This window comes from Pontivivens nitratireducens, assembly GCF_014235845.1.
Taxonomy (GTDB): domain Bacteria; phylum Pseudomonadota; class Alphaproteobacteria; order Rhodobacterales; family Rhodobacteraceae; genus Pontivivens; species Pontivivens nitratireducens.
Genome location: NZ_JACJUQ010000008.1, coordinates 111655 through 167471 on the forward strand (window position 1 = coordinate 111655; position 55817 = coordinate 167471).

Here is a 55817-nt window from a genome sequence, read left to right on the forward strand (position 1 = left end):
ATCTGACCAACTCCGAGGGTGAGCGGTTCATGGAACGCTATGCCCCGACCTACAAGGATCTCGCCTCGCGTGACGTGGTATCGCGCTGCATGACGATGGAAATCCGTGAGGGTCGCGGCGTCGGCAAGGACAGCGACCACATTCACCTGCACCTGGATCACCTGCCGGCTGAGGCGCTGGCCGAGCGGTTGCCCGGCATCTCAGAATCCGCGCGCATCTTCGCTGGTGTGGACGTGACGAAGGAGCCGATCCCGGTTCTGCCGACCGTGCATTACAACATGGGCGGCATTCCCACGAACTATTGGGGTGAGGTGCTGAACCCCACCGCCGACAATCCGGATGCCACCGTGCCCGGCCTGATGGCCGTGGGTGAGGCCGGTTGCGCCAGCGTACACGGGGCGAACCGCCTCGGCTCCAACTCGCTGATCGACCTCGTGGTGTTCGGCCGCGCCGCCGCGATCAAGGCGGGCACGGTCGTGGACCCCAACGCCGCGAACCCGGACATGAACCCCGCCAGTGTCGAAAAGGCGATGGAACGTTTCGACACCCTTCGCAACGCCAGCGGCGCGACGCCGACAGCCGAATTGCGCCTCGATATGCAAAAGGCGATGCAGGCCGACGCCGCCGTGTTCCGCACGGACAAGACCCTGGCAGAGGGGGTCGAGAAGATGACCGCCATCGCCGGTCGTCTGTCCGACGTGAAGGTGACGGACCGTTCGATGATCTGGAACTCCGACCTGATGGAGACGCTGGAGCTTGCCAACCTGATGCCGAACGCGCTGGCCACGGTTGTGGCTGCCGAGGCGCGCAAGGAATCGCGTGGCGCCCACGCGCACGAGGATTATCCAGATCGTAACGATGCGGAATGGCGCGTGCACTCGCTGGCGGTCGTGGACAATGCGAACGTCACGCTGAGCACCCGGCCCGTGCATCTCGACCCGCTGTCCACGCAGGAAGAGGGCGGCATCGACCTGGCGAAAATCGCGCCGAAAAAGAGGGTCTACTGATGCGTATTGCAGCCTTGATTGCCCTTGCGCTGATGTCGGCATGCGGTCTGGTCGACGACGATGTCAGCCGCATGGAGCGGATCGAGGCCGAAGCCACCGCTGAGGCCGTCGCCGACGATGTGGTCACTGAACCCGTGGCGGAGGTCATCGCCGATTGCGTGGTTGAGAACGCCACCGACGGTGAACTGCGAAAGCTTGCGGCCCTGAACAACACCGATCCGGCGATCGGCGGTGAGGAACGCGTCGCCGCTGTGGTGGGGCGGACCGATACCGTGGAATGCATCGCGCAAACCGACGCCCGTCCGATCGACTGAGGAGAACACAAATGGTAGAATTCACACTTCCCAAGAACTCCCGCGTGACTGTCGGCAAGACCTGGCCGAAGCCTGCCGGGGCCACGAATTTGCGCAAGCTCAAGATCTATCGCTGGGATCCCGACACGGGTGAGAATCCGCGCACCGACACCTACTTCATCGATCAGGACGATTGCGGCCCGATGATTCTGGACGCTCTGATCAAGATCAAGAACGAGATCGATCCGACCCTGACCTTCCGCCGCTCCTGCCGTGAGGGGATCTGCGGTTCCTGCGCGATGAATATCGGTGGCATCAACACGCTCGCCTGTATCTATGGTCTGGATGAGGTGAAGGGCGATATCGCGATCTATCCTCTGCCGCACATGCCCGTGGTCAAGGATCTGATCCCCGATCTGACGATGTTCTACGCCCAGCATGCCAGCATCATGCCGTGGTTGGAGACGAAGACCAATCGCCCCGCCAAGGAATGGCGCCAGTCCATCGAGGATCGCAAGAAACTCGACGGTCTGTACGAATGCGTCATGTGCGCAAGCTGCTCGACCGCGTGCCCGTCCTATTGGTGGAACGGTGATCGCTACCTCGGCCCGGCGGCGCTGCTGCACGCCTATCGCTGGATCATCGACAGCCGGGATGAGGCTACGGGTGAGCGGCTGGATCAGCTTGAGGATCCGTTCAAGCTGTACCGCTGCCACACCATCATGAACTGCACCAAGACCTGCCCCAAGGGCCTGAACCCGGCGAAATCCATCGCCGCGATCAAGGAGATGATGCGCGAACGCCGCGTCTGATCGCAAATTCTCAGCTGCGCACGGCCCCGCCCTCCCTACAGGTGCGGGGCCGTTTTCGTCTTCGCGCTTGCCCGTGCTATCTGATGCATCGGGGGACACGTCATGAAGGCAGGCACTGGTCTGGTCACTGCGGCGATCGTGATATGCGCGGTCTGTCTTGCCTATTCGGGTTGGTCTGTCTGGCAGTGGTATCGCATGGCGCCCCTGCGCACGGTGGAGGCCGCGAACATCGCGCTATACCAACGCATGACGAGCCTGAAATCCGATTGGGCCGAGGGCTGCACCCAGGCGGCCCTGACCCCGACCCTGACCGACAACATGCTGCCCCGTGGCACCTTCGCCGCATGGGGCGTGGCACATAGTGAGGGCGTGACCTGCACGCAGGAGGGCGCACTGGCGTTGACCTGCAAGCTGGCACCCGGCGCAACCCTTGCCCTGACCGAGGGGTCTGCGACGACAGGACTGATCAATGTCGCGGGAAGCCCGCGCACATTCGTCATCTCCGCCAACAGTATCGGGTGCCTTCGGTCGGAGTAACTTGCCCGCCTACTTGATCCGGCTCCCACTTGCCCCGATGTCCTGCGGCAATTAGGCAAGGGGGAGGAGGCGCGAATATGCCCGACACGATCTGTCCCGAATTTTCCCTGATGTGGCCACTGCTGGTCCTGTTCGGCGGTATTGCCGTGGTGAGCCTGATGATCGCCCGCCGAAACGAATTTACCTTGCGCCAGACCCTGGCGGCGCTGACGGGTACGCGCAAATTCGCGGGCAGTGCGGCGATCTATCTGACGCTGCTCGGCACGGTGGTGGCGACGGTCGCGGTGTATTTCGCGATCCTGCCGGAATGCGTCGCGGCCTAAGAGCCCCAGCCGTCACTGGCCATTTCGTGCAAGCGACTGGCCGTGCGCTGAAACTCGAACGCGCCGTCGCCGGTTTCGTACAGGGCATCGGGTTCCGCCGCAGCGGACATGACCAGCGTGACCTTGGCCTCGTACAATGCATCGACCAACGTGACGAAGCGTTTGGCCTCGTTCGCGGCGTCGCGGGTCAGGATCGGAACGTCGTCGATCATGAGAGTGCGCACCGCTTGCGCGATCTCCAGATAATCGCCGGGGCCCAGGGGCACACGGCAGAACGCCGCGAAGTCGCCCCGGCCCACGCCACTGCGATAGCGCGGGATGACGACCTCGCGCCCCTTGCGCTCGATCTTCAGCGGGGCGCCGTCGCCGCCGGCCAGATCGTGCCATAGATCGTCCATGCGCGCGTCGGCATCCGGACCTGTGAAATAAACCTCGCGCCCGGCCAGCCGTCCCAGCCGGTGGTCGTTGCTGCTGTCGAGGTGGTGAACCTCCATCCGGTCCTTGATCATCGCGATGAACGGCACGAAAAGCTGTCGGTTCAAGCCGTTCTTGTACAATTCGTCGGGATGCCGGTTCGACGTGGTGACAACGATGGTGCCGCGGGCGAACAGCTTCTCGAACAGGCGGCCGACCAGCATGGCATCGGTGATGTCGGTGATCTGCATTTCGTCGAAGCACAAAAGCACGGCGTCCTGTGCGATCGCCTCCGCCACCGGCTCCACCGGGTCCTCACGCCCGGCCTTGCGGGCCTCTGCGATCCGCTCATGCACATCCTGCATGAATGCGTGGAAGTGCACGCGCCGTTTGGCCGAAATCGGCGCAGTGTCGAAAAACAGGTCCATCAACATGGATTTGCCGCGCCCGACACCGCCATACAGGTAGAGACCGGGAATATCCGCCTCGCTCACCCGCTCGCGGCCCCAGCCGAATATGCCCACGCGAACCTTGCGTCCCGCACCCGGCTCATATCCGGTCAGGCGCGTGTGCAGCAATTGCAGCTTTTCCACCGCAAGCCGTTGGGCGGGGTCAGCCTCCAACGTGCCGTCTGCGATCAGGGCGCGGTATCTTTGTAGGGGTCCATCACTCATGCCGAATGCTTAACCATCCATGCGCCGGGGGACCAGAGGGCAGACGCATCAATTGTGTGGATGCAATTGCATACGATAATTGCATTGCCCCGCGAACGGCTTCGCCCCTAATCTGCGCGCCTGTTTCGGAGCCGCGCCATGACCCAATCCCGCCTGTTCACACCCGTGCTGATCGCGGGATCGCTGATCATGATCGTCAGCTTCGGCATTCGGGCCAGTTTCGGTGTGTTCCAGTTGCCCGTCGCACAGGAATTCGGCTGGTTGAGGTCGGAATTCTCGCTGGCCATCGCGATCCAGAACCTTGCCTGGGGCTTCGGCCAGCCGGTCTTTTCCGCCATCGCGGAGAAGTTCGGCGACCGCAGGGCGATCATTCTGGGCGCGCTGACCTATGCGGCGGGGCTGGCGCTGTCGGCCTATGCGGTGACGCCGGGGCAAATCCAGATGTTGGAGATTCTCGTCGGCTTCGGCATCGCGGGAACCGGGTTCGGGGTGATCCTGGCCGTGGTGGGCCGCGCGACGGCGGACGAACACCGCTCGATGGCGCTGGGGATCGCGACGGCGGCAGGCAGCGCGGGTCAGGTCGTCGGCCCCCCGGTTGCGGCGATTTTGCTGGGGTTCATGAACTGGACGGGGGTGTTCACGATCTTTGCCTGTCTCATCATTGCCTCCCTCGCGTTGCTGCCGTTGATGAAGGTGCCCGCCCCCGCGTCCCGCGCCGAGGTGGAGGAGACGATGGGCCAGATCCTGAACCGCGCATTTCGCGATCCATCCTATATCCTGATCTTCGTCGGCTTTTTCTCGTGCGGCTATCAGTTGGGATTCATCACGGCGCATTTCCCCGCCTTCATCGCAGAGATTTGCGGCCCCATCGCACCGGGGGGGCTGCTGGCCAGCATCGGCGTGACGACCACGACGCAGCTGGGCGCATGGTCCATCGCGCTGATCGGGCTGGCGAATATCGCGGGCACGATCTATGCGGGAAAGCTTGGCGCGACGCTGCCCCGAAAATATCTTCTCGCAGGAATATATGCCGGTCGCACGATCATCGCGGGCACTTTCATCGTGCTGCCGATGACGCCGCTGACGGTCATCGTGTTTTCGATCACCATGGGCAGCTTGTGGCTGGCAACGGTGCCGCTGACCTCGGGGCTGATCGCGCATATCTACGGTCTGCGCTACATGGGAACGCTCTACGGGATCGTGTTCTTCTCACACCAGGTGGGCAGTTTCATGGGGGTCTGGCTGGGCGGAAAGCTCTACGATCTCTACGGAACCTATACCGTCGTGTGGTGGGTGGGCGTAGGGATCGGCGCGTTCTCCGCCATTGTGCACTTGCCGATACGCGAACGCCGGGCGGTGCCTGTGATCGCCTGATCGCGGCTGCGGTGGCAAGACTGCGTCGAACAATACCTTCACAATCCTTGTGTAGCACTCGATGCACCGCCCTGCCGGGCACGCCGTCGCGCCTGCAAACCCTTTGACACGCCCCCAACGGGCCAAGACACTTGCAACGCGGGCCGCAACCCCGCAGGAAAGGCACGACCGCCATTAAACGGAGACTCCCATGCCTGCAAAAGACCCCCTCTTCTCTGATCGTATGCTCAGCCTCGGGCTTGCCCGCGTGTCCGAGGCCGCTGCCATCGCCTCAGCCAAGCTGATCGGCTCCGGCGATGAGAAGGCCGCCGATCAGGCCGCCGTGGACGCGATGCGCACGCAGCTCAACATGCTCGACATCAAGGGTGTGGTCGTGATCGGTGAGGGGGAGCGGGACGAGGCTCCGATGCTCTATATCGGGGAGGAAGTCGGCACCGGCAACGGGCCCGGCGTCGATATTGCGCTGGACCCGCTGGAGGGCACGACCCTGACCGCCAAGGACATGCCCAACGCGCTGGCCGTTATCGCCATGGGGCCGCGCGGGTCCATGCTGCACGCGCCCGACGTCTATATGGAAAAGCTGGCCATCGGGCCGGGTTATCCTGACGGGCTGGTCAATCTCGAAATGTCACCGACCCAGCGCATACAGGTCATGGCCGCGGCCAAGGGGTGCCGGATGCAGGACGTGATGGTCTGCGTTCTGGAACGCCCCCGCCATCAGGAGCTGATCGCCGAAATCCGCGCCACCGGTGCCCGCATCCGCCTGATTACCGACGGCGACGTCGCCGGCATCATCCACTGCGCCGAGGCGGAAAAGACCGGGATCGACATGTATATGGGATCGGGCGGCGCACCCGAGGGCGTTCTGGCCGCCGCCGCGCTGAAATGCATGGGCGGGCAGATGCAGGGCCGCCTGCTGTTCCGCAACGACGATGAGCGTGGCCGCGCGGACAAGGCCGGCATCACCGATTACGACCGCATCTACCAGCGGGACGATCTGGTGACGGATGACGTGATCTTCGCTGCGACCGGCGTGACCGACGGCTCCGTCGTTCAGGGTGCGCGGCGCGACGGCGATTATCTGGAGACGGAGACGATCCTGATGCGGTCAAAGACCGGATCGGTGCGTCGCCTGCACTATCGTCAGAAAAACATGTAACCGCGATTACCCTCCTCCATTGTGCAGGGGCATCTATGCTGGGCCCATTGTACAGGAGGAGGGGTTCGGAGACGTCATGACAAACGCGCTGATCCTGATCGACATCCAGGATGCATTCATCGACCCGGCGAATGCGGCCTATTGGGGTGAGCGCAACAATCCGCAGGCGGAGCGGAACGCCGCGCGCCTGCTGGCGCATTGGCGGCAGGCGTCGCGGCCCGTAATCTTCGTTCGGCACCTCTCGACGACCCCCGGATCGCCGCTGATCGGTGCGGGTGCCGAGGTTCAGGCCGTCGTGGCCCCTCTCCCCGGTGAGCCGGTGCTGGAGAAATCCGCAAACTCCGCCTTTATCGGCACCGACTTGCAGCAACGCTTGCACGATCTGGGCGCGCGCGACGTGACCCTTTGCGGCCTGACAACGCCACATTGCGTTTCCACAACCGTGCGCATGGCCGCCAATCTGGGCTTCGACGTGACCCTGGCCCACGATGCCTGCGCGGCCTTCACGCAGAACGTCCAGCCCGCCTGGCGTGGCGGAACCAAGCCCTCGGCGCAGGCCATCCACGAGGCCGCCATCGACCCCTTGCATGGTGAGTTTGCGCAAACACTGTCCACCGATCAGGTTCTGTCGCGGTAATCCTGCGGTATCAGCGTCGCCCCAATGCTGACCTGCGTTTCGGCCCCCGGAACGATATCGGTATTCTGTACTGCCACCGCCTGCCAGCCCTGCGGTCCGAGTGCGCAGACAAAGCTCAGCATGATGTGGCGATCGCCCGCGACCGTACCATCAGGCGCCCGTTGGCCGCTCAACCGCATCCGTGCATGGACCACCGCGTGATCCGGCCCCAGCATCCGCAGCTTCACACGCCCGACACGCAGCACCGAATCGCGAAAGAACGTCGTCAGCCCGTAGTGATGCGCCCGCTCGATCGCACCGCGATCATGCCACCAGATGCCCACGACATTCACGAAATCCGCATCCTCGACGCACAGAGCCGCCAACGCCGCCACATCCCGCGCCATCCACGCGGCGGCGAAGGCATGGGGAATGTCCTGCGGCGCGCCGACCATCTTCTGTCCTGAAATATCCCCGCCGGAGGCGCTCAATTCACCTCGACCATCTTGCCGGGATTCAGGATGTTCTGCGGGTCCAGCGCGGTCTTGATCGCGGCCATGACCTGCCATCCGTCGCCGTGTTCGTCGGCCATGTACTTCATCTTTCCCATGCCGATACCGTGCTCTCCTGTCACGGTGCCGCCCAAGCGCAAGGCTCGCTCCGCCATGCGGTGCGACAGGCGCTTGGCCTCGGCCAGTTCCTGCGCGTTGCCGTCCTCGATCAGCAGGGCGGAATGAAAGTTACCGTCGCCGACATGGCCCAGAATCGGGCCGGTCAGCGGGCTCTCCGCGATATCCGCCGAAGTTTCACGCACGGCCTGGGCCAGCGCGCTGATCGGAACGCAGACATCCGTGGTGACGGCACGGCAACCGGGGCGCAGCGCCTTGATCGAGTAATACGCGTTATGCCGGGCGTGCCACAGTTTGGCCCGAACCTCCTGCGCGGTGGACCAGTCGAAGGCGCTGCCGCCGAACTCCGCGACGATACCGCGAACGGTTTCGGCCTGCTCGGCCACACTCGTCTCCGATCCGTGGAATTCCATGAACAGATGCGGCACCAGCGGCATGTCGCGCCCATCGGCCCGGTTGACCGCATCCACGCATTCAGCGTCCAGAAACTCGATCCGCGCCATGGGCACGCCCAATTGCATGGTGGTCTGCACCGCGTTCACCGCGCTTTCCACATCGGGAAAGGCGCAGACAGCACTGGCAGCGGCCTCGGGCTGGCCGTGCAGGCGCAGGGTCAGCTCCGTGATGATGCCCAATGTCCCCTCGGAGCCGACGATCAGCTTGGTCAGGTCATATCCGGCCGAAGACTTTCGCGCCCGCGATCCGGTGCGGATGATACGGCCATCGGCCAGCACGACCTCCATCGCCAGAACGTTCTCTCGCATGGTGCCATAGCGCACCGCTGTCGTGCCCGAGGCCCGCGTCGCCGCCATACCGCCGAGCGAGGCATTCGCCCCCGGATCGACCGGAAAGAACAGCCCCGTCGCGCGCAATTCGGCGTTCAGCGCTTCACGCGTGCAGCCCGGCTGCACCCGACAGTCCATATCCCCGTCGTTGACCTCGACCACAGCGGCCATGCTGCTCATGTCCAGCGAGATACCACCGCGCACCGCCAGGGCGTGCCCCTCCAGCGAGGTGCCGGTTCCCCATGGCACAATCGGGCAATCATGGGCAGCACAGATTTGCACGACCCGCTGCACGTCCGCCGTGCTGTCGGGAAAGACGACCGCATCGGGCAGCACCTCGTCGAAATAGCTTTCATTGCCGCCATGCAGCGCCCGTATGCTGGCCCCTGTCTGTACTTTCTGCCCCAACGCCTTGCTCAGCTCTTCTACAGCCGTTTGAATGGTCATCTGTACCTCCCGCAGTTTGGCGCGATCCTGCGCAGCGGACGGTAAATTGTCAAAGGACGAGTCGACGATGCAAGACGGACATGACGGCCCCTACGCCGCGCCAATCGAAACCCTGCCGCGCCGCGTGCCCGCCGAATGGATCGACCATAATGGGCACATGAACGTGGGATATTATTCCATCGCGTTGGATCAGGCGATGGACCATGTGTTCGACGATCACCTCGGGCTGGGGCTGGCCTATGTGGAGCGGGACAAGATCGGCTCCTACGTCATTCAGGCGCATATGCATTACGTGGGCGAGATTCTGGAGGGTGAGGTTTTCACCGGGCGTTTCACACTGCTCGACCATGATGCGAAGCGGATTCACATTCTGGGCGAACTGGTCGTCGACGGAACCGTGCGCGCGCTGGCCGAACAGCTTATCATGTGTGTCGATCTGAAAACGCGCCGCTCCAGACCCTATCCGGACTGGGCGCAGAAGCGGTTGGCGCAGATGCTGTCGGATCATACCGATCAGCCGCGGCCGCCGCAGATCGGCATGCCGCTGGCGATCCGGCGCTAGAACACGATACCCCAGACATGCCAGATCGCAACCGCCGTTCCCCCGACGAACAGATAGCCGATCAAGGCCAGCAATCCGTCACGGCCCAGCAGAGCCAGCCCGAAGGCCAAGATCGCCGCCGCAGCCGGTGTCATCGCGAACGGCACGAACCCCAGTATGAAGACTGACGCCGCCAGCACCGCGCAGATGACCGATATCAGCAGCCGTGCGGGCCAATTGCGCACCAGTCCCGACAGTCGGGGCTTTAGCAACTTGTCCACCCTTTGCGCCCAGGGGCGGGCCTTTTCTATGGCGGCGTTCAGCTTGTCCTCACCGATTTCGCGCTTTGCGATGAACTTGGGCACCCAGACGCCCTTTTTGCCGAACCAGCTTTGCGCGATGAAGATCAGAATCAGCCCGGCGATAACATCCGCCGCCCCCGGAACGCCGCCGATCACCGGAATCAGCAACAGCGCCGACAGGATCACCAGCACGGCGCCAAGCGATCGGTCCTCGAACGAATGGACCAGTGCGCCGACGCTCGTCCCCTCCCGGTTCACCGACTCTGCAAAATCGTCGAGAACATCTTCCAGCGGTCTGGTTCCGTGCGACATGCGATCCTCCTGAATGGCCAACGTGATATCCACGCAAAGGTTCATGACAAAGCCCCGCCAATACGGTTGCACCGCAACGCACACGCGCGTAACAACGCCTCAATTTGCGCCCCAATTTGCCCGCGCCAGCTGAGGACGATCCATGCCCAAACGTACCGATATCTCATCCATCATGATCATCGGCGCCGGGCCCATTGTCATCGGCCAGGCGTGTGAGTTCGATTATTCCGGCGCGCAGGCATGCAAGGCGCTGCGTGAGGAAGGCTACCGCGTCATCCTGGTCAATTCCAACCCCGCAACGATCATGACCGATCCCGACATGGCCGACGCCACCTATATCGAACCCATCACACCCGAGGTCGTGGCCAAGATCATCGAGAAGGAACGGCCCGACGCGCTGCTGCCCACCATGGGCGGCCAGACCGGCCTCAACACCGCGCTGGAGCTCGATGACATGGGCGTTCTGGCGAAATTCGACGTCGAACTGATCGGCGCGAAGCGTGAGGCCATCGAAATGGCCGAGGATCGCAAGCTGTTCCGGGAGGCGATGGACCGGCTCGGCCTCGAAAACCCGAAGGCCACCATCGTCAATTCGATGGAGGAGGCGATGGCCGCCATCAACGAGGTCGGCCTGCCCGCGATCATCCGTCCCGCCTTCACCCTTGGCGGCACCGGCGGCGGTGTGGCCTATAACCGTGAGGATTACGAGGCGATCTGCCGCTCCGGCCTCGACGCGTCCCCCGTCAGCCAGATCCTGATCGACGAAAGCCTGCTGGGCTGGAAGGAATTCGAGATGGAGGTCGTCCGCGACAAGGCGGACAACGCGATCATCATCTGCGCCATCGAGAACGTCGATCCGATGGGCGTGCACACCGGCGATTCGATCACCGTGGCCCCGGCGCTGACCCTGACCGACCGTGAATACCAGATGATGCGCAATGCCTCGATCGCCGTCCTGCGTGAGATCGGCGTGGAGACCGGCGGCTCGAACGTGCAATGGGCCGTGAACCCCGAAAACGGCCGCATGGTCGTGATCGAGATGAACCCGCGTGTCAGCCGCTCCTCCGCCCTGGCGTCGAAGGCGACAGGCTTTCCCATTGCCAAGATCGCCGCGAAGCTGGCCGTCGGCTATACGCTGGATGAGCTGGACAACGACATCACCGGCGTCACCCCCGCTTCCTTCGAGCCGACCATCGACTATGTCGTGACGAAAATTCCCCGCTTCGCGTTCGAGAAATTCCCCGGCGCGCAGGACAACCTGACCACGGCCATGAAATCCGTGGGTGAGGCGATGGCCATTGGCCGCACCATCCACGAGAGCTTCCAGAAGGCGCTGGCGAGCATGGAAACCGGCCTGACCGGATTCGACGACATCGCCTTCGACAGCCGCGACGACCTGCTGGCCGAACTGGCCCGCGCCACCCCCGACCGCATCCGCGTCATCGCGCAGGCCATGCGCGACGGGCTGGACGACGATCACATCCGGACCATCACCTCCTATGACCCGTGGTTCCTCGCCCGGATACGGGAGATCGTGGAGGTCGAGGCAGATATCCTCGCCAACGGCCTGCCCGAGGACACCACCGCCCTGCGCCGGGTCAAGATGATGGGCTTCACCGATGCCCGTCTCGCCACGCTGACCTCCCGCTCCGAAACGGAGATTCGTCACGCGCGGCTGCGTGCGGGCGTCAAGGCCGTGTTCAAGCGGATCGACACTTGCGCGGCGGAGTTCGAGGCCCAGACCCCCTACATGTACTCCACCTACGAGGCGGACATGATGGGCGAGGTCGAATGTGAGGCCCGCCCCTCCGACGCGAAAAAGGTCGTCATCCTCGGCGGTGGTCCCAACCGGATCGGTCAGGGGATCGAGTTCGACTATTGCTGCGTCCACGCCTGCTACGCCCTGACGGCGGCGGGGTATGAAACGATCATGGTCAACTGCAACCCGGAGACGGTCAGCACCGATTACGACACCTCGGACCGCCTGTATTTCGAGCCGCTGACGTTGGAGCACACGCTGGAGATCCTGCGCGTGGAGCAGGAGGCCGGAACCCTGCATGGCGTCATCGTGCAGTTCGGCGGTCAGACCCCGCTGAAACTCGCCAACGCCCTGCAGGATGAGGGCATCCCGATCCTGGGCACTTCGCCGGACGCGATCGACCTGGCCGAGGATCGCGAGCGGTTCCAGAAGATGTTGGAAGAACTCGACCTCAAGCAACCCGTCAACGGCATCGCCTCCTCCGCCGAGCAAGCGATGCAGATCGCCGAATCCGTCGGCTATCCGCTGGTGATCCGCCCGTCCTATGTGCTGGGTGGTCGTGGCATGGAAATCGTGCGCGACACCGCGCATCTGGAACGCTACATCGCCGCCGCCGTGCAGGTCTCGGGCGCGAACCCGGTCCTGCTCGACAGCTATCTGGCCGGTGCGGTCGAGGTGGACGTGGATTGCCTGTGCGACGGCACATCTGTCCATGTCGCGGGCGTGATGGAGCATATCGAGGAGGCCGGCGTGCATTCGGGCGACAGCGCCTGCTCCCTGCCGCCACATTCGCTCGACGCGGACACGGTGGCGGAACTGAAGCGCCAGTCCGAGGCGATGGCCCTGAAACTGGGCGTCGTCGGGTTGATGAACGTACAATTCGCGATCAAGGACGGCGTGATCTTCGTGTTGGAGGTCAACCCCCGCGCCAGCCGCACCGTGCCCTTCGTGGCCAAGGCCGTCGGTTCCCCCATTGCCAAGATCGCCGCCCGCCTCATGGCCGGTGAGAAGCTGTCCGCCTTCGAATTGAAGCCAGCGGAGCCGGAGCACGTCGCCGTCAAGGAGGCTGTCCTGCCCTTCGCCCGTTTCCCCGGCGTCGATACCCTGCTGGGGCCGGAGATGCGCTCCACCGGGGAGGTCATGGGCGTGGATACCTCGTTCCCGCGCGCCTTCCTCAAGGCGCAGATGGGCGCGGGGATCAAGCTGCCCGATCACGGCACCGCCTTCATCTCGATCAAGGATGCCGACAAGGGCGCACTGATGTTGGAGGCCGCGACGGTACTGTCCTCGCTCGGGTTCGAGATCCTGGCCACCGCCGGCACGGCCAGCTGGCTACAGGACAATGCCGTGAAGGCCACGCAGGTCAACAAGGTCTACGAGGGGCGTCCGAACATCGTGGACGCAATGAAGGACAAGCGCATCCAGATCGTGTTCAATACGACCGAGGGCGCACGATCCATCGAGGACAGCCGCGAGATCCGCCGCGTCGCGCTTTACGACAAGATCCCGTACTACACCACCGCCGCCGGGGCGCGTGCCGCCGCATTGGCCATGAAGAACCGCCTTGAGGGTGATCTGACGGTCACGTCGCTGCAGGAACTCTGAACCGGTCGCGCCCCCTTAGTCCGGGGGGCGGCAGGCTTTGTGTGCTGGCAAATGTCGATGGCTGCGCCTCAGCTCGACCGGCTGTGGAAACGCGAATATGGCGAGGCAGTCCCCGTACGAAAATCACAGACAGCCATCGGCACGGATGGTCTGACGGCCGCCAAAGCCAGCGGCCTGCCACGTCGCCATCGCCATTCAGTGCAGTCCTAGGATTTCAGCGCCGCGATGACCTGCTCGACGCTGAATTTATCGTCCTTATCGGGACGATGCGTCAGGGTATACTGCGCCATTGGATGAATTTCCGCCTGTCCGCTCGGCACCAGGCGCAATCGGACATATCGTCCCTGACGGATGCAGGACTGAATCTCGACGGCACCCGGCGCGGGGGAATGCGCCTCCCTGACTTCAAAGCGAAATCTGAAGCCATTTCGGCCATTTAGCCAGATCGCGCCCAAATGAGTGGTGTTTTTTTCGAACGTGGAGGAATCGAACATCGCAGACCATATCGTTTCTTCTTCTTTTCCCCAGATTTCGCCTGTTCGACGTTCCTGTCAACAACATATTGCGCTAGTTTGATCTGGGTTACAATTTCGCGCGGGAAAAAATCATAGATGGCAAAGCTTTACTTCAATTATTCCACCATGAACGCCGGGAAAAGCACGGCCCTGCTTCAAGCCAGCTACAACTATCGCGAGCGCGGCATGGACACGCTGTTGCTGACCGCAGACCTGGACCGCCGCGCGGGGGAGGGTCGCATCGCCAGCCGCATAGGGATCAGCGATGAAGCAGAGACTTACCTGCCCGCAGACGACCTGTTCGCCCGCATCGAGACGCATCTGAAAACACGGAAACTCGCCTGTATATTCGTGGACGAAGCCCAGTTCCTGACCAAGGCGCAAGTCTGGCAACTGGCCCGCACGGCCGACGACCTGCGCGTGCCGGTGATGGCATTCGGGCTGCGCGTCGATTTTCAGGGCGAGTTGTTCCCCGGCTCCGCCACTCTGCTCGCAATCGCGGATTCCTTGCGCGAAATCAGGACCATATGCCATTGCGGACGCAAGGCGACTATGGTGATCCGGCAGGACGAAAACGGTGAGACGATTACCCAGGGCGCGCAGGTGCAGATCGGCGGCAATGAGACCTATATTTCCCTGTGCCGCCGGCATTGGCGCGAAGCAACGGGCGCCTGACCGGACCGCGGCTCAGGGAAGGTATTTCTGAACGAACCCGACGACGCGCTTGACCCAGTCATTTTCGAACAGGCGGGGGGTGTAGTACTGCCCGGCGGCCCGCTTCGTAACCTCGGTCATCGTCGGGTAGGGCGATACCATGTTGGTCAGTGCAGAGATTTTCAGGCCGTTGGCGATGGCCAGAACATAGGGCTGGATCAACTCCCCCGCGCGCAAACCGACGATGGAGGCGCCGACAGGCTTGCCGCCCACGACCATGACCTTGATCAACCCCTCGGTCCGCCGTTCGGCCTGTGCGCGGTCGTTCTGGTCGAAGGTGAACCGCAGGACCTCCAGCTTGTCACCATGCGCGTCCTGCGCCTGCGCCTCGGTCTGCCCGATCTGTGCGACCTCGGGGTCCGTATATGTCACCCACGGGATATGATCCGTTCGAACCTTGGACGGCAGACCGAACAGCATGGAGCGGATGATCACTCCGGCATCGTAGCTGGCCTTGTGCGTGAATTGCAGGCCGCCCGTGACGTCTCCGATTGCATAGATACGACGGTTGGACGTGCGCAATCCGTTATCGACCTCGATGCTACGGTCATGCTTCACCCCTGCCCTGTCCAGGTCGAGCCGCCCGATATTCGCCTTACGCCCGACGGCCACCAGCAGATGCGAGCCCTGAACCGCGCGCCCGTCGTCGGAATGGACGGTGATGCCGTTATCGGAGGATACCCTGGCGACCTGGAAGCCCTCCTCGATGGTGACGCCGTCCGCCCGGATATTCCGCAACGCGATGGCCACCAGTTCGGGATCGTCCTTGGGCAACACCTTGCTGCCCTCGACCACCGTCACCCGAATGCCGAGCCGCGCATGCGCCTGGGCCAATTCCATCCCGATGGGCCCCCCGCCCACGATGATCAGATGCTCGGGCGTGTCGCGCAGGTCGAAGATCGTCTCGTTCGTGTGGTACTCGACCGTATCCAAACCCTCGATCGGGGGCACCAGCGGTGAGGAGCCGGTGGCGATGACGAAGCGGCGCGCCTGAACGATCGTATCGCCCGCCTGCACCTCGTCTTGCGAAATGAAGGTGCCGTAATCCTGAATGACCTGCACGCCCATCCCCTCGAACCGCTCGACGCTGTCATGCGGCGCAATGGAAGCGATGACGCCCGCCACGTGATCCTTCACCGCGGCATAGTTCACCTGCGGGGTCACATTCGCGATGCCGAAATCGGCGGAATGGGCCTGCGCGTGGGCATGATGCCCCGCCGCGATCATCGCCTTGGACGGGACGCACCCGTAGTTCAGGCAATCGCCCCCCATCCTGCCGCCTTCGATCAGAACGACCTTCGCCCCCATCTGCACGGCCCCTGCGGCCACGGTCAGGCCGCCGGACCCGGCGCCCAGAATGCAGACATCGGTCTTGATACGTGTCGTCATCTCAATTGTCCTCGATCTGCAGGGGGGAGCCACGCACGGCGCGTATGATGACAGGCAGGAACGCCAGGGCGGCCAGCCCCAAAATGGGCAACAGGATATGCGGCTCAAAAATAATGCCCAGATCCGGGCTTTCCCCCCGCGCAAAGACCTGGCTGAGGCCATTGCCGACGGAGGCGAAGACGAAACTGCCCGGAACGATGCCGATCACGGTCGTCAGAACGAAATTGCGAAACCTGACCCCCACCAGCGCAGGCACGACATTCGCCACGAAAAACGGCACCACGGGCAACAGACGCAGCAGGAACATCACGCTGATTTCGTTTTCGTTCAGCGCGTGTTTCACCTTCGCGATCTTGCCGCCGGTTGCGGCCATACGCTCCGCCAGAAAATCGCCCAGACCCACACGGACGGCGAGGAAGATCAGCATCGCCCCTATCGAGGCCCCTGTCACCGACAGCGCCATACCGCCGAGGATCCCGAACATGAACCCGGCCGTCAGCGTCATCATGCCCGCCCCGGGCAGCGACAGCGCGACGATGGCAATATAGAGTGCGACAAAGCACATCGCCGCAAAGGCGTAATTCTGGTCCCGCCACGTCAACAGGGCCTCGCGGTTGTCGCGCAGGGATTCGAAGATCAGATAATCACGCAGGAAAACGTATCCCAGCACGGCCGCGATGGCGATGGCGATCAGCGGCGCGGCGCGGCGCAGGGTAAGGCCCTCCTTGCGGGGGCCGGTCTGTGTGGTCTTTGGCATGTTGCGTCCTCTTCCCTGCTTGCCGTGGGAACCTGCGCCGCGACACCGTCTTGGGAAAGGCCCATCACGACGGGTTGACCCGGCACCGGGATTTGTTTCAGAAACAGCGCGCAGCGAAGGCCGCAAAAACCGGTGCTGGGCAATTGACTTCCCTCCACCTCCGTCATATCGAAGCGGCTCACACGAATTAGGGTGACGAATCCGACAATCCGGATCGGCACCGCCGCAGGGCACATCGCCCCGGCACGATCTGGAAGGCCCCACCGGGCGAGGAGACGAGATATGAAGCGTACTTTCCAGCCGAGCAACCTGGTCCGCAAGCGGCGCCACGGCTTCCGCTCCCGCATGGCGACCAAGAACGGCCGCAAGATCCTGAACGCGCGTCGCGCACGGGGTCGCAAGAGCCTCAGCGCCTGATATCAGGGTTGATGATGAATTTGCCGCCGGATGCTGCACCTGAAGGGTCGGAGCGTCCGGCGGCTTCGTCATGCCCGGACGCAACCTCCCAGAGGATTTCGGTACTGCGTCAGCGCTCGGAATTCCTCAAGGCCGCCCGTGCGCCGCGACAGGCGACGACCGGCATGGTCGTGCAGGCCCGCAAGCGTGGAGCGGCTGAGCCTGCCGAGACGCCGATTCGCGTCGGATATACCTGCTCTAAAAAGGTCGGAAACGCGGTCATGCGCAACCGTGCCAAACGCCGTCTGCGTGAGGTCGCGCGAACGGTTCTGCCTCAACTGGGCCAGCCGGGCTATGACTATGTTCTGATCGGGCGCAACGGTGCCACGACGGACCGGTCATTTACCGATCTGACAAACGATCTGCGCACGGCCTTGCGAAAGTTGCACCCGTGACGCCGGGCGCATGGATATTGTCCCTGCCGGTGCGCGCCTATCGCCTGACCTTCTCCTCCTATGTCGGGCACAATTGCCGCTATCAACCGACCTGTTCGGCCTATGCTCTCGAAGCATTGCAAAAGCACGGGGCGCTGCGGGGGGGGCTGCTGGCGGCCCGGCGGATCGCGCGCTGTCACCCGCTGGGCGGATCGGGCATCGACAACGTTCCCGATTGAGGTTCCCGACTGAGGGCGCCACCTCGTTCGCCCGGGGTTTTCCAAAACCTTGTGCGCACAAAAAACCCCGGCACAGGGGCCGGGGCGTTTCAGATGTCAGGATGGGATCAGGCTCAGAGGCTCTCTTCGATCCACCCCTGCAGGGCGGCCTTGGGCGCTGCGCCGGTCTTGTTTGACACGACCTGACCGTCCTTGAACAGGAACAGGGCCGGAATGCCGCGAACGCCCAGTTGAGCGGGCGAGTTCGGGTTTTCGTCCACGTTCACCTTCACGATCTTCACGCGACCGTCATAATCTGCGGACAGTTCTTCGAGCGCCGGTCCGATCTGCTTGCACGGGCCGCACCATTCCGCCCAGAAATCGACCACTACGGGGATGTCGGACTTCAGAACGTCGGTTTCGAAGCTTTCGTCGGTGACTTTTACGGTGGCCATCGGATGGCTCCTTTCAGCGGATATCTTGTGGAATTACGAATGTTGAAACCACATCTAGGGTTGCGCGCGGGGGCGGTCAAGAGAGCCCCGCGCGATGCAATGCCGCGCTCACAATCTCTTGCGGCAGCACGTCCATACGCGCGACCGCCGTCCAGACGATCGCGACATCTATCTGTTTGCCGGGAAAACCGGGTGCCAGCACCGCGCGGTACACCGCCATCTGGCGCAACAGGGCCTCGGGTGTCTGGTCGGGTCTGTCCGGGACGACGCGGTTCGACTTGAAATCCACGATGAGGATCCGGTCCCACTCGCGCACGATCCTGTCCACACGCCCGAATACGGGGCGTCCGCCCAGATTGCCGGAAATCGGAACCTCGCTCAACGCATCGGGCCCGAACAGAGGGACAAGCGCGGGGCTTTCGCGCAGGTTCCGAACCTCCCGCGCGACTTCGTCCTGCATGTCGGAGGGCAAGCGTGCCAGCAAATCGCCTGCTGCCGGATCGTCGACGCCCCGCGGCAAATCGAGCAGCGCGTGGATGACATCGCCGCGCAGCAGGGCGCGGGCGGTTTCCTCCCCCTCACCGGGCAGAGCGTGGGCCCCCTCCATTTTCGAGGGCGAAATCAGGCGATCCTCAACCGGGGCCGGCACAAGGCCCCAGTCAGGCGCGATAACCTTCGGTCGAGCGACTGGAACAACAGCAGGCGACGCGGTGCTCGTGGGCCAGCGGCTTTCCAGTCGCAGCATGGCCCCCTCCATCCCGTCTGGGGCCACATGGTGTGCGGCGGTCAGATCCTGCATTCCCTGCTCGACCATTTCGTACCATGCCGGATTGTCCTTCGAGCCGCGAGTTCCTGCCCCCGCCACGATCAGCCAGTGCTCCGCCCGGGTCAGTGCGACGTAGAGCAGCCGCTCCTGTTCCCTGTCGTCACGCGCCTTGTGGGCGGTGACGGCCTCGGCCTCCAGATCGCTGTTGGGGCTGGCCTGCCAGATGGATGCCTCTTTGTCGCGCGGCAGGACCGGGGGGGCGCTCTTGCGATTGCGCTGCGCGGTGTCGGGCAGGATGACGACGGGCGCCTCCAACCCCTTGGCACCGTGGATGGTCATCACACGCACCGCATCGCCGCCCTGCCCCAGCTCACGCTTGATGTCGAGGCTGTCAGGTTCCAACCAGTCGAGAAAGCCCGTCAGGGTCGGCGGTTCCGTCCGCTCATAGGCCAGCGCCTGGGCCAGCAATTCGTCCAGCCCCTCCGCCGCGGGGGGACCCAGCCGGGCGATGAAGCGCCGCCGTCCGTCGCGCCGGGTCAGGATACGGTCGAGGAATTCAAACGGCCGTGTAAAGTCGCCATCGTCGCGGATCTCCTGAAGGATGCGCGCTGCGTCCGAATGGCGCGGGTCGTCCTGCAACCGTGCCAGCAGCCGCGTTCTGCCCCGACCGTGGGCAAGGCGGAACAGCGCGTCCTCATCCACGTCGAACAGCGGGGAGCGCAGGGCAGCGGCAAGCGACAGATCGTCGTCCGGCGTCACGGCGAAGTGCATCAGCGCCAGCAGGTCCCTGACGGCAAGCTCCCCCCCCAGCTTGACCCGGTCGGCCCCGGCGACGGGAACGCCATGTTCCTTCAGATGGCCGATCAGGCCGTGAAACAATGGGCCCCGGCTGCGCAGCAGAATAAGAATATCACCCGCCGCTAGGGGGCGGGGGCCATCCTCACCGGGGATCTGCGTGCCGCTGTCCAGCATTCGCGCAACCTCCGCCGCGATATGACGGGCGAGTTGCAGATCGGCCCGGTTGGAGGGGGGCGTATCCACCGGCAACCACCACAGGGCTTCGCTCGTGTCCTTCTCCGTTTCCAGAAAGGGCCACAGATCGACGCGCCCCGGCTTCGCATCGTCGAAGGCGGCGTGGGCGACCTTGTCGTCCACGCCACCCCGGTTCGCAGGGGCGAAAACCTCATCCACCAGCGACAGGATCGGCGCGGCCGACCGGAACGACACGTCGAGCGCGACTTCACCGAACGGTTTGCCGGCATTGCCCAACCAGTCGCGGAATTTCTCGCGCATTTTCTTGAACTCGTCAGGCTGCGCCCCCTGAAAGGAATAGATCGACTGTTTTTCATCACCGACCACGAACAGGGTGCGCTCATCGCGTTCCACACCCTGCCCGGCATAGAATTCCGGGGTCAGCGCCTCGATCACGTCCCACTGACGGGGGGACGTGTCCTGCGCCTCATCCACCAGAATATGGTCGATCCCTCCGTCCAGCTTGTACAGGACCCAGGGCGCCATTTCTGACTCCCGCAACAGATCGCGGGTGCGCAGGATCAGATCCTCGAAATCGAGCATCCCCTGCGCCGCCTTCGCCGCGTCGTAGCGTTCCAGAAAAACGGCCGCGAAATCGTGCAGCGCCTGCGTCCGCTCCAGCACGGCGCGGGCGATGCGGTCGCTGCGCGCCGCCTCCACCGCCATGGCCAAATCGTTGAGCGCCTCGACATCGGCGGGGTCGAGCGTTGCGACCACCTGCTTGGTCGCGAACTTGTCGATCTTGGCCAGATGATCGCGTTTTTCCGTTTTCTTGTCATATAGCAGGAAGCTTTCCGCCTGCTCGGCGGTCAGGGTCGTCAGGGTGCTCAGCACCTTGGGCAGTTGCTTGTTTTTCTCATTCGCTGTTCCGGCGGCCCTCATCGCATGGGCCAGTCGGTCGAGCAGATCACGCTCCTCCGCTCCGAAAACCTGCGGTACGGGATCGTCTGCGCGGATCCCCAGATCCGCCTCAAGTTTCGCCCGGTCAAAAGGGGTGGCGAAGGCGTCGCGCTGGCTGAGGATCGCGTTCAGCAGGCCCTCCGGCCCGTCACCGGGACAATGCGCGGCCATCGCGGCAAAGACGTCCGGCGCGGCCACGGCGATCTCATCCATCAGATCGGCGCGCAAGGCCAGCGTGGCGCGGTCGTCCATCTCGCGAAAACCGGGGCTGATTCCGGCCTCCATCGGGAAGCGTCGCAGGATCGTGCCGCAAAAAGCATGGATGGTCTGGATCTTCAACTCCCCCGGCGTTTCCAGCGCGTCCGCGAACAGACGGCGGGCCACGGCCAGATCGACGTCGCCCGATTCCTCCAACTGCGCAAGCTCGGCGCGCAATTCCGCGTCCGGCATCATCGACCACGCGCCCAGCCGCCTGAACAAGCGGTTCTTCATCTCCGCCGCTGCGGCCTTGGTATAGGTCAGGCACAGGATGCGCTGCGGGCTGGCGCCGTGCAGCAACAACCGCGCCACACGATCGGTCAGGACGCGGGTCTTGCCCGACCCGGCATTGGCCCCCACCCAGGCGGAACCGGCGGGTGAAGAGGCGCGGTTCTGCGCCCGGCTGGCATCGCTCAACATCATCGTCCGACCTCCTGCACCTGTGCCTCGTCGCCATCCTCCCACTCCCCCAGACGTGAGAGGTGGTCATAGTCCGAGGCATAGGTGAGGTGCGAGGGTTGCTGCCGGGCGGGGTATCCGCGCGCCGCGCTCTCATAGCTCGCGATCAGTTCCGCGAACCGTTGCCAGGCATCGCGCGTTCGGTCGTCAGTCTCATCCACCGGCTGAATCCTGGCACTGGCCCCCATGCCGATATATTCGAGGCGCGAAACCTCCGCCGGTTCGATATTCCTGAAGCCGCCGTCCCGTGCGATCTCCGCCTGAAGCGGCAGTTGCAGGGCGTATGTGCGAATCTGGTCCGGGCTGGGCGGGTTGCCGGACTTGTAGTCGTAGATCCGGAGCGTGCCGTCATGCGCGCGGTCGATCCTGTCCGCCTTGGCCGTCAGAACGAATGGCGGGGCGCCCAGGGTGCGCTGGCCCTCGACTTCGCGCGCCAGGGGGGTGGCATCGACCTGTCGGGCGATCTCACGCTCCACCAGAACCGGGGCCACGCGCATCAGGCGCGCGCGCCACAAAGCGCGGGTCGCGGGCCACGGAACCAGTTCGGCCAGCACGTCGGTCGCGGTTCGCGCGAACAGATCCAACGCCTCGGCCCCTTGGGCACCTTGCAATGCCGGAACGAACCGCTCCATGACCTTGTGCAGCACGGTTCCGCGTTCACGGTCGTCCGCCTCACGCCCCGGCAGATCCAGCGCCCGCAGGCCGAGGATATAGCGGGCATAGGTGGCATAGGGGTCACGGATCAGGGTCTCGACACCTGTCACCGGCAGTTTTCGCGGACGCGCGGCGACCGGCGGCGCGGGCATCGGGCGCGGCGCGGGGGGCAGCGGCGCGGCAGGCGCCTCCACCGCGCGGGCGATGTCGAGATATACCTCACCACGGGCCTGCATCGCGTCCAGCGCTGCCCCGCCCTCCTCACCTAAGCCAGCGATCAGGTTGGTCAGGCGGATCATCCAGCGGCTTGCCACAGTGGGCGCACCGCCCGCACGCGCGGCGCGGCTGAGGATCACCTGCGGCGCATTGATCGCGTTTTGAAAATCATGCGCGGCCAGCCCCGTGTCCCGCTCGGGCATGGGCAGGCCCAGATTGTCACGCATCTTGCGGCTGAGCCAAGGGTCAGGCGCGGGGCGTTCGGGCCAGACGCCCTCATTCAGACCACCGAGGATCGTGATATCGGCACGGGTCATCCGGGCCTCAAGCGCGCCAAGGATCAGAACTCCGGGATGCGGCAGGAACGCGGCACTTCGCACCTGCGCGGCAATCAGCTCATCCTCGACCAGACGCATCGTGTCGGTCAGCGTCAGCCCCGTCATCGCGTCGGCGGCAGCGTCCAGCCGATCCAGAAGGGCCGTTGTGGCGAGGCCGGTTTCCTCCTTCCAGATCTCCGGGTCGTCATCGTCCAGCCCGCGCGACAGACGGTCCGCGACACCGCGCAAAACCCTCAAGGCCAGCGCCGGCTCGACATCCTGCGTCAGCCTAGAAAGCGGAGTGAAACAATCCGCCAGCCACGCCCCCCACGCGGTCGCGCCATCGTCGTTTTGTCGGTCTGCCGCCCAGCCCGCAATGCGATCCCAGTCGGTTTGCGGTGTGGTGAGGACATCGCGCCCGGTCTGCAAGCCGATGACGCGGCGCAGATGCAGCCGCCGCGATTGCTTCGCACCGCCGACCAGCGGGTGCTTGAGCAAGGCGATCAGCGCGGCCGGGGCAGGAACGGTGCCGCCGATGTTCAGCAGCATCCGCAACAGGACACCCGGAGGTGTCAGATGCAGCGGTCGCCCCGCACTGTCATCGGGGATCAGGCGCCAGCGGTCCAGCGCGGCGGCCACCCGGCGCGACAGGTCGCGGTCCGGTGTGATGAGCGCGACAGTCTTGCCGTGCTCAACCGCATCGCGCATCGCGCAAGCGATGGCGGCGGCTTCCTCACGCTCGGCCGGGGCCTCGATCAGGGTCAGGCCTTCTGTCGCCTCGGCCACTTCGACGTGTCGGGCTGGTGCCTCAGCCAGCCAGCTGTCCGTGACGGGGGCCGGGCGCAGGGCGAGCGAGACGAGCCGCCCCCGCGCCGTGCACCCGTGTGCAGCCGCCCAACTGGGCAAGTCCGCCATGTCCAGCCCCATTGCGTGACCAACCTGCGCAAGCCCGGCCTGCGGGTGGTCCGGGGTTAACGAGGGTTTGTCAGTCTTCTGCCACAGCATCGCAGGCAGATCGGGATCGTAACCCGGCAGGATCACCGCCCCCTGCGGCAGACCCGCGACCAGCCGCATCAACCGGCGCATCCAAGGCCGCGATCCGGTTGACCCGGCGAGGATCAACGGATGATCCGGCGGCGAACGGGTCCACTCGGCCTCCAACGCGGCGACCTGGGCGATGCGCACCACCTCCGGATCCTGACGGCCCGGTTCGGTCTGTTCCAGCACATCCGGCCACAATGTCCACAGCAAGCGCATGAACCGCGCCGAAATCTGCCAATGTTTCGATACATCGTCGAGGTTCAACCCCTCCAGCCGATCCGGCGCGACCCCCTCGGCCTGCAACGTGTCGAGCAGATCGAGCAGCCGGTCCGCCAGATCGAACACCGCAGCGCGTGGCGCCAGCCCCGGCTCCTGCGCGATCAGCCCGGCAATCAGCCTGGCGACGTGCACCTTGCGTCGCAGCGGGTCCACCGCCACGAAAAGGCCGGATTGCGTCAGCAGCGCCTCCGCCCCGTCGATCCGGGGCATCATGCCCGCGAACCGCGCATCGCGCGCCATCCGATCCTGCAAAACCCGCTGCGCCCGGCGGGTATTGAGGCGGACCTCCACCCCGGCGCGGGCGAACGGGTCGAGTCCAGCCATCCGCATGTCCAATCCGTCCAGCAGCACCGCCGCGAAATCGGCTCCGACGGGAACGGTGAACACGCGCAAACTCTCGGTCGGATCGAACATCAGTCCTCCCCCAGAAATACGGATTCGGCAGCCGTAAGTCCCTGCGGCGTGCCCACGTCGATCCATGGCCGATCGCAGACCGCACCGAACAGCGTGCCTGCCGCGTTCATTTCATTCCACAGAACGTTCAGCGAGAATTTGCCCGGCTTCATCCGCGCCAGACGGTCGGTGCGCAGGATCTGCCAACCGGAATAAACATAGGCCGCGTGCGGTGCATCCCCGCGCCGGATCAACTGCCCGTCTGCCATCATGTCGAAATCGCCCGTTCCCGAATAGGCCCTGCACCGGGCGACCGGCACCATCAACAACAGTGCCTCCATCCCGTCGCGCCAGTTCCGGTCGAGAATGCCGAGCGGATCCGCGTCCCCTGCCCAAATGGCATCAGGATTGACGCTGAGAACGCGTTGGTCGAGATGGGGCAGCGCCGCCAGCATACCGCCCCCCGTCTCCAGAATCTCTGGCTCGTGCGATAGATGCAGCGAGGGGGCAGTGCGAGAGGCGAGCGCGCCCGCGATCTGATGCGCCTGATAGTGCGTATTGACCACCGCGCGCGCGATCCCCCCCGCGACCAGCCGGTCGAGCGCGTGATCCAGCAAGGTTTTCCCGCCGATTTTCAGCAGCGGCTTGGGCGTGTCGCGCGTCAACGCGCCCATGCGCGTTCCAAACCCGGCCGCGAAGACCATGGCCACGTCCGGCAAGCTCATCGGGCGGCCCCGATGCGGGCCTGCACATCCGCATCGGGCGGCGGAACGTTGGCATCGACCCACGCGTGCAGATCAGCCAGCGCGGGATGACGCAGATCGCGTTGCAGATGTGCCCAGACGCGCGGCATCAGGTTCAGATAGCTCGGTTTGCCATCCCGCATCGACAGACGGGCGAAGATGCCCAGGATTTTGATGTTGCGCTGCGCCCCATAGGTTGCATAGGCCGCCGCGAAGGTATCGGGATCCGTCCCCGTCGCCTGCACGAACCGCGCGATCATCGCTGATCGCAGCGCCGGGCTGGTATCCCGGCGCGCGTCCTCCAGCAACGAGACCAGATCATAGGCCGGGTGCCCCGCGAGCGCATCCTGATAGTCCAGCAGACCGACCCGCGCCGTGCCCTGCCGCTGAGGCAGCCAGATCAGGTTTTCGGCGTGAAAATCGCGCAGGACCACCACGTTCGCGTCCAGCCAGGGCGCGCAGGCGGCGTGGATCAGGGCGTCCAACTCGGCCTCATCCCCTGTTCCACCGGCACCGGGAATATACCACTGGGTCAGCAGCCGGGCCTCTCGACAACAGGTCGCCGCGTCATAGCGCGGCAGACTGTCCGGGGCCGGCGATGCCTGCAACTCGACCAGCATATCGACCGCCGCCGCGTAGAGCGTGACCTCATCCTGCTGCGCGACGGCCCGCGCGAACAGATCGTCGCCGAGGTCTTCGAGCAGCAGGAAGCCGTTTTCGGGATCGGATGCAATAATCTCGGGCGCGCTGAAGCCACGATCACGCAACAGTTGGGTCACCTGCACGAAAGGCGCGGTATCCTCACCCCTTTCACGCGGTGCATCCATCAGGACAGCGGCGCGTTCACCCTGCACCCGCAGATAGCGCCGGTTCGAGGCGTCGCCCGCCAATGGTTCGAGCCTCGCATCCCCCCACCCGATATCGGTCAAAAATCGCCGGATCAGCCTGTGGCGGTTGTTCGTCATGACAGCCCCTCGGACATGCGTTTCCAGTCTCCTCCGACCAGTTGGACGACCGCCTCACGTCCCTCACCCGCCTGTGCCAGAGTGATGGCCATGTGGCGGGCCGGCGTCAGGCTTCCCAGACGTTCGGGCCATTCGATCAGGGTTATCGCGTCTTCCAGCGCGGTGTCGAGGCCAAGCTCCATCAGCTCCTCAGGCTCTCCCAATCGGTAGAGATCCATGTGCCAGATCGTCCTGTCGCCTGCGTCGTAGCCTTGCATCAGCGTATAGGTCGGTGAGGGGACCTCCTGCGCATCATGGGTCAACGCCCGGATGGCCGCGCGGGCGAAATGCGTCTTTCCCGCCCCGATCGGCCCGCCCAGCAGGATGCAATCGGCAGGTCCGAGCAGAGCCGCCACCCGCCGCGCGAACATGTCTGTCGCGGCAGGGGCAGGCAGATGAAAACGGAAGGAATGAGGAACGTCCGACATAGCCACGATCTAGCAGAGGAGCGGCCGGACAGGAACAGCCTAACTTGCGCCCGCACCCCTCGTCCGAACAGGCTGATCCGCATCCTGCACGTTCAGTGCATCGCAGGGGATACGCACGGTTATGGTGAAACGGGCACCGTTTTCGACCGTCACCTCGCCCCGCACATCCGAAAGATAGCGCCGCAGCAGGGAAATCGGCAGCGTGCCGTCGATCATCGACTCATCATTCGCGCCCTCGCCGCTCAAAGTCAGCAATACGTCCTCGTTCTGGCGACTAAGCGTGAATGTAGCGCCCTGTCCCGGTGGCACGATATCCACGGCGGCAAGCAGCATGTTGTAGCCGGCCCGGCGGATCAGGTCCTGTTGCGTGCACGGCAGATCGCCCGCGCCGCGATCCACCAGCGCGATGGAGATATCGGCAGGTTCGGTCACGCTGCGGCCCTGCTCCAACGTCAGATCGACGGCCTCCCGCAATGTCTTCACCGCAGCCGCGCGTATGCTTTCGGCGGGCAGGAAGGACAGCAGGGTTCCGCCACCGGGGAGCGGGTTGAGTTCGAGCACGCTCAGCACGTTCCCGTTGCGGGTCAGAGGAACCGTGATCGGCGTCCGCTCCGTCTGGTTGAGACGACCGACCACGTAGCTGAGCACCCGATCCCAGATCGGGGCGGGGCCGAAAGCCTGCCGACATTGGCGCAGAACCTCGTGAACCGCGCCCGCCGTGGACAGGTCCTCACGTTCGGAGCGCACGCCCGTCAGCTTGGAAAAACCCGTGCTGACAAATCCCGCCGCGCCGCTGATGTCGAAGATCAGATGCTCCCCCGGACGCGATTCCAAGGCGGCGGCACGCAAGGTCATCCCCTCACGGAACTGCTGCTCCAACGTCACGGCGGGAGTGATATCCTCCAACATGAAGGCGACCGCGCCCTGCGGATGCGGGCGGCCGACCACGCGCAGCGTTCGGCCGGATGGTTGCACCCACAACTCCGCAAATTCCTGGGTGCCCCCATCGCGCCCCAACGAGATCAGCCGCTCGCTCCACTGCCGAAAATCCTTTTGGTCAGGCAGGGTACGTCTTTCGCGCAGGCGGTTGAGAAACCCGCTCAATGTCGGACGCCCGGCCAGCCAAGCGGGATCGAGCCGCAGCAGATCGGCAAGCGCTGGGTTGAACAGCCCCAGTTCGCGATCACGGTCGAAAATCGCAAGTCCGATCGGTAGATGCGCAAAGGTTTCCGTCAACGTTTCGACAAATCGTCCCAACGCCGCCTCAGCCCGCATGATTCGCTCCGCGGCGAGGGCATATCCAAGGATGATCCCATCCTGCGAAGGGACCAGCGTGACGTCGAACCACAATGGCAGCGTTATGGTATCAGTCTGAATCGATATCCTGTGCTGTACCGGAACATCGCTCACCTTCAGCCGCTGCGCCTTCGCGGCGAGCAGCGCGGGCACCTCGGCCGGCATTCCCCTGCGTCGCATCGCGTCCGCGTTCGACCACAGGATTTCACCCTGCCCGTCCATGCGCCATTGCAGGTAGGGTGCATGTTCCAGCAAGTCCGATTGTCTTGCGGCCAGGTCGGCGGCAGCCACCGCAGCACCCTGTCTAGCCAGTGCGCGGCGTTCGTTCACAGAGGCATCTATCACGGAAACATAGGCCTGCGCCCCGCGCACGAAGCCCGAAATGTCCAGATACACATCGCCACCGCCGCCGCAGATCAGTTCGAAACCGACCCCGTCGGCAAGCAGGCGCGAAGTTGCCCGCAGCAGCTCAGCCTGCGATTCGGGGTGCATGTCGCGCGCATAGTCCTGCACCGTGACGACAGCGCCTCCCCCGATCAGCCCGCGCCGCGTCAACCGATACAGCGTCTCACGCCCGGCCACAGCGACATCGGACGTATCGCTACGCACGAGGCGCCACACGATCAGGGCGAGAGCCAGAGATGCGGTCATAGCAGCGGCAAGAAAACCCAGACCGGGCGTGAACGGCATGAAACGGCTCCGATTGATACGAGCCGTCAGCTTGCGCGGTGAGCCTTAACGAAGCGTTAAGGATGATCCGGATCGTTGCGGCTGTTCTGTCCCAGCGCCGCGCGTGAAGGGTCTGTCAGCGGTGCGATCATGTCGCGGGGCCACACCACATCGACCAGCGCGCCCGGCGCGCGCGCGAAGGTCGCACTTCCAACCTCGGCCCGGCGGCGCCCCGGCTCCGTAGCGTTGGTGAAGGTCAGGACAGCGCCGGATCGCTCCAGCAAGGTCTTGGCGATGAACAAACCCAGGCCCATCCCCTCATATCCCGGGCGCAGGGGGTTGCGACGCCTTCGGCGGGCCAGAAACGGATCGCCCAGCCGCCCGATGATGTCTTCGGGATAACCGGGCCCATCGTCACCAATCGCGATTCGCAACCGCTCCAGATCCCATGTCGCGTCGATCCAGACCGTGGAATGCGCGAAATCCACCGCGTTCTGGATCAGGTTGCGCAGGCCGTGCACCACTTCTGGCGTGCGAACGGTTCCGGGTTGGCCGATGACGCGCGATGTATCGGTCTGCCCGTCCAGCCGAACGATCACCTGCTTGCCGCGGTTCACATGCGGTTCTGCCGCCTCCTCGATCAAGGCTTCAAGCGGCACGTAATGCAGATGCAGGTCGTCCTTTCCGGCCCGGCCCATATCCGCCAGAATCACCCGACACCGGTCGGCCTGTTCGCGGATCAGATGCGCATCCTCGACCAGTTGCGGATCCGCATCCGGCAACAGGGCCAGATCCTCCGCCAGTTCCCCTGCCGCCAGCTTGATCGTGGCGAGAGGCGTGCCCAGTTCGTGCGCCGCCGCCGCCACGACCCCCCCGAGGGAGGAAAGCCGCTGTTCGCGCGACAGGGCCATTTGCGTCGCCACCAATGCCTCGGACATTGCCGCATTGTCGCCTGTCACCTTGACCGCGTAGATTCCGAAGAACAGCGTGAAGATCGACATCGCGAGCCACATCCCGAAGATATAGATATCCGGCAGATCGAATGCCTGCACGCCCGCGACCGTCAGCGGTCTGTACCAGAACATCAAAAGCGAGGTGAGCGCGATCGCCACCCCGCCCAGAAACGTGGTTTGCCGCACCGGCAGAGCCGTAGCCGCAATCACCACGGGTCCCACGATCAGAACCACGAACGGATTGGTCAAGCCGCCTGTCAGATGCAGCATCAGGGCAAGCTGGAACAGGTCGAACAACAGGATGCCGGCGATATATTCCGCCGACAGCCGCTTGTTTTCCGGCAGAACGATCGCACCGCCCAGATTGACGGCGACCGACAGCAGCACCACCGCAAGGCACAGCGCCAGCGGCAGGTCGATGCCCAGCGCGAATTGCGCAAACAGAACGGCCATGAACTGCCCGCCGATCGCGGCCCATCGCAGGCCGAGCACCGTGCGCAGTCGCAGCCAGTCATTGCCGGTCTGGGGTGTGTCGGGGAACAGCCAGTCTTTCATCTGTGATGGCCGTCCGGGTGGGCAAGGGACATGTCAATCAACCTCGCGCGGGGTCTACCGGACAGAGGCGAGGAACGCCGCCACCTCCGCCTGGCCGGTTTGCGTGCGATAGGACATGCGCGAACGGACGGAGTCGTCTCCGGTGAAATCCTGCAGGAACGCGGTCGGGTTCGAAATAAACTCGGCCAGGTTCGCCTGCGTCCAGACCAGCCCGGCATCCCGCGCGGCGAGCGTTCCCGGACTGTAATTGTAGTCGGGTTGGTACCCCGCCGGCTGTCCAATGATACCATAGAGGTTGGGGCCCGTGCGACCACGGCCCGCGATGTTCCTGCCGTCAGGCGCGGTGACGACGTGACAGGACTTGCACTGATCGAACGCCGATACGTCCTGTGCCGAAACCGGTGCCGACAGCATCGTTGCTGCCATGACTGCGTAAAGCATGTTCGTCTTCATCGGGTATCCTCCAAGCGGTACAGAGAACCTATATATATGTTTCACAAGGCTTTCATATAACCATTGCGCGAGCGGCGACGGCCCAAGCCGTCAGCAACCCCGAGGATGCGACGTGTCAGAATAACAGGGAAACGGGTGGTGCTATGCCGCGGCCCGCGCCAGGGCGCATTGGCTCCACAATGCGTGCAGCGCAGTCACAAGAGCATCGATATCGGCATCGTTGTGCAGCGGCGAGGGGGTGAAGCGCAGGCGCTCCGTCCCCTTGGGAACCGTCGGGTAGTTGATCGGCTGCACGTAGATGCCGTGATCCTGCATCAGGATATCGGCCAGCATCTTGCACTTCACCGGATCCTTCACCATGACGGGCACGATATGCGATGGATTGTCCAGATGGGGTATGCCCGCGCGATCCAGTGCCGCGCGCAAGCGGGCGACCTGACGTTGCTGGCGGGTGCGCAGGGCGACGCCCTCCTCCCCCTTGAGGGTCTGGATCGAGGCGACCGCCCCCGCCGCCACCGCAGGGGGCAGCGCCGTGGTAAAGATGAATCCCGATGCGAAGGAGCGGATGAAGTCCACCAATTCGACCGAGCCGGTGATATATCCGCCGACGACGCCGAACGCCTTGCCCAGCGTGCCCTCGATCAGGGTGACGCGGTCCGACAGGCCCTCACGCTCCGCTATGCCGCCGCCGCGTTTGCCGTAGAGGCCGACGGCGTGCACCTCATCCAGATAGGTCATCGCGCCGAACTGTTCAGCCACGTCGAGGATTTCGCCGATGGGGGCGATGTCACCGTCCATGGAATAGACGCTCTCGAATGCCACGACCTTGGGCGCATCGGGGTCCAGATCGGCAAGCTTGCGCTCCAGATCCCGCGGATCGTTATGCGCCCAGATCCGCTTCTCGCAGCGGGCGTGGCGAATGCCCTCGATCATGCTGGCGTGGTTGAACGCATCCGACAGGATCGTACAGCCGGGAAGCCGCGCGCCGAGCGTGCCCAGCGCCGCCCAGTTCGAGACATAGCCCGATGTGAACAGCAACGCACCGTCCTTGCCATGCAGATCGGCCAGTTCCCGTTCCAGCAGGACGTGACTGTGATTTGTTCCCGAGATGTTGCGCGTGCCCCCGGCACCCGCGCCGCATTGGTCGATTGCGGCGTGCATGGCGGCGATCACCTCGGGGTGCTGGCCCATGCCCAGATAGTCGTTGCCGCACCATACCGTGACCTCGTCCGCGCCGGCGCCGTGGTTCTTCGCCCTGGGATAGGCGCCTCGGTGGCGCTCCAACTCGGCGAAGACACGATAGTTGCCGTCTGACTTGAGCGCGTCGAGTTGCGTGCGAAATAGCTGGTCGTAATCCATGGTCCGTCTCGTCCCTTGCGGCGCCGCCAAGCCCGACACCCTTTGTCATTCAGTGGTCTAGGCGAATTTATGCTTCGTGAAAAGCGCCCCGATGCCGCATCTGTTCCTTTTCACTGCGCCACCCGGCACTGCGCGGTCAAGGTTTAGAGTAGTTTGAGACCAAACGTATTGATCTGGATCTAGTTGGACAAACGTCGTGACGCGACGTCCCGCATGGGGCGTCTGGTCGCGCCGGTGCCGCCAAGTTGGGGGTGGACCCTCTATCAGCGCTGTTCCATATCTGACGCTGATTTTCATCGATGGAGCGCCGAAATGACCGAAAAACCACTGCTTCGTGCGCTCAAGGGCGAAACCCTGCCGGTGCCACCGGTCTGGATGATGCGACAGGCGGGGCGCTATCTGCCCGAATACCGCGCGACGCGGGCGCAGGCGGGCAGCTTTCTCGATCTGTGCTACAATCCCGAACTTGCCGCCGAGGTCACGTTGCAACCCTTGCGCCGCTATTCCTTCGACGCGGCGATCCTGTTCGCGGACATTCTGCTGGTGCCGCAGGCGCTGGGGGCGGATCTGACCTTTGTTCAGGGTGAGGGGCCGCGCCTGTCCACCATAACCAGCGCCGCCGATCTGGCCAAGCTGGGTCCGGTGGAGGATATCGACGAGGTCCTTTCCCCGATTTACGAAACGGTGAAGCTGCTGCGCCGCGAATTGCCCGCCGACGTGCCGCTGATCGGCTTCGCAGGGGCGCCGTGGACCGTCGCGACCTACATGATCGCGGGCAAGGGCACCCCGGATCAGGCCCCCGCGCGAAGGTTGATGTATGGCGATCCCGCCACGTTCGAGGCGCTGCTGGACCGGATCACCGAGGCGACGATCCACTATCTGCTGCAACAGATCGACGCGGGCGCCGAGGTGGTCAAGCTCTTCGACAGTTGGGCCGGCGCGCTGCCCGGTCCGGTCTTCGCGAAATACGCCATAGCTCCGGCCAAGCGCATCGTGGACGCGATTCGCGCGAAACATCCCGACGTGCCGATCATCGGCTTTCCCCGCATGGCGGGCGGCAACTACCTGCCCTATGTGCAGGCGACGGGCGTGCAATGCGTGGCGCTGGATACCTCCGTCGATCCCGCCTGGGCCGCGCGTGAATTGCAGCCGCATACCTGTGTGCAGGGCAATCTGGATCCGCTGTTGCTGGTTCAGGGCGGCGATGCATTGACCAAGGCGGCCAAGGCCGTGGTCGAAGGATTCTCGGGCGGGCCGCATATCTTCAATCTGGGGCATGGCATCACCCCGGATGCGGATCCGGACAATGTGCACCGTATGCTGGAGGCCGTGCGCGGCTGAGCTGCCCCATGGGGTTTCGTTAACCCCTCCTTAACCATGAGGGAACGATCCTGCCCCGGAACGGGAGGATCAGCATGGTCGCGCGCGCCTACACAGTCGCCTTTCACGGGGTGGAGGCCCGCCGCGTCGAGGTGCAATGCGCGCTCAGCGCCGGTCTGCCTGCCTTCCACCTCGTCGGCCTGCCGGACAAGGCGGTGAGCGAGGCGAAGGAGCGTGTGCGCGCCGCGATGACCTCCATGGGGCTGGCGATGCCGTCAAAGCGGATCACCGTGAACCTGTCCCCTGCCGATTTGCCGAAGGAAGGCCCCCATTTCGACCTGCCCATCGCCCTGAGCCTGCTGGCCGCGATGGACGTGATTCCACAGGACGCGGTGGAGGGGTTTCTGGCGATGGGTGAACTTTCGCTCGACGGCTCCACCGTGCCAGTCATCGGTGCGCTGCCTGCGGCCATGGCCGCGGCGGAGGCGGAATGCGGGCTGATCTGCCCCGAGGCCTGCGGGGCGGAGGCCGCGTGGGTTGGCGCGGTTCAGGTGCTGGCGACGCCCTCGCTGCTTGCCATCGTGAACCATTTCAACGGGCGCGCGATCCTGCCTGCGGCGCAGGCCGGCATGGTTTCGGATCGCGGCGTTGTGGCGGACATGGCCGATGTGAAGGGGCAGGAGCGGGCGAAGCGCGCGCTGGAAATCGCCGCCGCCGGGCGGCACCACATGATCATGGTCGGGGAACCGGGATCGGGTAAATCCATGCTCGCCGCGCGTCTGCCCGGCATCCTGCCCGACCTGACCCCGGCGGAGGCGCTGGACACCTCGATGATCCTGTCGCTCGCCGGTCAGATCGAGGAGGGTGGAATCTCGCGCCGCCGCCCGTTCCGCACCCCGCATCACACCGCATCCATGGCCGCCATCGTGGGCGGCGGCAGGCGTGCCGGTCCGGGGGAGATCAGTCTGGCCCATAACGGTGTGCTGTTCATGGACGAGTTCCCGGAATTTCCGCGTCAGGTCCTCGAAACCCTGCGCCAGCCCATCGAGACCGGCGACGTGGTCGTCGCCCGCGCAAACGCCCATGCCAGATATCCCTGCCGGTTCATGCTGGTGGCCGCCGCCAACCCGTGCCGCTGCGGCTATCTGCCGGATCCGTCCCGCGCGTGTTCCAAGGCGCCGGTCTGCGGGCAGGATTATCTCGGCCGTATCTCCGGCCCGCTGATGGATCGGTTCGACATCCGCATCGACGTGTCCCCGGTGGCGGTTGGTGACCTGTCGGACAGCACGCCGGGGGAAAGCAGCGCCACCGTCGCCGCCCGCATCGCCGCCGCACGACAGGTTCAGGCCGCCCGTTTCGCGAAGCTGGACGCCACCACCAATGCCGATGCGGAGGGCGATCTGCTCGACCGGATCGCCACACCCGACGCGGCGGGCAAGGAGCTGCTGACCCGCGTCGCGGACAAGCACCGGCTGACCGCGCGTGGCTATCATCGTATCCTGCGCGTGGCGCGCACCATCGCGGATTTGTCCGGGGTGGAGGTCGTCGGGCGGGACCACGTGGCGGAGGCCGTCGCCTACAGGCTGGCGATCTGAGGCGCTGGCTTAGAAGAAGCTCTGCGGGTCAATATCTATCGCGATCCGGTAGTTGGGCCGCGGCACTACGCCCTCCACCCACCGGGCCAGAACGGATTGCAAAGGCAGCCCCTTGGGCGCCTTGACCAGCAACCGAACCCGCGTTCGACCACGGATTCGCGCGACCGGCGCGGGGGCGGGGCCGAACAGTTGCGCCCCGGCCTGAGTCAGGACACCCGCGCGGGCGGCGAGCGCGCGGGCCAGATCGAAGGTCTCCCGCTCCTCCGGCCCGCTGACGATGATCCCGGCCATTCGCCCGAACGGCGGGGCACCTGCGGCCTGACGCTCCGCCGCCTCGGCCTGCCAGAACGCTTCCTCATCCCCCCCCAGGATCGCCTGGATTACCGGATGCTGGGGCTGATGGCTCTGCACCATGGCCAGACCGGCCTTGTCCGCGCGCCCTGCCCGGCCCGCGACCTGCCGGATCAACTGAAACGTCCGCTCGGCGGCGCGCAGCTCACCCCCCTGCAATCCCAGATCGGCGTCAATCACGCCGACAAGGGTCAACAGCGGGAAGTTGTGCCCCTTGGCGACCATTTGCGTTCCGATGACGATATCCGCGCCGCCATTCGCGATCTCCTCGATGCGTTGCTTCAGGGCGCGTGCGCTCATTGTGATATCGGAGGAAAGAACCGCCATGCGCGCCTCGGGGAAGCGACGCTCGACCTCCTCGGCCAGACGCTCGACCCCCGGACCCAGCGCGGCCATGTGATCGGCACTGCCGCAGGCCGGGCATTCGACAGGGATCGGCTTGGTGGCACCGCACTGATGGCACATCAGCCGGTTCAGGAACCTGTGTTCCACCATCCGCGCATCGCAATCGTCGCAGCCGATCTGATGCCCGCAGGCGCGGCACAGGGTCAGGGGGGCGTAGCCGCGACGGTTGAGAAACAGCAGGCTCTGCTCCCCTGCCGCCACGCGCGTGCGCACGGCATCGGCCAGCGGATCGGATATCCACGAGTCGCGTTCCAGCGGATCGACGCGCAGATCCACCGCCCGCATTTCGGGCAGCACCGCCGCGCCGAACCGTTCCGTCAGGTCGAGCCGGGCGTACTTGCCTGCCCGCGCGTTCACCCAGCTTTCCAGCGACGGCGTGGCCGAGGCGAGCACCACCTGCGCCCCGCTGAGGGACGCGCGCAACACCGCCATGTCTCGCGCGTTGTACAAGACACCCTCTTCCTGCTTGTAGGAGCTGTCATGTTCCTCATCCACGATGATCAGGCCCAGATCGGTGAATGGCAGGAACAATGCGGACCGGGCCCCCACGACCAGCCGCGCGCGCCCCTCCGCGATGCCCGTCCACGCCCGCCTGCGGCCCGCCTGGGTGACGCCGGAATGCCACTCGGCCGGGGCCGCACCGAACCGGGCCTCGACCCGCGCCATGAATTCCCCCGTCAGGGCGATTTCGGGCAGCAGGACAAGAACCTGACGCCCGGCGCGCAGGCATTCGGCGGCAGCCTCCAGATAGACCTCCGTCTTGCCCGACCCCGTCACGCCCTTCAGCAATGTGGTGCCATAGGTCCGGCTGCGCACGGCGTCGCACAGCACCGTGCTGGCATGGCGCTGATCGGCCGACAGATCCTTGGACGGCAGGTCGGGGTTCAACATCGGGAACGGCGCATCGCGGGGGGCGGCCTCGCTTTGCAGCACGCCCTGCGCCTCAAGCCCCTTTACGACGGAGGAGGTCACGCCGACCAGTCCGGCCAGCTCAGACGGGGCGAAGCCCATGCCCTCGTGTTCGTCGAGAAAAGCAATCACCCGCTCCCGCGCATCGGTCATCCGGGTCGGGCGTTCATCGGTCAGGCGGACGATGCGCCGCTTGCCCGGTGGATCGCCAAGGCCCGGCACACGGGTCGCCAGACGCAGGATCGCGGTCAGCGGTGTCATCGTATAATCGGCGACGCGGATTATGAATTCGCGCATTGTGCCGCTCATCGGTGGCACGTCGAGCACGGTGCCGATCTCACGTATCTTGCCCGGATCGTAATCGCCGGCACCCGGCCCCCAGATTACCCCCTTCACCCGGCGCGGCCCGAGGGGAACGCTGACAAACGCCCCCACGCGGATGCCGCCCTCGGGCACCCGGTAATCCAGTGTACGGCCCGGCATGTCGGGCGTCAGGACGGAGGCCAGCGCACCTGCCTCCAGAAATTCGATGGGCTCGCTCATGCCTGCCCAGTATCACGGTGCGACGATCAGGCAAACGGTTCACGAACGGCACTTGCGCGATGTCTCACGGCTTGGGTTTGCGTTCCGTTGCGGCTGATGTAAGGTCCGCGCGAAATGACCCTTGCAGGAATATGCGCCATGAAATTCTTCGTCGATACCGCCGATGTCGCAGCGATCTCCGAGCTCAACGATCTGGGCTTCGTGGACGGTGTCACCACCAACCCCTCGCTGATCATGAAATCGGGGCGTGACATCCTCGAAGTCACCAAGGAGATCTGCGATCTGATCGACGGCCCCGTCTCCGCCGAGGTGACCGCGACCGAGGCTGACGACATGATCGCCGAGGGTCGCAAGCTGGCCAAGATCGCTGACAATATCGCGGTGAAGGTGCCGTTGACCTGGGCCGGGCTGAAAACCTGCAAAACGCTGACGGATGAGGGCCGCATGGTCAACGTGACGCTGTGTTTCTCCGCCAATCAGGCGTTGCTGGCGGCAAAGGCGGGGGCGAGCTTCATCTCCCCCTTCATCGGGCGTCTGGACGATATCAACATCGACGGCATCGACCTGATCGCGGATATCCGCACGATCTATGACAATTACGGCTACGGCACGGAAATTCTGGCCGCGTCCATCCGCACCGTGAACCATGTCAGCGACTGCGCGCGCATCGGTGCCGACGTGATCACCGCACCGCCCGAGGTTCTGAAAAAGCTGGCCTCCCACCCGCTGACCGATGCGGGTCTGGCCAGCTTCATGGCCGATTGGGCGAAAACCGGGCAGAAGATCCTCTGATATGGACCGCGCCGCGATCCGTGACCTGATCCTCGAAGATCCCGCGCTCGTCCTGGATGACGGGGACGTGATGCGCGCCCTCGTCGCGGCACAGGACCATGGCGACGGGCGCATCACCGACTTGCGCGGGGTGCTGGTCGATCGGTTGGAGGGGCGTTTGGGTGAGTTGGAGCAGACGCACCGAACAGTGATTGCGGCCGCCTATGAAAACCTGTCCGGCACGCAGCAGATACACCGCGCCGTGATGGAGATTCTGGCACCGACAGATTTCGCAGGGTTCCTGGCCGCGATGACCGGCCCGGTGGCGGACATTCTGACCGTGGATACCGTGCGGCTGGCATTGGAATTGTCGCCGGAGGAGCGGGCGATCGCGAATGCACGCGGCATTGTCGCGCTGCCAATCGGCGGGGTCGACAGCTATGTCGGCGCCATGCGCGACCGCGATCCTGCCCGCATCACGCTGCGCCCCACCGGGCCGACCGCCACCGCCGTGTTCGAGGAACAGACCCTGCGCATCCGCTCCGAAGCGCTGATGCGTCTGGATTTGGGTGAGGGACGCCGGGCCGCGATGCTGGTCTTCGGCTCGGGCGATCTGGACCGGTTCGCACCGGATCAGGGCACCGATTTGCTGGAGTTCTTCACCGGCTGCTTCGAACGCTCCGTCCGCCGCTGGCTGGCGTGAGCGGGCAACGGTCCTGCGGCACCGATGGCGCGATGGCGCTTCTGTCCCGCTGGATCGATCAGATCGTCGCGGTGCGCGGGCAGTCGCCACGCACGGCCGAAAGTTACCGCCACGACGTCGCGCGCTATCTGGGATTTCTCAACCTGCATCGGGGCGCACCTGTCGGGCGGAACGGGCTGGGTGAGGTAACATCCCCCGAAATGCGCGCATGGATCGCCCATCTGCGCGCCGAGGGTTTGTCGGCACGGTCCGCCGCACGTGCCCTGTCCGCCGTAAAGAGCTTCCACCGCTGGCTGGCGGAGGTCGAAAACCTCGACGCGACGGCGGTCATGGCCACCCGCGCGCCCCGGATCAAGTCCGGCCTGCCCCGGCCCCTCAGCACGGAGGCGGCCCGCGCGGTGATCGCGGACACGCGGCCCGCTCATGTCAAACCCTGGATTGCCGCCCGCGATACGGCCGTGCTGACACTGCTCTACGCCTGCGGATTGCGGATATCCGAGGCGCTGGGCCTGTCGCAATCCGATGCCCCCTTGGGCGACTCGATCCGCATCATCGGCAAGGGGAACAAGGAACGGCAGGTTCCCGTCCTGCCCGTCGCGCGCGACGCGGTGGAGGCTTACCGCGCGATTTGCCCCCTGCCCGTCACGGCGGAGGACGCCCTGTTTCTGGGGGTGAGAGGCGGGCGGCTGTCGAGTTCGGTCGTCCAGAAACGCATGTCCGACCTTCGCATCCAGCTGGGCCTGCCATCCTCCGCCACGCCCCATGCGCTGCGCCATTCATTCGCCACGCATTTGCTGGAGGCCGGCGGGGATCTTCGCGCGATCCAGACCCTGCTCGGCCATGCGTCCCTGTCGAGCACACAGATCTACACCTCGCTGGATCAGACCCGCTTGATGGACATTTACGATGCCGCGAAGAAAAAGCCCGGTGGCTGACCCGGCGCTTAACTGCGAAATCGGGCGCCTAACCCTTGCAGAATCGTGCGCACAACCGGTCCTGAGAATATAATTGCCGCGCGCCCCCTGGTTAAGCGCGACTTATGCAGAAAACTACAAGATTTCCTTGCCCCGGCGCGTGGAGTGCGGAAGCTGGCATGAACGACACCCGCCACAGGAGAAGTCCCGATGTTCAAATCGCTTACATTCCTCGCCCTGGGCGCCAGCCTGCTGGTGAGCGCCGCTGCCGCGCAGGATTTGCCCGATCTCGACGGGCGGACCATCACGGTCGTGACCGAAAACGCCTATCCGCCCCTGCAATTCGTCGATCCCGCCACGGGTGAGGCGATCGGATGGGAATACGATGCGATGGCCGAGATCGCGTCCCGCCTGAACGCGACCGTCGAGATTGAGAACACTTCCTGGGACGCGATGATCCCCGCTGTGTCCGAAGGTCAGTACGACATGGGCATGACCGGCATCACCATTCGCGAGGACAGGGCGGAAGTCGTCGATTTCTCCGATCCCTACATGCGATCCGAGATGTTCATGCTGGTGCGCGCGGACGAAGACCGCTTCACCGATGCATCCAGCTTCGCCGCGTTGGAGGATGGACTGGTCGGCGCCCAGCCGGGCACGACCCCCTTCTACGTCGCGGTCTATGACGTGCTGGACGGGGATGAGAGCAATTCACGCATCAAACTGTTTGAGACCTTCGGCGCGGGGGTGCAGGCCCTGCGGGCAGGCGATGTCGATATGGTGCTGACCGACGGCACGGCTGGCAACGGCTATGTCGCGGCGAACCCGGAGGTGTTCAAGCTGATCGGCGAACCGCTCGGCTCCGAGGATTTCGGGTTCATCTTTCCGCGCGGGTCCGATCTGGTCGCACCGGTCAACGCCGCGATTGCGGCGATGAAGGCCGATGGCACGATGGACACGCTCAACACGAAATGGTTCCTCGACTACAAGATGGGCGGCTAGGCCCGGCCCGGGTCCGTTGCCGGAGGCACGGACCCGGTCAAACCCTCAACGGTACGAGCATACATGCCCCCCAGCCCACAGGATCGCGACTTTCCGTGGTGGCTCGTCGCAGCCATCGCAATCGCCATGCTCATCACGTGGCAGATCGTGGCGGACGATCTGTATTCACAGATCTTCGCGACGGTCCTCAAGGGGGTGAGGATCACGGCCTTTGTCACCGTGGTGGCGTTTCTGGCGGCCGCCGCTATCGGTCTGGTACTGGCAACCATGAGCCTGTCGCGATTCCTGGTCCTGCGGCAGATCGCACGATTCTACATCGAAATCGTGCGCGGCATCCCGATATTGGTGCTGCTGTTCTACATCGCGTTCGTCGGCGCGCCCGCGCTGGTGATCGCGGTAAACACTGTGATCGAGCCGCTGGGCCTCGATCCGATGCGCACCCGCGACCTGTCCTTGATGTGGCGCGCGATCCTGGCGCTGACCATCGGCTATTCCGCCTTCATCGCGGAGGTGTTCCGCGCGGGTATTCAATCGGTCGATCCGGGTCAGTCCGAGGCGGCCAAGGCGCTGGGGTTCAGCGGCTGGCAACGGTTTCGCCTGATCGTGTTTCCCCAGGCCCTGCGCACGATTCTGCCGCCGCTGGGAAATGATTTCATTGCCCTGATCAAGGACAGCTCACTCGTTTCCGTTTTGGGGGTCGCGGATGTCACGCAATTGGGCAAGATTTACGCCTCGGGGTCATTCAGATACATGGAAACCTACAATATCGTCGCCGTGATCTATCTGATGATGACAATCGGCCTCAGCCTCGCCCTGCGCGCGTTGGAGCGTCGCTTGCGACAGACACCGGCCAAGCTATCTGGCAAGAAGTGAGATTAAGCGGTTTCAGGCGCCACCCGCCCCTGTTAGCCTGCACGACAATCGAGGAGCACAAACATATGTTCGTTCGGGCTTTTTCCGTCCATCTCTTCACAGCAACCGGCGCAGGTCTCGCCCTGATGGCGATGATCGCGGCGGCCGAGGCCAACTGGTCGGTGATGTTCCTGTGGCTGATCGTGGCGCTGATCGTCGATGGCATCGACGGGCCGCTGGCGCGCCGGGTCGATATCAAGCGCAATGCGCCGCAATGGGACGGCGTGCTGCTGGACCTCATCATCGACTATCTGACCTATGTCTTCATTCCCGCCTATGCCCTGATTTCCGCCAATCTGATCGGAGAAGGGTGGAGCTTCGCCGCCGGTCTGCTGATCTGCATCACGGGCGTGATCTATTTCGCCGATACGCGGATGAAGACCGAGGATAACAGCTTCTCCGGCTTTCCGGGCTGCTGGAACATGGTGGTTCTGGTGCTGTTCGCGATAGATTTCGGCGGCTGGGCGGCGATGTTCATGATCATCGGGATCGCCATCGCACAGTTCTTCTCGCTCAAGTTCATCCACCCAGTGCGCACCGAACGTTGGTACAAGCTGTCCCTGTCAATCATGCTGGCATGGGGTGCGTTCGCCACGATCGTGGCGTGGACGCAGTTCACCGGGCCGGGCTGGGCGCAGGTCGGGCTGGCGGTGACCAGCATCTATCTGCTGTTGGCCGGGATCGTGCAGCAGATCGTGCCCGAACGTTAGAGCTGTACGACCTGCCGTTGGGTTCCCAGCCCCTCGACCCCCAGTTCCATTACATCGCCATCGCGCAGATACCGCTGCGGTTGCAGCCCCATCCCCACACCCGCGGGCGTGCCCGTCGCGATCACGTCACCGGGCAGCAGCAGCATACGCTGGCTCATATGCGCGATGATCTGCGGAATGTCGAAGATCAGGTCGGAGGTGTTGGAGTTCTGGAGCCGGTCGCCGTTGAGGCTTAACCACAGATCGAGCGTGCCCGGATCGCCCACCTCGTCCTTCGTGACCAGATAGGGGCCGATGGGGCCGAAACCGGGTGCGGACTTGCCCTTGATCCACTGGCCGGTTCCTTCGAGTTGCCATGCGCGTTCGGACAGATCGTTCACCACGCAATATCCCGCGACGATGTCCATTGCGTCCGCCGCGTCCACTTGCCAGCCCCGCGCCCCGATCACGACGCCCAGTTCGACCTCCCAATCAGCCTTCAGCGCATCGGGTGCCAGAACCAGATCGTCGTTCGGCCCGGCCAGCGCCGAGGCCGCCTTGGAAAACACCAGCGGTTCCGTGGGATAGGGCATTCCCGACTCGTCCGCGTGGGCGGCGTAGTTCAACCCGATGCAATAGAAGGTCGGCGGGTTCAGGACGCAGGCCCCGATACGCGCGTTTTCCTGAACCAGTGGCAGAGCGGTCAGGTCGATACCCGTCAGGGCGTCGAACCCGTCAGTGATCGCGGCGACATCAATGCGGGGCAGATGCGCGGACAGATCCCGCAATTTGCCATCCCCATCAACCACACCCGCGCGCTCCGCACCGATCTCACCGAAATTGAATAGCTTCATGTCCTTTGTCCTCGCCTGCACCGCCACGTGGCGGAATGTTCGGTATTCTCAGATGCGCGATCAATAGCTGTATTCGTCGAACACCTTGTCCACATCGCCATTCCACGGGCCATGATATTGCGCCAGCAACTCATCCGAGGGCGTCTGTCCCCGCGTGACGATATCGCGCAGGGCATCCAGGAAATGCGTCTCGTCCGGGATCAGACCGCCCGCCCCGCTGCGGGCACGCGCGACCAGACCGTCATTCGCGATATCAATGCAGCGCCGGGCGAGGTCTTGCATCGTTTCACCGCGAATCTCCGCCTTCAGCCCGTATTTCGCGGCGTCATGATGCAGCGCAGCCCGCTCCTGCTCGGTCCAGTCCTTGCACAGATCCCATGCAGCATCGAGCGCGCCTTGATCGTAGAGCAGCCCGACCCAGAACGCCGGCAGCGCACACAGGCGCCGCCATGGCCCGGCATCCGCGCCCCGCATCTCCATATATTTCTTGATCCGCGCCTCGGGGAATGTCGTGGTCAGGTGATCGGCCCAATCGCTCATCGTGGGAACCTCACCCGGCAGGGCGGGCAATTCGCCCTTGAGGAAATCGCGAAAGCTCATGCCAAGCGCGTCTATGTATTTCCCGTCGCGGTAGACGAAGTACATCGGCACGTCGAGCGCGTAGTCCACGTAGCGATCGAAGCCCATTCCGTCCTCGAACACGAAAGGCAGCATCCCGGTGCGGGCCTTGTCCAGATCGCGCCAGATACGGGCGCGCCAGCTTTGCCAGCCATTGACCTCACCCTCCCAGAAGGGCGAGTTCGCGAACAGCGCGGTCGCCACGGGTTGCAGGGCCAGGGCCACGCGGAATTTCTGCACCATGTCGTCTTCGGAACCGAAATCGAGGTTCACCTGAACTGTACAGGTCCGGCGCATCATCCAGGTGCCGGTGGTGCCGACCTTGTTCATGTAGCGGTCCATCAGCGCATAGCGGCCCTTGGGCATCAGGCTGACCTCATCCTCCAGCCAGTTCGGAGCCGCGCCCAGACCGATGAAGCCGACGCCGATCTCGCCCGCGATCGCCTTGACCTGCGCCAGATGGGTGTTCACCTCGTCGCAGGTCTGATGGATGGTTTCCAGCGGGGCTCCGCTCAACTCCAGCGCACCGCCCGGCTCCAGCGAGATGTTCGCCGCGCCCTTGGTCAGACCGATCAACTTGCCCTGTTCGCGCACCGGCGCCCAGTCATAGCGGGTGCTCAGCCCCGACAGCATGGCATGGACGGACCGGTCGCCCTCATATGGCAGGGGCTTGTGCGTGTCGAGGCAGTAGCCGAATTTCTCATGCTCCGTGCCGATGCGCCAATCGTCCTTGGGCTTGCAGCCGGATTCCAGATAATCGGCAAGCTGATCGCGATGCTCGATCGGCCCTCCGCCGGTTTGGGGGATGGACATGGGGCGGGCCTCCTTCGGCAATCGCTCAGGACTTTCTGGCGTAGCGGCTACGCCGGCGATTGGCAACGCTCCGACCGGAAAATCACCGTTTCAGTCTGCTATGTTCGTCACGAGGCAATATGCAACATGCGCGCCCGCTTTCAATCGCATAGTATCGGGAAAAGCGCGAAGGACACACAGATGTGCAACTGGCCCGATCCCGTCACCCTGACCGGCATCCATGGCCCGCCGTGCGCGCCCACCTGCGCTGGCAGATGGAGCGCCCGCACTAGACGATCGAGCGGACCTTGCGATCATCGGCCGGTGACCTCTGCCACAGGCGATGCGTCGTGGAGCTGCCCTTGCCCTCGACCAGATCGAGCGCGCGTTTCATCGGAAACCCGTGCAGGGACGCGAACACGTCGAACAACTGCTCCGCACCCTTCGCCGCGGTAGGGATCATCAGCGGTTCGCCGTCGCCATGCAGGGTCCAATGCGCGCCCGTGGGATAGGTCATCAGATCTATCGACCTGACCTGCCCCATTTCGAAAAACCCGCCCGTGTCCGGCCCGAAATAGCCCACACGCAATTCGTCCACCATCACCATTCCGGGATCGCCTCTTCGGCGCGAGAACCGCAACCTCAGCAATGCGGATCGCAGCAGCGCCAATGCCAGCAGGCCCATGACCGCGCCCATGACCAGCAGGACAGGCCCGCCACGGGTCGCGACCCAGACGGAACAGATCAGAAGCGCGATCATCGCCAGCGCCTCACCGTTGCGGCGGGTCCATCGGATCAGCTCGGGGCGTATCATGCACTGTCCTTTCGAGTATCATCCGCATGATATGCGTGCTGGCAATCCCTTGCCAGCCCCCAGCGCATGGATTGGCGCAGAGATTAGCGCACGGATTGGTGATCGGGCAATTTGCGGCATGCGCACTATTTCCATGTTGAAGTCGAATTTGAAATGGAGAGTCCAATGCGCTTTACCCCCCTGATCGCTGCCTTCGCCATAATGCCCGCGCTCGCCCTTGCCGAACAGCTGACCGAACGTGAGGGCTGGGTCGTGACCCCGACTGAGAAGACATACGAAACCCTGATCGACGATGTGAAGGATGCCGTCACCGCGAACGGCTACGGCGTCGTCACCGAGGCCGGTCCGACCGCTGCGGCGGCCCAGCGCGGGGTCACCATTCCGGGCAACCGGGTGATCGGCGTCTTTAACAACGACGTGGCCGTGCGCACGCTCGCGCTCAGCACTGCTGCGATGATCGAGGCGCCGATCCGCATGTATGTCACGCAGAACGAGGATGGGACCGCGACCTTGAGCTACAAGACCCCCACCCTCGTCTTCACCCCCTACATGAACGAAGGCGGTGACGATCTGGCCGAAATCGCGGCGGAGCTGGATGCCGACTTCGCCACCATTGCGGACGACGCTGTGAACTGATCAGACGCGCCAGTCGCCCAGCGCCACCTGCCACAGGGCCATCGCCGCGACCGCGGCGGTGTCCGCGCGCAGGATGCGCGGGCCCAGATTGACCGGAACCGTCTGTGCCATATCGCGCAGACGGGCCGCCTCATCCGCCGCGAAGCCGCCCTCGGGACCTATCAGTATCGCCCACTTGCCCCCGCCCGCCGACCTCAGCGCATCGAGCGTGTCCATGCGGGCGGATGTCTCATCGCAGAACATCAGTTTGCGATCCTGCGGCCAGTGATCCAGAACCTTGTCCAGCGGCGCCGGGTCGGAAAGCTCCGGCACGAAAACGCCACCGCACTGCTCCGCCGCCTCGATACAATGCGCGTGCAGTTTTTCAGGGCGCACCCGCTCGGAATTCGTGAAGCGCGTAAACACGGGCTGAATCCGTCGGGCCCCCATCTCGGTTGCCTTTTCGACGATGAAATCCGTTCGCGCCTTCTTGATGGGCGCGAACAGCAGCCACAGGTCGGGCGGAGTGCTTTGTTCCAGCGTTCGCGTCAGGCACTGCGCCGTCACCCGACGCTTGCCTGCCTCGACCAGTCGCGCGGTCCATTCCCCGTCGCGCCCGTTGAAGACCGCGATTTCAGCGTCCACCTGAAGCCGCATGACATTCGTCAGATAATGCGCGTGTCCGGCCAGGTTCAGGGGTTCCCCCGCGCCCAAGTCATCCTCGACGAACACTCTGATCTTGGCCCGGTTCATGCGTTTCTCCTCACTTTGCTCCTGCAATATCCGCGTCCGAGGCGTCCGTCACCCGTCGTCAGGTACATGTGGTGCTGAACTTGGGCCCGTGATCTGCAATAACGGCACCATGAACAACGACTCAGCACAAGATCGCACGCCCGATGGCCGCGTCGCCGATGCGGTGGACCGCAACTGGGTGGACCGCATCGCACCGCCCGCCACCCGGCCCTACCTGCGGCTGAGCCGCGCGGACAGGCCCGCCGGAACCTGGCTGCTGCTGTTGCCATGCTGGTGGGGGCTGGCTCTGGCGGTTGCTGCCAGCGGGGGATGGACGCCGCTGACATTGTGGTACGCCATCGCGGCGGCGCTGGGATCGTTCCTGATGCGCGGCGCGGGATGCACGTGGAACGACCTCAGCGATCGCGACTTTGACGCGGCGGTGGCACGGACCCGATCCCGCCCGCTGCCCTCGGGTCAGGTGACGGCGCGTCAGGCCTTTATCTGGATGGGTGTCCAGATGGCGCTGGCCTTCGCGATCCTGCTGACCTTTCCGCTGCCTGCCATTGCCATGGGCATCACCGCATTGATCCCGGTCGCGATCTATCCGTTCGCCAAGCGGTTTACATGGTGGCCGCAGGTTTTCCTCGGCCTTGCGTTCAACTGGGGCGCATTGCTGTTCTGGGTTGCGGTGCGTGGCACGCTGGAATGGCCGGCGGTTGCGCTCTATCTCGCCGGAATTGCGTGGACACTGTTCTACGACACGATCTATGCGCATCAGGACAAGGAAGACGACGCCCTGATCGGCGTGAAATCCACCGCCCGCCTGTTTGCGGACCGCACACCGCGCTGGCTGATGCTGTTTCTGGTGCTGGCGGTTCTGCTGGGCCTGTATGCGGTGATCGCGGCGCTGATCGACGGATCTGTGCTGACGCTGGTCCTGGCGCTCGGCGGCGTTTGGGGCTTCGGAATGCATCTTTGGTGGCAATTGCGGCATCTGGATATCGACGATGTGCAAACCTGTCTGAGGCTGTTCCGGTCCAACCGCGATGCCGGACTGATCCTGGCCGTGGCACTGGCGCTGGCCGGGGCGCTGGCACGGGTGCTATGATCACCTTCCCCTTGCGGGCGAAAGGTGTCAGGGCTACCTCGTCGCATGTCAGGCAACGAGTGGAGTTCGCATGAAGCTGTTCGCAATCCTCTTCGCGGCATTGTCCCTGGGGGCGTCGGGTGCGGGCGCATTTTATCTCGCCCAGATCGGTGCGGATGAGATAGAGGCGCAGACCGGAGGGGCGGTGCGCAATGCCCTGTCTGCCGCCGGTCAGGATTGGGTGACGGTCCAGGCTGACGGCATGACCGTCACCCTCAGCGGCACCTCCCCCAGCGAGGCGGCGAAGTTTCGCGCGCTGGATGTGGCGGAGGCCGTCGTTCCGCAGAGTCGTATCGCGACGACCATCACGCTGGCCGATGCCGAGGTCGCTGTGCCCGAGGTGCTGAACCTCGACATCCTGCTGGCTCCCGACCTCGTTACGTTGCTGGGAAACACACCGCAAATGCTCGACGATCAGATAGCGGAATTGCTGGGCATGTTCTCACGCCGCGTCGTGGATCTGACCCGCCCTGTCGAGACGGAGCCGCAGGCGGATTGGGAGCAGACCCTGACATTGCTGGGCAGCATCGCGCCGCAGATCGCGACGGGTCGGGTGATGGTCACCGACGGCGGGATAGCGATCGAGGCCGCCCTGGCCGATGCCGAGCTGCGTCAGAGCCTTGTCGCTGAAATCGAGGCAGCCACGCCCCAGGGTCAACAGATTGATCTGTCTCTCAGCGCGCCGCGCATGACCTTGAGCCCGTATCCCTTCGATCTGTCCGTTTCGGATGGCACGTTTCGGCTCAGCACATGCGCGGCCTCCACACAATCCGCCGCCAGGACCATTGCCCGCCAGATTGCCGCCGCGACCGGTCTGAACGATCTGGAATGCGAGGTTGCACTGGGCGCGCCGGACGATAACTGGCCGCAAACGGTTCAGATCGCTACGGAACTTCTGACGGACCTGCCTGATGCCGCACTCTCCATCCGCGACCGGGTGGTGCAGCTTTCACTGGAATCGAGCGCCATCGACGACCGGGTCGATGGCCTTGTGGCGCGGGCGGACGCGCGCTTGCCTGAGGGCTATTCCCTGCTGATGAACCGCGTTCAGGCGGAGGAAGAACCGTCTCCGCTGGTGGCTGCCGCCCCACGCGGATTGACCATGACCATTGCACCGGGGCGCATCAGCGCCGTAGGCGCCGTCACCGGGGAGGCCGGGGTGGAAACGATGCAAAGCTACGCCGAAACCGCCTTTCCCGGTCGCAGCCTGACGCTCGACCTGATCGCCAGCGATCCGGGTGCCGCCCCGTCGCTGGCGGATGCACTTGCGCTACTCGACGTCATGAACACGCTGGACACGGGCACCATTCGGATCGGTGAGGCGACGATCCGCATCACGGGTACGGGTGAGGGACCGGGGTTGGCCACCCGGATCGAGGGGGCGCTGACCTCGCGCCTGACCGGCACGAGGGACCTGGAAATCGACATCGAGGAATACGAACCGGTTGAGGTCACCGAGGTGGAGGCCCTGCCCGACGTTATGAAATCCCCCGCCGAATGCAGCGCCGAAATCACCGCCGCCCAGCAGGAGGACCGCATCCTGTTCGCGCCGTCCTCCGCCTCGCTCGATGCATCCTCCGCCGGACCGCTGGATGAGATTGCGCGCATCCTGGCCACCTGCCCAACCGTTCAGGTCTCCATCGAAGGTTACACCGACAGCAGCGGTGGTGAGGACATGAACCGCCGCATCTCTCAGTTGCGCGCCGATGCGGTTCTGGACGCTTTGTTGTCGCGCGGTGTATTTCTGGACCGGATGAGCGCTACAGGCTATGGCGAGGCGTCGCCCATTGCCGACAACGACACGGCAGAGGGGCGCGAGGCCAACCGTCGGATCGAATTCGAGCTGAGCTCGTCCGAACCGGACGTTGATCCCGCTGCCGACGCGCCCACCCAGGAGGAAGAGGACGAATGACCCGTTCCGAGCTCGTGATCGCCATGACCGTCGCCCTGCTGGGCGCGGTTGTCCTAGGGTGGATATTGCGCTGGATCTACGGCGGCATGGCGCGCGCCGGAACCGCGAAGGTCGAAACCGTGGACGACATGACCGCCCGTCTTGCGCAGGCGGAGGAGGGTCAGGCCACCATTGCGGCGCAGCTGGCCGCGACGGATCAGTCCTTGCGGGGGCAACTGCGTGAAAAGCAGGCCGAACTCGACGCGGCGATGGACGGTTTGCGAACCGCGCGGCAGCAAATATCGGATTGGCAGGCCGCCTATGAGGCCGAGAAGGCCCGCGCGGATGCCAAAAGCGACAATCAGGACAGCCCTCAGGGTTGATCCCAGCGGGCCTGCGCGGTGTCGTCCGCATCGCGTGCATCGACCCAGCGCGCACCCTGCGGCGTGGTTTCCTTCTTCCAGAAGGGGGCGCGGGTCTTGAGAAAGTCCATCATGAACTCCGCCGCCTCGAACGCCGCCCCCCGGTGGGGTGAGGCCGCGATGACCAGCACAATCTGGTCGCCGGGCTTCAGCGCGCCGTAGCGGTGCACGATGCGGGTGGCCTTCAGGGACCACCGCTGCCGGGCCTGCGTCTCGATCTCTTCAAGGGCCTGTTCGGTCATGCCGGGCCAATGTTCCAGCTCCATCGCGCTGACCGGTTGACCGCCGCCCATATCGCGGACCAGGCCGGTAAAGGTCACGACAGCGCCGATATCGGTGCGGACGGCCTTCAGCGTACCGATTTCCTGACTGATGTCGAAATCCTCGATCTGAACCGAAACACTCATCAGCCACCTGTCATCGGGGGAAAGAACGCGACCTCGGCCGCGCCGGTCAGCGAGGCGTCGATATCCGTCATGGTCTGATCCACAGCGACGCGCACGGCGGACATATCGGCAAAGGCCGCGGCGTAGCGATCCTCACGCGAGGTAAGCTCGGCCACTAGTTTCGCCACGGTGGAGGCATTCGTCTCAACCTCCTCGGACCCGGTTCCGATACGTTCGCGCAGCCATGCGAAATACAAAACCTTCATGTCTTGTCCTCCAGATAAGGCATCGCCTTGCGGAAATAATCCCAGCCGGACATGACGGTCAGAACAGCGGCAATCCACAGCAGCGCCAGACCGATCAGCAAAACGAAATCATTGGCCAGATGCAGCAGAATCAGGCCCCGGTCATCGGCGATTTCCCCCCGCAGGATCGCATCGCGCACCTGCGGTTCGGTGGCAAAGACCAGACGCTGATATTCCGCACCGATGGCACCGGCGCCCAGCAGGGTCGCGATGGCGAACATCTGCGTCGTCGTTTTCCACTTCGCGACCTTGGTAACGTCCAGCTTCACGTTCCCGAGGAATTCCCGCAGCCCCGAAACCAGAACCTCACGCAGCAGGATGAATGCCGTTGGCAGGACGTAGAACCAGTTGAACCCCAGCAAGGCGAACAGGACCGCCAATGCGATGATCACCATCGCCTTGTCCGCGATCGGGTCCAGCATCTTGCCGAACGAGGTCCCCAGATTATAGCGCCTCGCGATCCAGCCATCGACGTAATCGGTCAGGGAAGCCGTGACGAACAGGATCAACGCCGCCCAATCCGCCAGGGGTCGGGGCAGTATCAGAAACAGAACGGCAATCATCGGGGCGGCAAGCACCCGGGCGACGGTCAGGATATTTGGTATGGTCCAGCGCATATCCGTGATCTAGCGCCTGAAACGTGGCCCGGATAGGGCAAGGTGCCAAAATATCTGCGAATTTCGCACGCCGCCTTCATGCCCCGGCATTGAAGAAGCCATAGATCTGTTCCGCGAGGCTGTCGGAAATCCCCTCCACCGCCTTCAAATCGGCCAGCCCAGCCCGCGTGACCGCCTTGGCCGAGCCGAAATGAGCCAGCAAGGCACGTTTGCGTGCGGCGCCCACGCCGGGCACCTCGTCCAGCGGCGTCGCGGTGGTCGCCTTCGCCCGTTTCGCGCGGTGGGTGCCGATGGCGAATCTATGCGCCTCATCGCGCAGGCGTTGCGTGAAGTAGAGCACCGGGTCACGAAAGGGCAGCGCCATCGGCGGCTTGCCCTTGCGATAGAAAACCTCCTTGCCGGCATCACGCTCCGTCCCCTTGGCCACGCCGATGATCGTCACATCCTCGACGCCCAGTTCGGCCAGGGCCGCCTCCGCCGCGCTGACCTGACCGGGGCCGCCGTCGATCAGCACAAGGTCGGGCCACTGGTCCGATTTGCGGTCCGGGTCCTCCTTCATCAGGCGGGCGAAGCGGCGATCCAGAACCTCGTTCATCATTCCGAAATCGTCGCCGGGGGTGATGCCGTCCCCCTTGATGTTGAACTTGCGATAGCTGGATTTCAGGAACCCCTCGGGGCCCGCGCAGATCATCGCGCCAACCGCATGGGCACCCTGAATATGGGAGTTGTCGTAGACCTCGATCCGCTGGGGCGCGGTGTCCAGATCGAACGCCTCGACCAGACCTTCCAACAGCTTGGCTTGGGTGGCGGTCTCGCTCATCCGGCGGCCCAGGCTTTCGCGGGCATTGCTGACGGCCTGATCGACCAGCGTCTTCTTCTCGCCCCGCTGCGGCACACCGATCACGACCTTTCGACCCAGCTTCGCGCTCAGCGCGGCGCGCATCAGGTCGGCGTTCTCGATCTCATGGCTCATCAGTATCATCCGGGCGGGATCCTTGGTCGAATAGAACTGCCCCATGAAGCTTTCCAGAATCTCCGCCGCGGATTCAGATCCACCGGTGCGGGGATAATAGGCCCGGTTGCCCCAGTTCTGATGCGCCCGGAAAAAGAACACCTGAACGCAGGCCTGACCGTTCGTCTCGAACAGACCGATCACGTCCGCCTCCGCCACGGTGTCGGGATTGATGCCCTGCGACGATTGCACATTGGTCATCGCACGGATGCGGTCGCGCAGGGCGGCGGCGCGCTCGAACTCCATATTCGCAGACGCCTCGGCCATGTCCTTCGCCAGATCCGATTGCAGACGGGTGGAGCGCCCCTGCAGATACTTCACCGCGTCCTCGACCAAGGCGCCGTAATCGGCCTCACTGATTTTCCCCACGCAGGGGGCGGAGCATCGCTTGATCTGGTGCAACAGGCACGGGCGGGTCCGGCTCTCGAACATCGAGTCGGAGCAGTTGCGCAGCAAGAACGCCTTTTGCAACGTATTGAGCGTTGCATTCACCGATCCGGCGGAGGCGAACGGCCCGAAATAGCGACCCTTGCGGGATTTCGCCCCGCGATGCTTGGTGATCTGCGGGTAGGCGTGATCGTCCGTGACGAGGATATTGGGAAAGCTCTTGTCGTCGCGCAGCAGAACGTTGTAGCGCGGTTTGAGCTGCTTGATCAGGTTCTGCTCCAGCAGCAGCGCCTCGGTCTCCGTCTCCGTGCGCAGGAACATCATCGAGGCGGTGTTGGCGATCATCCGGCCTATACGGGCAGTCTGGCCGACCAGTTTGGTATAGTTCGCAACCCGCTTGCGCAGGGATCGAGCCTTGCCGACATACAGAACCTCACCCTTCGCATCGAGCATCCGGTACACGCCGGGCGCATCTGGCAGGGTTTTCACATGGTCGGAAATGACCTGCACACCGGGGCGCACGCCATCCTGTGCGGTGCGCGCGCGACCTTCCTCGTCAAAGCTGTGCTGATTGTTGTGTGCCATTTGAGCAGTCTCGTGATTCTCGCCGCCGCTGCAATGCGATCCGTGATCTGACAAGGGAAAACCTGTCCACGATTCCTGTGGATAAGTCTGAGGACACCTTTGTGTGAACGTTGGATCACCCTTGTAAATAAGGCGTCGCCTTGGTTTGCCCAGTTTTTGGGCATCATTTCAAGTTATTGATTTCGTTTAATAAATAATTACGCCCTCGGTATATCTTTGAAAAACTTAAAGGAATCCAGACAGCCCGGTGACAGATATATGACACGTGGACAAATCAGCTCGCCACGAATCGGAAAGCTCACTCCACCCCCTGCACGTCCGGGGTTTTCCACGCAAGATGTTGCCCGCCGTCCAGACACAGAAGTTGCCCTGTAAGCCCGTCGACCGACAGGATGAACCGCAATGCGGCGGCGATCTCCTGCGGGTCCGATCCGCGCTGCAACGGCGTGGCCGCGCGTTGGTTTTCCCAATGTGCATCCGATTGCCGTGTGCCCTGCATCGTCGGGCCGGGCCCGATCGCATTGACACGCACGCGGGGCGCCAACCCCTGCGCCGCAGTCTGCGTCATCGTCCACAACGCAGATTTCGCTATGGTATAGGTCGTGAATTCCGGCGTCAGCTTGCGCACGCGCATGTCGCACATGTTCACGATAGCAGCCTGCGCCACCGGCTCCCCTGCAACATCGGTCACGGTGTCCGGGGCCTGGGCGGCAAAGGCCTGCGTCAACTGGAACGGCGCGCGCAGGTTGGACCCGATATGCCGGTCCCAGCTTTCCAGCGTCGCGGTTTCGAAATTGTCGTATTCGAAGATCGAGGCATTGTTGACCAACAGGGTCAGCGCTCCCCCCAGCGCATCACGCGCCCGACCGATCAGGGCCGCCGTGGCCTCGGCATCCAGCAGATCCGCCTGTACCGCGACGGCCCTGCCACCGGATGCGACGATCTGTTCCACCAGGGCGGCGGCTTCCTCCCCACTGGTATTGTAGTGGATCGCAACCGCCCAGCCATCCTGCGCCAGCGCCAGTGACATGGCCCGCCCCAGCCGCTGCGCACCGCCGGTAATCAATGCGTATCCCGGTTTCATGGGCACGTCCTCAATGAGTGTTCAGCAAAACCAGAACATAGCCCACATACGCGGCCACGAACGCGACACCCCAGATACGTGTCACGTTGAACCAGCCCAGCACGAACGGGATCAGCAGCAGCGAACTGCCCAGCATGACCCACAGGTCGAACACGAGGAAGCCAGCGGGCAACGCCAGCGGGCCGAAAAACGATGCAACGCCCATGATGGCCAGCAGGTTGAACACGTTCGAGCCGATGACATTGCCCAGAACCACGTCAGCCTGGCGGCGCAGGGTTGCCATGATCGTGGTCGCCAATTCCGGCAGCGAGGTGCCGACGGCCACCAGCGTCAGACCGATCACCGCCTCTGAAACGCCCAACCGGATGGCGATCGCCTCCGCGCCTTCGATCAGCAGGTTCGCGCCCAGCGGCAGCCCGACCAGGCCGACGATCAGAAACAAGGCGATCTTCAAAACCGGCATGTCAGGTTCCGCGTCTTCCAGCTCGGCCAGCTCTTCCTTTGGATCCATGCCTGCGTGACGCGCCGCATGGGCGGAGCGGTAGGCGTCGAACAGCACATATGCCAACGCGGCAAGCAGGGCGACGCCATGCCAGACACCCAGCGGGGCAACCGCGCACAGCCCGATGAACAGCACGCTCGCGCCGATCATCTGAACATAGCTGCGCCTTGTATCACACTCCTTCGTGTGGATCGTGGCCAGCAATGCGGGCAGACCGATCACCAACAGCACATTCGCGATGTTCGAGCCGACGACATTGCCATAGGCAATGCCCGGAAGGTTATCGAGCGCAGCTTTGATCGCGATCAGCAATTCCGGCGCGGACGTGCCAAATGCCACAATGGTCAGTGAGACGACCAACGCCGGGATCCCCAATCGAAGGGACAGCGCAACCGCGCCCCTTACCAGCAGATCGCCCGCGATGACCAGCAGGACCAGACCGCCCACAGTCATGATCAAATTCATGCCGTCTCCCTCGTATCGCTCTGATTGAGCGATCTTCCCGCAGATATGTAGGCGCTACCGTGCAACTGCAATCCGGCGCTAGCTGGTTTTGCCACAGGGGCAACTCTTGCCGATGACGTGGCCGCCACATTCGCGGCACACCCGCTTACGACGTCCGATCCCCAGCAGGCTGAGCTTTCCGAACATGCCCAATATGGCGATGAATGCCAGAAAAAGGACGACGATCTTGA

55 protein-coding genes (2 of these 55 only partly in view) are annotated in these 55817 nt (G+C 64.1%); 26 read left to right on the forward strand and 29 right to left on the reverse strand.

Going from position 1 to position 55817, the window contains the following annotated elements; genetic code table 11:
* The 5 genes from sdhA to H1S03_RS10915 form a co-directional block, all read left to right on the forward strand.
* Positions 1-1007, forward strand: partial view of a succinate dehydrogenase flavoprotein subunit gene (gene sdhA, locus H1S03_RS10895; protein WP_185804464.1) — the 3' portion only. Its footprint begins 799 nt before the window's first position; only the last 1007 of its 1806 coding nucleotides appear in the window; its start codon lies beyond the left edge, outside the window; the stop codon is at positions 1005-1007.
* Positions 1007-1321, forward strand: coding sequence for a hypothetical protein (locus H1S03_RS10900; RefSeq protein WP_185804465.1), 315 nt, complete (start codon positions 1007-1009; stop codon positions 1319-1321). Before sdhA ends, H1S03_RS10900 begins: the two co-directional genes overlap by 1 nt.
* Before the next feature lie 11 nt (positions 1322-1332).
* On the forward strand, positions 1333-2112 hold the full coding sequence (locus H1S03_RS10905) for a succinate dehydrogenase iron-sulfur subunit (RefSeq protein ID WP_166193535.1): 780 nt from the start codon (positions 1333-1335) through the stop codon (positions 2110-2112).
* Between the two features lie 102 nt (positions 2113-2214).
* Entirely contained in the window at positions 2215-2649 is a 435-nt protein-coding gene (locus tag H1S03_RS10910) for a hypothetical protein (protein WP_185804466.1), read from the forward strand.
* A gap of 77 nt (positions 2650-2726) precedes the next feature.
* Positions 2727-2972: a hypothetical protein gene (locus tag H1S03_RS10915; protein ID WP_185804467.1), complete on the forward strand. Its 246-nt coding sequence runs from the start codon at positions 2727-2729 to the stop codon at positions 2970-2972.
* On the opposite strand, the gene zapE is transcribed toward H1S03_RS10915, so the two are convergent.
* Complete coding sequence (zapE, locus tag H1S03_RS10920) at positions 2969-4060, reverse strand: cell division protein ZapE (protein WP_185804468.1); 1092 nt, start codon at positions 4058-4060, stop codon at positions 2969-2971. The two genes, H1S03_RS10915 and zapE, sit on opposite strands and share 4 nt — an antisense overlap.
* A 138-nt stretch (positions 4061-4198) precedes the next feature.
* Here zapE and H1S03_RS10925 point away from each other — a divergent pair, with 138 nt between their 5' ends.
* The 3 genes from H1S03_RS10925 (at position 4199) to H1S03_RS10935 (ending at position 7230) form a co-directional block, all read left to right on the forward strand.
* On the forward strand, positions 4199-5434 hold the full coding sequence (locus H1S03_RS10925) for an MFS transporter (RefSeq protein ID WP_185804469.1): 1236 nt from the start codon (positions 4199-4201) through the stop codon (positions 5432-5434).
* Positions 5435-5624: 190 nt separating this feature from the next.
* Positions 5625-6593: a class II fructose-bisphosphatase gene (glpX, locus tag H1S03_RS10930; protein ID WP_166193550.1), complete on the forward strand. Its 969-nt coding sequence runs from the start codon at positions 5625-5627 to the stop codon at positions 6591-6593.
* A 76-nt stretch (positions 6594-6669) separates the two neighbouring features.
* Positions 6670-7230, forward strand: a complete 561-nt coding sequence (locus tag H1S03_RS10935; protein ID WP_185804470.1) for a cysteine hydrolase family protein — start codon at positions 6670-6672, stop codon at positions 7228-7230.
* Here H1S03_RS10935 and H1S03_RS10940 read toward each other — a convergent pair.
* Complete coding sequence (locus H1S03_RS10940; RefSeq protein WP_185804520.1) at positions 7212-7664, reverse strand: SgcJ/EcaC family oxidoreductase; 453 nt, start codon at positions 7662-7664, stop codon at positions 7212-7214. The two genes, H1S03_RS10935 and H1S03_RS10940, sit on opposite strands and share 19 nt — an antisense overlap.
* 32 nt (positions 7665-7696) lie before the next feature.
* Positions 7697-9070, reverse strand: coding sequence for an FAD-binding oxidoreductase (locus H1S03_RS10945; RefSeq protein WP_185804471.1), 1374 nt, complete (start codon positions 9068-9070; stop codon positions 7697-7699).
* A 67-nt stretch (positions 9071-9137) separates the two neighbouring features.
* On the opposite strand from H1S03_RS10945, the gene H1S03_RS10950 reads away from it, so the two are divergent.
* A complete protein-coding gene (locus H1S03_RS10950) occupies positions 9138-9632 on the forward strand; it encodes a thioesterase family protein (RefSeq protein ID WP_185804472.1) in 495 nt (164 codons plus the stop codon).
* Here H1S03_RS10950 and H1S03_RS10955 read toward each other — a convergent pair.
* The gene (locus tag H1S03_RS10955; protein WP_185804473.1) at positions 9629-10270 is read right to left on the reverse strand and encodes an exopolysaccharide biosynthesis protein; all 642 of its coding nucleotides are present in this window, start codon (positions 10268-10270) and stop codon (positions 9629-9631) included. The two genes, H1S03_RS10950 and H1S03_RS10955, sit on opposite strands and share 4 nt — an antisense overlap.
* A 97-nt stretch (positions 10271-10367) precedes the next feature.
* On the opposite strand from H1S03_RS10955, the gene carB reads away from it, so the two are divergent.
* The gene (gene carB, locus H1S03_RS10960) at positions 10368-13589 is read left to right on the forward strand and encodes a carbamoyl-phosphate synthase large subunit (RefSeq protein WP_185804474.1); all 3222 of its coding nucleotides are present in this window, start codon (positions 10368-10370) and stop codon (positions 13587-13589) included.
* A gap of 206 nt (positions 13590-13795) precedes the next feature.
* Here carB and H1S03_RS10965 read toward each other — a convergent pair whose 3' ends face one another.
* Complete coding sequence (locus H1S03_RS10965; RefSeq protein WP_166193568.1) at positions 13796-14083, reverse strand: hypothetical protein; 288 nt, start codon at positions 14081-14083, stop codon at positions 13796-13798.
* A 117-nt stretch (positions 14084-14200) separates the two neighbouring features.
* Here H1S03_RS10965 and H1S03_RS10970 point away from each other — a divergent pair, with 117 nt between their 5' ends.
* On the forward strand, positions 14201-14779 hold the full coding sequence (locus tag H1S03_RS10970) for a thymidine kinase (RefSeq protein ID WP_166193570.1): 579 nt from the start codon (positions 14201-14203) through the stop codon (positions 14777-14779).
* Positions 14780-14791: 12 nt separating this feature from the next.
* Here the strand turns inward: H1S03_RS10970 and H1S03_RS10975 are convergent, their stop codons facing one another.
* Complete coding sequence (locus tag H1S03_RS10975; protein WP_185804475.1) at positions 14792-16207, reverse strand: dihydrolipoyl dehydrogenase family protein; 1416 nt, start codon at positions 16205-16207, stop codon at positions 14792-14794.
* 1 nt (position 16208) lies between these two features.
* Entirely contained in the window at positions 16209-16964 is a 756-nt protein-coding gene (locus tag H1S03_RS10980; protein WP_185804476.1) for a TVP38/TMEM64 family protein, read from the reverse strand.
* 282 nt (positions 16965-17246) lie between these two features.
* Here H1S03_RS10980 and rpmH point away from each other — a divergent pair, with 282 nt between their 5' ends.
* Genes rpmH through yidD form a run of 3 tightly spaced genes read left to right on the forward strand, consistent with a single transcriptional unit; the run spans position 17247 to position 18033 of the window.
* Positions 17247-17381, forward strand: coding sequence for a 50S ribosomal protein L34 (gene rpmH / locus H1S03_RS10985; RefSeq protein ID WP_037094141.1), 135 nt, complete (start codon positions 17247-17249; stop codon positions 17379-17381).
* A 14-nt stretch (positions 17382-17395) separates the two neighbouring features.
* Positions 17396-17815 carry a ribonuclease P protein component gene (gene rnpA, locus H1S03_RS10990; RefSeq protein WP_430700904.1) on the forward strand — a complete coding sequence of 140 codons (420 nt, stop codon included), beginning with the start codon at positions 17396-17398 and terminating at the stop codon, positions 17813-17815.
* Positions 17812-18033 (forward strand): membrane protein insertion efficiency factor YidD, encoded by a 222-nt coding sequence (yidD, locus tag H1S03_RS10995; RefSeq protein WP_166193578.1) that lies wholly within the window; start codon positions 17812-17814, stop codon positions 18031-18033. Before rnpA ends, yidD begins: the two co-directional genes overlap by 4 nt.
* Positions 18034-18146: 113 nt before the next feature.
* Here the strand turns inward: yidD and trxA are convergent, their stop codons facing one another.
* The 10 genes from trxA to hemA all read right to left on the reverse strand — a co-directional run bounded on the left by trxA (position 18147) and on the right by hemA (position 32242).
* Positions 18147-18467, reverse strand: a complete 321-nt coding sequence (gene trxA / locus H1S03_RS11000) for a thioredoxin (RefSeq protein ID WP_185804478.1) — start codon at positions 18465-18467, stop codon at positions 18147-18149.
* A gap of 76 nt (positions 18468-18543) precedes the next feature.
* Positions 18544-21846: a double-strand break repair helicase AddA gene (addA, locus tag H1S03_RS11005; RefSeq protein WP_185804479.1), complete on the reverse strand. Its 3303-nt coding sequence runs from the start codon at positions 21844-21846 to the stop codon at positions 18544-18546.
* Positions 21843-24803, reverse strand: a complete 2961-nt coding sequence (gene addB, locus H1S03_RS11010) for a double-strand break repair protein AddB (protein WP_185804480.1) — start codon at positions 24801-24803, stop codon at positions 21843-21845. The genes addA and addB overlap by 4 nt, the downstream gene beginning before the upstream one ends.
* The gene (locus H1S03_RS11015) at positions 24803-25507 is read right to left on the reverse strand and encodes a nucleotidyltransferase family protein (protein WP_185804481.1); all 705 of its coding nucleotides are present in this window, start codon (positions 25505-25507) and stop codon (positions 24803-24805) included. Before H1S03_RS11015 ends, addB begins: the two co-directional genes overlap by 1 nt.
* Positions 25504-26490 carry an aminoglycoside phosphotransferase family protein gene (locus H1S03_RS11020; protein WP_185804482.1) on the reverse strand — a complete coding sequence of 329 codons (987 nt, stop codon included), beginning with the start codon at positions 26488-26490 and terminating at the stop codon, positions 25504-25506. The genes H1S03_RS11015 and H1S03_RS11020 overlap by 4 nt, the downstream gene beginning before the upstream one ends.
* Positions 26487-26957, reverse strand: a complete 471-nt coding sequence (tsaE, locus tag H1S03_RS11025) for a tRNA (adenosine(37)-N6)-threonylcarbamoyltransferase complex ATPase subunit type 1 TsaE (RefSeq protein WP_185804483.1) — start codon at positions 26955-26957, stop codon at positions 26487-26489. Before tsaE ends, H1S03_RS11020 begins: the two co-directional genes overlap by 4 nt.
* A gap of 39 nt (positions 26958-26996) precedes the next feature.
* Positions 26997-28943 carry a PAS-domain containing protein gene (locus tag H1S03_RS11030; protein ID WP_185804484.1) on the reverse strand — a complete coding sequence of 649 codons (1947 nt, stop codon included), beginning with the start codon at positions 28941-28943 and terminating at the stop codon, positions 26997-26999.
* Between the two features lie 56 nt (positions 28944-28999).
* Positions 29000-30430: a sensor histidine kinase RegB gene (gene regB, locus H1S03_RS11035; protein ID WP_185804485.1), complete on the reverse strand. Its 1431-nt coding sequence runs from the start codon at positions 30428-30430 to the stop codon at positions 29000-29002.
* A 54-nt stretch (positions 30431-30484) separates the two neighbouring features.
* Positions 30485-30883 (reverse strand): c-type cytochrome, encoded by a 399-nt coding sequence (locus H1S03_RS11040; protein ID WP_185804486.1) that lies wholly within the window; start codon positions 30881-30883, stop codon positions 30485-30487.
* Positions 30884-31024: 141 nt separating this feature from the next.
* Entirely contained in the window at positions 31025-32242 is a 1218-nt protein-coding gene (gene hemA / locus H1S03_RS11045) for a 5-aminolevulinate synthase (protein WP_185804487.1), read from the reverse strand.
* Positions 32243-32554: 312 nt separating this feature from the next.
* Here hemA and hemE point away from each other — a divergent pair, with 312 nt between their 5' ends.
* Positions 32555-33583 carry a uroporphyrinogen decarboxylase gene (gene hemE / locus H1S03_RS11050; protein ID WP_185804488.1) on the forward strand — a complete coding sequence of 343 codons (1029 nt, stop codon included), beginning with the start codon at positions 32555-32557 and terminating at the stop codon, positions 33581-33583.
* Between the two features lie 74 nt (positions 33584-33657).
* Entirely contained in the window at positions 33658-35157 is a 1500-nt protein-coding gene (locus H1S03_RS11055; RefSeq protein ID WP_185804489.1) for a YifB family Mg chelatase-like AAA ATPase, read from the forward strand.
* A 9-nt stretch (positions 35158-35166) separates the two neighbouring features.
* Here H1S03_RS11055 and H1S03_RS11060 read toward each other — a convergent pair whose 3' ends face one another.
* Positions 35167-37365 carry a primosomal protein N' gene (locus tag H1S03_RS11060; RefSeq protein WP_185804490.1) on the reverse strand — a complete coding sequence of 733 codons (2199 nt, stop codon included), beginning with the start codon at positions 37363-37365 and terminating at the stop codon, positions 35167-35169.
* Positions 37366-37503: 138 nt separating this feature from the next.
* On the opposite strand from H1S03_RS11060, the gene fsa reads away from it, so the two are divergent.
* The 6 genes from fsa (at position 37504) to H1S03_RS11090 (ending at position 42377) form a co-directional block, all read left to right on the forward strand.
* On the forward strand, positions 37504-38157 hold the full coding sequence (gene fsa, locus H1S03_RS11065; RefSeq protein WP_185804491.1) for a fructose-6-phosphate aldolase: 654 nt from the start codon (positions 37504-37506) through the stop codon (positions 38155-38157).
* A 1-nt stretch (position 38158) separates the two neighbouring features.
* Positions 38159-38839 (forward strand): DUF484 family protein, encoded by a 681-nt coding sequence (locus H1S03_RS11070; RefSeq protein WP_185804492.1) that lies wholly within the window; start codon positions 38159-38161, stop codon positions 38837-38839.
* The gene (locus tag H1S03_RS11075) at positions 38836-39774 is read left to right on the forward strand and encodes a tyrosine recombinase XerC (protein ID WP_347339228.1); all 939 of its coding nucleotides are present in this window, start codon (positions 38836-38838) and stop codon (positions 39772-39774) included. The genes H1S03_RS11070 and H1S03_RS11075 overlap by 4 nt, the downstream gene beginning before the upstream one ends.
* Before the next feature lie 189 nt (positions 39775-39963).
* Positions 39964-40755: a transporter substrate-binding domain-containing protein gene (locus H1S03_RS11080; protein ID WP_185804493.1), complete on the forward strand. Its 792-nt coding sequence runs from the start codon at positions 39964-39966 to the stop codon at positions 40753-40755.
* 63 nt (positions 40756-40818) lie between these two features.
* Positions 40819-41628 carry an amino acid ABC transporter permease gene (locus H1S03_RS11085; protein WP_185804494.1) on the forward strand — a complete coding sequence of 270 codons (810 nt, stop codon included), beginning with the start codon at positions 40819-40821 and terminating at the stop codon, positions 41626-41628.
* A 65-nt stretch (positions 41629-41693) separates the two neighbouring features.
* The gene (locus H1S03_RS11090; RefSeq protein WP_185804495.1) at positions 41694-42377 is read left to right on the forward strand and encodes a CDP-alcohol phosphatidyltransferase family protein; all 684 of its coding nucleotides are present in this window, start codon (positions 41694-41696) and stop codon (positions 42375-42377) included.
* Here the strand turns inward: H1S03_RS11090 and H1S03_RS11095 are convergent.
* The 3 genes from H1S03_RS11095 to H1S03_RS11105 all read right to left on the reverse strand — a co-directional run bounded on the left by H1S03_RS11095 (position 42374) and on the right by H1S03_RS11105 (position 45434).
* Positions 42374-43210 carry a fumarylacetoacetate hydrolase family protein gene (locus H1S03_RS11095; protein WP_185804496.1) on the reverse strand — a complete coding sequence of 279 codons (837 nt, stop codon included), beginning with the start codon at positions 43208-43210 and terminating at the stop codon, positions 42374-42376. The genes H1S03_RS11090 and H1S03_RS11095 overlap by 4 nt on opposite strands.
* A gap of 60 nt (positions 43211-43270) precedes the next feature.
* A complete protein-coding gene (locus H1S03_RS11100) occupies positions 43271-44641 on the reverse strand; it encodes a glutamate--cysteine ligase (protein ID WP_185804497.1) in 1371 nt (456 codons plus the stop codon).
* A gap of 268 nt (positions 44642-44909) precedes the next feature.
* The gene (locus H1S03_RS11105) at positions 44910-45434 is read right to left on the reverse strand and encodes a hypothetical protein (RefSeq protein WP_185804498.1); all 525 of its coding nucleotides are present in this window, start codon (positions 45432-45434) and stop codon (positions 44910-44912) included.
* Between the two features lie 165 nt (positions 45435-45599).
* Here H1S03_RS11105 and H1S03_RS11110 point away from each other — a divergent pair, with 165 nt between their 5' ends.
* Complete coding sequence (locus H1S03_RS11110) at positions 45600-46070, forward strand: DUF302 domain-containing protein (RefSeq protein ID WP_185804499.1); 471 nt, start codon at positions 45600-45602, stop codon at positions 46068-46070.
* On the opposite strand, the gene H1S03_RS11115 is transcribed toward H1S03_RS11110, so the two are convergent.
* On the reverse strand, positions 46071-46802 hold the full coding sequence (locus H1S03_RS11115; protein WP_185804500.1) for a 16S rRNA (uracil(1498)-N(3))-methyltransferase: 732 nt from the start codon (positions 46800-46802) through the stop codon (positions 46071-46073).
* Between the two features lie 109 nt (positions 46803-46911).
* On the opposite strand from H1S03_RS11115, the gene ubiA reads away from it, so the two are divergent.
* The 3 genes from ubiA to H1S03_RS11130 all read left to right on the forward strand — a co-directional run bounded on the left by ubiA (position 46912) and on the right by H1S03_RS11130 (position 50205).
* Positions 46912-47892 (forward strand): 4-hydroxybenzoate octaprenyltransferase, encoded by a 981-nt coding sequence (ubiA, locus tag H1S03_RS11120; protein ID WP_185804501.1) that lies wholly within the window; start codon positions 46912-46914, stop codon positions 47890-47892.
* Positions 47893-47962: 70 nt separating this feature from the next.
* Entirely contained in the window at positions 47963-49843 is a 1881-nt protein-coding gene (locus H1S03_RS11125; protein ID WP_185804502.1) for an OmpA family protein, read from the forward strand.
* Entirely contained in the window at positions 49840-50205 is a 366-nt protein-coding gene (locus tag H1S03_RS11130; protein ID WP_166193656.1) for a hypothetical protein, read from the forward strand. The genes H1S03_RS11125 and H1S03_RS11130 overlap by 4 nt, the downstream gene beginning before the upstream one ends.
* Here the strand turns inward: H1S03_RS11130 and moaE are convergent.
* From moaE to H1S03_RS11165, 7 genes are all read right to left on the reverse strand, one after another.
* The gene (gene moaE, locus H1S03_RS11135; protein ID WP_185804503.1) at positions 50196-50651 is read right to left on the reverse strand and encodes a molybdopterin synthase catalytic subunit MoaE; all 456 of its coding nucleotides are present in this window, start codon (positions 50649-50651) and stop codon (positions 50196-50198) included. The genes H1S03_RS11130 and moaE overlap by 10 nt on opposite strands.
* Entirely contained in the window at positions 50651-50896 is a 246-nt protein-coding gene (gene moaD, locus H1S03_RS11140) for a molybdopterin converting factor subunit 1 (RefSeq protein WP_185804504.1), read from the reverse strand. Before moaD ends, moaE begins: the two co-directional genes overlap by 1 nt.
* Complete coding sequence (gene pgsA, locus H1S03_RS11145; RefSeq protein WP_185804505.1) at positions 50893-51552, reverse strand: CDP-diacylglycerol--glycerol-3-phosphate 3-phosphatidyltransferase; 660 nt, start codon at positions 51550-51552, stop codon at positions 50893-50895. The genes moaD and pgsA overlap by 4 nt, the downstream gene beginning before the upstream one ends.
* 76 nt (positions 51553-51628) lie before the next feature.
* The gene (gene uvrC / locus H1S03_RS11150) at positions 51629-53536 is read right to left on the reverse strand and encodes an excinuclease ABC subunit UvrC (protein ID WP_185804506.1); all 1908 of its coding nucleotides are present in this window, start codon (positions 53534-53536) and stop codon (positions 51629-51631) included.
* 298 nt (positions 53537-53834) lie between these two features.
* Positions 53835-54620, reverse strand: coding sequence for an SDR family oxidoreductase (locus tag H1S03_RS11155; protein WP_185804507.1), 786 nt, complete (start codon positions 54618-54620; stop codon positions 53835-53837).
* 10 nt (positions 54621-54630) lie between these two features.
* Positions 54631-55587 carry a calcium/sodium antiporter gene (locus H1S03_RS11160; RefSeq protein ID WP_185804508.1) on the reverse strand — a complete coding sequence of 319 codons (957 nt, stop codon included), beginning with the start codon at positions 55585-55587 and terminating at the stop codon, positions 54631-54633.
* 78 nt (positions 55588-55665) lie between these two features.
* A protein-coding gene (locus H1S03_RS11165; RefSeq protein ID WP_185804509.1) for a hypothetical protein crosses the window boundary here: on the reverse strand, positions 55666-55817 show its 3' portion. 7 nt of this gene lie beyond the right edge of the window; the window shows 152 of its 159 coding nt (coding positions 8-159); its start codon lies beyond the right edge, outside the window; its stop codon occupies positions 55666-55668.

Excerpts from the sequence above, each read along its gene's own strand:
- H1S03_RS11100 (WP_185804497.1), bottom strand. The coding sequence starts at position 44,641 with ATGTCCATCCCCCAAACCGGCGGAGGGCCGATCGAGCATCGCGATCAG.
- H1S03_RS10905 (WP_166193535.1), top strand. The coding sequence starts at position 1,333 with ATGGTAGAATTCACACTTCCCAAGAACTCCCGCGTGACTGTCGGCAAG.
- H1S03_RS11085 (WP_185804494.1), top strand. The coding sequence starts at position 40,819 with ATGCCCCCCAGCCCACAGGATCGCGACTTTCCGTGGTGGCTCGTCGCA.
- H1S03_RS10965 (WP_166193568.1), bottom strand. The coding sequence starts at position 14,083 with ATGTTCGATTCCTCCACGTTCGAAAAAAACACCACTCATTTGGGCGCG.
- ubiA (WP_185804501.1), top strand. The coding sequence starts at position 46,912 with ATGAACAACGACTCAGCACAAGATCGCACGCCCGATGGCCGCGTCGCC.
- H1S03_RS10945 (WP_185804471.1), bottom strand. The coding sequence starts at position 9,070 with ATGACCATTCAAACGGCTGTAGAAGAGCTGAGCAAGGCGTTGGGGCAG.
- hemA (WP_185804487.1), bottom strand. The coding sequence starts at position 32,242 with ATGGATTACGACCAGCTATTTCGCACGCAACTCGACGCGCTCAAGTCA.
- fsa (WP_185804491.1), top strand. The coding sequence starts at position 37,504 with ATGAAATTCTTCGTCGATACCGCCGATGTCGCAGCGATCTCCGAGCTC.
- rpmH (WP_037094141.1), top strand. The coding sequence starts at position 17,247 with ATGAAGCGTACTTTCCAGCCGAGCAACCTGGTCCGCAAGCGGCGCCAC.
- H1S03_RS10940 (WP_185804520.1), bottom strand. The coding sequence starts at position 7,664 with ATGGTCGGCGCGCCGCAGGACATTCCCCATGCCTTCGCCGCCGCGTGG.
- H1S03_RS11110 (WP_185804499.1), top strand. The coding sequence starts at position 45,600 with ATGCGCTTTACCCCCCTGATCGCTGCCTTCGCCATAATGCCCGCGCTC.
- H1S03_RS10975 (WP_185804475.1), bottom strand. The coding sequence starts at position 16,207 with ATGACGACACGTATCAAGACCGATGTCTGCATTCTGGGCGCCGGGTCC.
- H1S03_RS10935 (WP_185804470.1), top strand. The coding sequence starts at position 6,670 with ATGACAAACGCGCTGATCCTGATCGACATCCAGGATGCATTCATCGAC.
- H1S03_RS10955 (WP_185804473.1), bottom strand. The coding sequence starts at position 10,270 with ATGAACCTTTGCGTGGATATCACGTTGGCCATTCAGGAGGATCGCATG.
- H1S03_RS11060 (WP_185804490.1), bottom strand. The coding sequence starts at position 37,365 with ATGAGCGAGCCCATCGAATTTCTGGAGGCAGGTGCGCTGGCCTCCGTC.
- H1S03_RS11015 (WP_185804481.1), bottom strand. The coding sequence starts at position 25,507 with ATGAGCTTGCCGGACGTGGCCATGGTCTTCGCGGCCGGGTTTGGAACG.
- H1S03_RS11155 (WP_185804507.1), bottom strand. The coding sequence starts at position 54,620 with ATGAAACCGGGATACGCATTGATTACCGGCGGTGCGCAGCGGCTGGGG.
- H1S03_RS10915 (WP_185804467.1), top strand. The coding sequence starts at position 2,727 with ATGCCCGACACGATCTGTCCCGAATTTTCCCTGATGTGGCCACTGCTG.
- zapE (WP_185804468.1), bottom strand. The coding sequence starts at position 4,060 with ATGAGTGATGGACCCCTACAAAGATACCGCGCCCTGATCGCAGACGGC.
- hemE (WP_185804488.1), top strand. The coding sequence starts at position 32,555 with ATGACCGAAAAACCACTGCTTCGTGCGCTCAAGGGCGAAACCCTGCCG.
- H1S03_RS10925 (WP_185804469.1), top strand. The coding sequence starts at position 4,199 with ATGACCCAATCCCGCCTGTTCACACCCGTGCTGATCGCGGGATCGCTG.
- glpX (WP_166193550.1), top strand. The coding sequence starts at position 5,625 with ATGCCTGCAAAAGACCCCCTCTTCTCTGATCGTATGCTCAGCCTCGGG.
- trxA (WP_185804478.1), bottom strand. The coding sequence starts at position 18,467 with ATGGCCACCGTAAAAGTCACCGACGAAAGCTTCGAAACCGACGTTCTG.
- H1S03_RS11115 (WP_185804500.1), bottom strand. The coding sequence starts at position 46,802 with ATGAACCGGGCCAAGATCAGAGTGTTCGTCGAGGATGACTTGGGCGCG.
- moaD (WP_185804504.1), bottom strand. The coding sequence starts at position 50,896 with ATGAAGGTTTTGTATTTCGCATGGCTGCGCGAACGTATCGGAACCGGG.
- H1S03_RS11080 (WP_185804493.1), top strand. The coding sequence starts at position 39,964 with ATGTTCAAATCGCTTACATTCCTCGCCCTGGGCGCCAGCCTGCTGGTG.
- H1S03_RS11090 (WP_185804495.1), top strand. The coding sequence starts at position 41,694 with ATGTTCGTTCGGGCTTTTTCCGTCCATCTCTTCACAGCAACCGGCGCA.
- H1S03_RS10950 (WP_185804472.1), top strand. The coding sequence starts at position 9,138 with ATGCAAGACGGACATGACGGCCCCTACGCCGCGCCAATCGAAACCCTG.
- H1S03_RS11070 (WP_185804492.1), top strand. The coding sequence starts at position 38,159 with ATGGACCGCGCCGCGATCCGTGACCTGATCCTCGAAGATCCCGCGCTC.
- H1S03_RS11130 (WP_166193656.1), top strand. The coding sequence starts at position 49,840 with ATGACCCGTTCCGAGCTCGTGATCGCCATGACCGTCGCCCTGCTGGGC.
- moaE (WP_185804503.1), bottom strand. The coding sequence starts at position 50,651 with ATGAGTGTTTCGGTTCAGATCGAGGATTTCGACATCAGTCAGGAAATC.
- H1S03_RS11030 (WP_185804484.1), bottom strand. The coding sequence starts at position 28,943 with ATGCCGTTCACGCCCGGTCTGGGTTTTCTTGCCGCTGCTATGACCGCA.
- H1S03_RS11055 (WP_185804489.1), top strand. The coding sequence starts at position 33,658 with ATGGTCGCGCGCGCCTACACAGTCGCCTTTCACGGGGTGGAGGCCCGC.
- rnpA (WP_430700904.1), top strand. The coding sequence starts at position 17,396 with ATGAATTTGCCGCCGGATGCTGCACCTGAAGGGTCGGAGCGTCCGGCG.
- H1S03_RS11020 (WP_185804482.1), bottom strand. The coding sequence starts at position 26,490 with ATGACGAACAACCGCCACAGGCTGATCCGGCGATTTTTGACCGATATC.
- H1S03_RS11095 (WP_185804496.1), bottom strand. The coding sequence starts at position 43,210 with ATGAAGCTATTCAATTTCGGTGAGATCGGTGCGGAGCGCGCGGGTGTG.
- H1S03_RS10900 (WP_185804465.1), top strand. The coding sequence starts at position 1,007 with ATGCGTATTGCAGCCTTGATTGCCCTTGCGCTGATGTCGGCATGCGGT.
- pgsA (WP_185804505.1), bottom strand. The coding sequence starts at position 51,552 with ATGCGCTGGACCATACCAAATATCCTGACCGTCGCCCGGGTGCTTGCC.
- regB (WP_185804485.1), bottom strand. The coding sequence starts at position 30,430 with ATGAAAGACTGGCTGTTCCCCGACACACCCCAGACCGGCAATGACTGG.
- H1S03_RS11105 (WP_185804498.1), bottom strand. The coding sequence starts at position 45,434 with ATGATACGCCCCGAGCTGATCCGATGGACCCGCCGCAACGGTGAGGCG.
- tsaE (WP_185804483.1), bottom strand. The coding sequence starts at position 26,957 with ATGTCGGACGTTCCTCATTCCTTCCGTTTTCATCTGCCTGCCCCTGCC.
- addB (WP_185804480.1), bottom strand. The coding sequence starts at position 24,803 with ATGTTCGATCCGACCGAGAGTTTGCGCGTGTTCACCGTTCCCGTCGGA.
- addA (WP_185804479.1), bottom strand. The coding sequence starts at position 21,846 with ATGATGTTGAGCGATGCCAGCCGGGCGCAGAACCGCGCCTCTTCACCC.
- H1S03_RS11040 (WP_185804486.1), bottom strand. The coding sequence starts at position 30,883 with ATGAAGACGAACATGCTTTACGCAGTCATGGCAGCAACGATGCTGTCG.
- carB (WP_185804474.1), top strand. The coding sequence starts at position 10,368 with ATGCCCAAACGTACCGATATCTCATCCATCATGATCATCGGCGCCGGG.
- H1S03_RS10970 (WP_166193570.1), top strand. The coding sequence starts at position 14,201 with ATGGCAAAGCTTTACTTCAATTATTCCACCATGAACGCCGGGAAAAGC.
- uvrC (WP_185804506.1), bottom strand. The coding sequence starts at position 53,536 with ATGGCACACAACAATCAGCACAGCTTTGACGAGGAAGGTCGCGCGCGC.
- H1S03_RS11160 (WP_185804508.1), bottom strand. The coding sequence starts at position 55,587 with ATGAATTTGATCATGACTGTGGGCGGTCTGGTCCTGCTGGTCATCGCG.
- H1S03_RS10980 (WP_185804476.1), bottom strand. The coding sequence starts at position 16,964 with ATGCCAAAGACCACACAGACCGGCCCCCGCAAGGAGGGCCTTACCCTG.
- H1S03_RS11125 (WP_185804502.1), top strand. The coding sequence starts at position 47,963 with ATGAAGCTGTTCGCAATCCTCTTCGCGGCATTGTCCCTGGGGGCGTCG.
- H1S03_RS10910 (WP_185804466.1), top strand. The coding sequence starts at position 2,215 with ATGAAGGCAGGCACTGGTCTGGTCACTGCGGCGATCGTGATATGCGCG.